At 70.2% G+C, this 54,781-nt stretch carries 58 protein-coding genes (1 of these 58 cut by a window edge); 34 read left to right on the top strand and 24 right to left on the bottom strand.

Translation table 11 applies throughout. From position 1 onward, the window contains the following. The 8 genes from CQ047_RS12720 to CQ047_RS12685 form a co-directional block, all read left to right on the top strand. Positions 1-165 carry the final stretch of an MFS transporter gene (locus CQ047_RS12720; RefSeq protein ID WP_181155932.1) on the top strand. 1,218 nt of this gene lie to the left of the window's left edge, so 165 of the gene's 1,383 nt are visible here — the last part of the coding sequence; its start codon lies off the left edge, out of view; it ends in the stop codon at positions 163-165. A gap of 271 nt (positions 166-436) precedes the next feature. Beyond that, entirely contained in the window at positions 437-1,870 is a 1,434-nt protein-coding gene (locus tag CQ047_RS12715) for an NAD(P)/FAD-dependent oxidoreductase (RefSeq protein ID WP_105675804.1), read from the top strand. A gap of 257 nt (positions 1,871-2,127) precedes the next feature. After that, positions 2,128-2,430: a DUF427 domain-containing protein gene (locus CQ047_RS12710; protein ID WP_105675802.1), complete on the top strand. Its 303-nt coding sequence runs from the start codon at positions 2,128-2,130 to the stop codon at positions 2,428-2,430. Positions 2,431-2,467: 37 nt separating this feature from the next. Beyond that, positions 2,468-3,334 carry an ABC transporter ATP-binding protein gene (locus tag CQ047_RS12705; RefSeq protein ID WP_105675800.1) on the top strand — a complete coding sequence of 289 codons (867 nt, stop codon included), beginning with the start codon at positions 2,468-2,470 and terminating at the stop codon, positions 3,332-3,334. Further along, on the top strand, positions 3,331-4,020 hold the full coding sequence (locus CQ047_RS12700) for an ABC transporter permease (protein WP_105675798.1): 690 nt from the start codon (positions 3,331-3,333) through the stop codon (positions 4,018-4,020). The genes CQ047_RS12705 and CQ047_RS12700 overlap by 4 nt, the downstream gene beginning before the upstream one ends. Continuing rightward, entirely contained in the window at positions 4,017-4,739 is a 723-nt protein-coding gene (locus CQ047_RS12695; RefSeq protein ID WP_105675834.1) for an ABC transporter permease, read from the top strand. Before CQ047_RS12700 ends, CQ047_RS12695 begins: the two co-directional genes overlap by 4 nt. A 49-nt stretch (positions 4,740-4,788) precedes the next feature. Then, positions 4,789-5,706 (top strand): ABC transporter substrate-binding protein, encoded by a 918-nt coding sequence (locus tag CQ047_RS12690; protein WP_105675796.1) that lies wholly within the window; start codon positions 4,789-4,791, stop codon positions 5,704-5,706. A gap of 114 nt (positions 5,707-5,820) precedes the next feature. Further along, entirely contained in the window at positions 5,821-6,186 is a 366-nt protein-coding gene (locus CQ047_RS12685) for a hypothetical protein (RefSeq protein ID WP_105675794.1), read from the top strand. Between the two features lie 77 nt (positions 6,187-6,263). Here the strand turns inward: CQ047_RS12685 and CQ047_RS12680 are convergent, their stop codons facing one another. Next, positions 6,264-7,460, bottom strand: a complete 1,197-nt coding sequence (locus CQ047_RS12680; RefSeq protein WP_105675792.1) for an AI-2E family transporter — start codon at positions 7,458-7,460, stop codon at positions 6,264-6,266. Between the two features lie 43 nt (positions 7,461-7,503). On the opposite strand from CQ047_RS12680, the gene CQ047_RS12675 reads away from it, so the two are divergent. Beyond that, a complete protein-coding gene (locus CQ047_RS12675; RefSeq protein ID WP_105675790.1) occupies positions 7,504-7,803 on the top strand; it encodes a chorismate mutase in 300 nt (99 codons plus the stop codon). A gap of 138 nt (positions 7,804-7,941) precedes the next feature. Further along, entirely contained in the window at positions 7,942-9,102 is a 1,161-nt protein-coding gene (locus tag CQ047_RS12670) for an ROK family protein (RefSeq protein ID WP_105675788.1), read from the top strand. An 85-nt stretch (positions 9,103-9,187) separates the two neighbouring features. Here CQ047_RS12670 and CQ047_RS12665 read toward each other — a convergent pair whose 3' ends face one another. From CQ047_RS12665 to CQ047_RS12655, 3 genes are read right to left on the bottom strand one after another with little or no spacing between them, the layout of a single operon-like run. After that, positions 9,188-10,108: a carbohydrate ABC transporter permease gene (locus tag CQ047_RS12665; RefSeq protein WP_181155931.1), complete on the bottom strand. Its 921-nt coding sequence runs from the start codon at positions 10,106-10,108 to the stop codon at positions 9,188-9,190. Positions 10,109-10,110: 2 nt separating this feature from the next. Then, the gene (locus CQ047_RS12660) at positions 10,111-11,082 is read right to left on the bottom strand and encodes a carbohydrate ABC transporter permease (RefSeq protein ID WP_105675786.1); all 972 of its coding nucleotides are present in this window, start codon (positions 11,080-11,082) and stop codon (positions 10,111-10,113) included. A gap of 32 nt (positions 11,083-11,114) precedes the next feature. Next, the gene (locus CQ047_RS12655) at positions 11,115-12,365 is read right to left on the bottom strand and encodes an extracellular solute-binding protein (protein WP_105675784.1); all 1,251 of its coding nucleotides are present in this window, start codon (positions 12,363-12,365) and stop codon (positions 11,115-11,117) included. Between the two features lie 342 nt (positions 12,366-12,707). Here CQ047_RS12655 and CQ047_RS12650 point away from each other — a divergent pair, with 342 nt between their 5' ends. From CQ047_RS12650 to CQ047_RS12630, 5 genes are read left to right on the top strand one after another with little or no spacing between them, the layout of a single operon-like run. Beyond that, complete coding sequence (locus CQ047_RS12650) at positions 12,708-13,604, top strand: SIS domain-containing protein (protein WP_105675782.1); 897 nt, start codon at positions 12,708-12,710, stop codon at positions 13,602-13,604. Next, entirely contained in the window at positions 13,601-14,602 is a 1,002-nt protein-coding gene (locus CQ047_RS12645; protein WP_258132633.1) for an ROK family protein, read from the top strand. Before CQ047_RS12650 ends, CQ047_RS12645 begins: the two co-directional genes overlap by 4 nt. Continuing rightward, complete coding sequence (locus tag CQ047_RS12640) at positions 14,599-15,531, top strand: 1-phosphofructokinase family hexose kinase (protein ID WP_105675779.1); 933 nt, start codon at positions 14,599-14,601, stop codon at positions 15,529-15,531. The genes CQ047_RS12645 and CQ047_RS12640 overlap by 4 nt, the downstream gene beginning before the upstream one ends. Further along, positions 15,528-16,367, top strand: coding sequence for a class II fructose-bisphosphate aldolase (locus tag CQ047_RS12635; protein WP_105675777.1), 840 nt, complete (start codon positions 15,528-15,530; stop codon positions 16,365-16,367). Before CQ047_RS12640 ends, CQ047_RS12635 begins: the two co-directional genes overlap by 4 nt. A 36-nt stretch (positions 16,368-16,403) precedes the next feature. Beyond that, positions 16,404-17,183 carry a DeoR/GlpR family DNA-binding transcription regulator gene (locus CQ047_RS12630; RefSeq protein ID WP_105675775.1) on the top strand — a complete coding sequence of 260 codons (780 nt, stop codon included), beginning with the start codon at positions 16,404-16,406 and terminating at the stop codon, positions 17,181-17,183. 297 nt (positions 17,184-17,480) lie between these two features. Here the strand turns inward: CQ047_RS12630 and CQ047_RS12625 are convergent, their stop codons facing one another. The 4 genes from CQ047_RS12625 to CQ047_RS12610 all read right to left on the bottom strand — a co-directional run bounded on the left by CQ047_RS12625 (position 17,481) and on the right by CQ047_RS12610 (position 22,709). Continuing rightward, on the bottom strand, positions 17,481-19,904 hold the full coding sequence (locus CQ047_RS12625; protein ID WP_105675773.1) for a CHAT domain-containing protein: 2,424 nt from the start codon (positions 19,902-19,904) through the stop codon (positions 17,481-17,483). 128 nt (positions 19,905-20,032) lie between these two features. Further along, positions 20,033-21,586, bottom strand: a complete 1,554-nt coding sequence (locus tag CQ047_RS12620) for a S8/S53 family peptidase (RefSeq protein WP_105675772.1) — start codon at positions 21,584-21,586, stop codon at positions 20,033-20,035. Positions 21,587-21,639: 53 nt separating this feature from the next. Then, the gene (locus CQ047_RS12615) at positions 21,640-22,095 is read right to left on the bottom strand and encodes a hypothetical protein (RefSeq protein WP_105675769.1); all 456 of its coding nucleotides are present in this window, start codon (positions 22,093-22,095) and stop codon (positions 21,640-21,642) included. Continuing rightward, entirely contained in the window at positions 22,092-22,709 is a 618-nt protein-coding gene (locus CQ047_RS12610) for an RNA polymerase sigma factor (protein WP_258132631.1), read from the bottom strand. The genes CQ047_RS12615 and CQ047_RS12610 overlap by 4 nt, the downstream gene beginning before the upstream one ends. Positions 22,710-22,857: 148 nt before the next feature. On the opposite strand from CQ047_RS12610, the gene CQ047_RS12605 reads away from it, so the two are divergent. After that, positions 22,858-23,076 carry an SCO4848 family membrane protein gene (locus CQ047_RS12605; RefSeq protein WP_105675765.1) on the top strand — a complete coding sequence of 73 codons (219 nt, stop codon included), beginning with the start codon at positions 22,858-22,860 and terminating at the stop codon, positions 23,074-23,076. 9 nt (positions 23,077-23,085) lie between these two features. Here CQ047_RS12605 and CQ047_RS12600 read toward each other — a convergent pair whose 3' ends face one another. The 3 genes from CQ047_RS12600 to CQ047_RS12590 all read right to left on the bottom strand — a co-directional run bounded on the left by CQ047_RS12600 (position 23,086) and on the right by CQ047_RS12590 (position 25,774). After that, positions 23,086-23,886, bottom strand: a complete 801-nt coding sequence (locus CQ047_RS12600; RefSeq protein ID WP_105675763.1) for a MerR family transcriptional regulator — start codon at positions 23,884-23,886, stop codon at positions 23,086-23,088. Between the two features lie 33 nt (positions 23,887-23,919). Then, positions 23,920-24,300, bottom strand: coding sequence for a hypothetical protein (locus CQ047_RS12595; protein ID WP_146114345.1), 381 nt, complete (start codon positions 24,298-24,300; stop codon positions 23,920-23,922). A gap of 64 nt (positions 24,301-24,364) precedes the next feature. Further along, complete coding sequence (locus CQ047_RS12590; protein WP_105675830.1) at positions 24,365-25,774, bottom strand: MFS transporter; 1,410 nt, start codon at positions 25,772-25,774, stop codon at positions 24,365-24,367. Between the two features lie 74 nt (positions 25,775-25,848). Between CQ047_RS12590 and CQ047_RS12585 the strand changes: the two genes are divergently transcribed. Next, entirely contained in the window at positions 25,849-26,427 is a 579-nt protein-coding gene (locus CQ047_RS12585) for a helix-turn-helix transcriptional regulator (RefSeq protein ID WP_105675759.1), read from the top strand. Between the two features lie 73 nt (positions 26,428-26,500). On the opposite strand, the gene CQ047_RS12580 is transcribed toward CQ047_RS12585, so the two are convergent. From CQ047_RS12580 to CQ047_RS12570, 3 genes are read right to left on the bottom strand one after another with little or no spacing between them, the layout of a single operon-like run. Continuing rightward, positions 26,501-27,187, bottom strand: a complete 687-nt coding sequence (locus CQ047_RS12580) for a hypothetical protein (protein WP_105675757.1) — start codon at positions 27,185-27,187, stop codon at positions 26,501-26,503. Continuing rightward, a complete protein-coding gene (locus CQ047_RS12575) occupies positions 27,187-28,089 on the bottom strand; it encodes an ABC transporter ATP-binding protein (protein WP_105675755.1) in 903 nt (300 codons plus the stop codon). Before CQ047_RS12575 ends, CQ047_RS12580 begins: the two co-directional genes overlap by 1 nt. After that, complete coding sequence (locus tag CQ047_RS12570; RefSeq protein ID WP_105675753.1) at positions 28,086-28,463, bottom strand: GntR family transcriptional regulator; 378 nt, start codon at positions 28,461-28,463, stop codon at positions 28,086-28,088. Before CQ047_RS12570 ends, CQ047_RS12575 begins: the two co-directional genes overlap by 4 nt. A gap of 136 nt (positions 28,464-28,599) precedes the next feature. Between CQ047_RS12570 and CQ047_RS18900 the strand changes: the two genes are divergently transcribed. Both CQ047_RS18900 and CQ047_RS12565 read left to right on the top strand, forming a co-directional pair. Then, a complete protein-coding gene (locus CQ047_RS18900; protein ID WP_181155930.1) occupies positions 28,600-28,761 on the top strand; it encodes a hypothetical protein in 162 nt (53 codons plus the stop codon). A gap of 264 nt (positions 28,762-29,025) precedes the next feature. Next, positions 29,026-30,234, top strand: coding sequence for a cation:proton antiporter (locus CQ047_RS12565; RefSeq protein WP_105675751.1), 1,209 nt, complete (start codon positions 29,026-29,028; stop codon positions 30,232-30,234). Positions 30,235-30,405: 171 nt separating this feature from the next. On the opposite strand, the gene CQ047_RS12560 is transcribed toward CQ047_RS12565, so the two are convergent. Then, positions 30,406-31,023 (bottom strand): bifunctional 4-hydroxy-2-oxoglutarate aldolase/2-dehydro-3-deoxy-phosphogluconate aldolase, encoded by a 618-nt coding sequence (locus tag CQ047_RS12560; RefSeq protein WP_105675749.1) that lies wholly within the window; start codon positions 31,021-31,023, stop codon positions 30,406-30,408. Between the two features lie 92 nt (positions 31,024-31,115). After that, positions 31,116-32,036: a sugar kinase gene (locus CQ047_RS12555; protein ID WP_258132629.1), complete on the bottom strand. Its 921-nt coding sequence runs from the start codon at positions 32,034-32,036 to the stop codon at positions 31,116-31,118. A gap of 100 nt (positions 32,037-32,136) precedes the next feature. Here CQ047_RS12555 and CQ047_RS12550 point away from each other — a divergent pair, with 100 nt between their 5' ends. The 7 genes from CQ047_RS12550 to CQ047_RS12520 all read left to right on the top strand — a co-directional run bounded on the left by CQ047_RS12550 (position 32,137) and on the right by CQ047_RS12520 (position 39,478). After that, on the top strand, positions 32,137-33,420 hold the full coding sequence (locus CQ047_RS12550; RefSeq protein WP_105675747.1) for an alanine racemase: 1,284 nt from the start codon (positions 32,137-32,139) through the stop codon (positions 33,418-33,420). Positions 33,421-33,428: 8 nt separating this feature from the next. After that, the gene (locus tag CQ047_RS12545; protein ID WP_105675745.1) at positions 33,429-34,160 is read left to right on the top strand and encodes an IclR family transcriptional regulator; all 732 of its coding nucleotides are present in this window, start codon (positions 33,429-33,431) and stop codon (positions 34,158-34,160) included. Between the two features lie 24 nt (positions 34,161-34,184). Beyond that, on the top strand, positions 34,185-35,375 hold the full coding sequence (locus CQ047_RS12540; protein ID WP_105675743.1) for a class I SAM-dependent methyltransferase: 1,191 nt from the start codon (positions 34,185-34,187) through the stop codon (positions 35,373-35,375). Between the two features lie 154 nt (positions 35,376-35,529). Next, complete coding sequence (locus CQ047_RS12535; protein ID WP_219844621.1) at positions 35,530-35,871, top strand: hypothetical protein; 342 nt, start codon at positions 35,530-35,532, stop codon at positions 35,869-35,871. A gap of 397 nt (positions 35,872-36,268) precedes the next feature. After that, positions 36,269-37,606, top strand: coding sequence for a glycine betaine/L-proline ABC transporter ATP-binding protein (locus CQ047_RS12530; protein ID WP_105675741.1), 1,338 nt, complete (start codon positions 36,269-36,271; stop codon positions 37,604-37,606). Further along, the gene (locus CQ047_RS12525; protein WP_105675739.1) at positions 37,603-38,556 is read left to right on the top strand and encodes a proline/glycine betaine ABC transporter permease; all 954 of its coding nucleotides are present in this window, start codon (positions 37,603-37,605) and stop codon (positions 38,554-38,556) included. The genes CQ047_RS12530 and CQ047_RS12525 overlap by 4 nt, the downstream gene beginning before the upstream one ends. Next, entirely contained in the window at positions 38,549-39,478 is a 930-nt protein-coding gene (locus CQ047_RS12520) for a glycine betaine ABC transporter substrate-binding protein (protein ID WP_105675737.1), read from the top strand. Before CQ047_RS12525 ends, CQ047_RS12520 begins: the two co-directional genes overlap by 8 nt. A 122-nt stretch (positions 39,479-39,600) precedes the next feature. Here the strand turns inward: CQ047_RS12520 and CQ047_RS12515 are convergent, their stop codons facing one another. Then, positions 39,601-40,860, bottom strand: coding sequence for a cell wall metabolism sensor histidine kinase WalK (locus CQ047_RS12515; protein WP_105675735.1), 1,260 nt, complete (start codon positions 40,858-40,860; stop codon positions 39,601-39,603). A gap of 5 nt (positions 40,861-40,865) precedes the next feature. Continuing rightward, positions 40,866-41,531, bottom strand: coding sequence for a response regulator transcription factor (locus CQ047_RS12510; protein WP_105675733.1), 666 nt, complete (start codon positions 41,529-41,531; stop codon positions 40,866-40,868). 137 nt (positions 41,532-41,668) lie between these two features. Between CQ047_RS12510 and CQ047_RS18895 the strand changes: the two genes are divergently transcribed. Genes CQ047_RS18895 through CQ047_RS12495 form a run of 4 tightly spaced genes read left to right on the top strand, consistent with a single transcriptional unit; the run spans position 41,669 to position 45,391 of the window. Further along, positions 41,669-42,424: a hypothetical protein gene (locus tag CQ047_RS18895; RefSeq protein ID WP_181155929.1), complete on the top strand. Its 756-nt coding sequence runs from the start codon at positions 41,669-41,671 to the stop codon at positions 42,422-42,424. Further along, positions 42,421-43,473 carry an efflux RND transporter periplasmic adaptor subunit gene (locus tag CQ047_RS18890; protein ID WP_181155928.1) on the top strand — a complete coding sequence of 351 codons (1,053 nt, stop codon included), beginning with the start codon at positions 42,421-42,423 and terminating at the stop codon, positions 43,471-43,473. Before CQ047_RS18895 ends, CQ047_RS18890 begins: the two co-directional genes overlap by 4 nt. Continuing rightward, on the top strand, positions 43,473-44,180 hold the full coding sequence (locus CQ047_RS12500; protein ID WP_105675731.1) for an ABC transporter ATP-binding protein: 708 nt from the start codon (positions 43,473-43,475) through the stop codon (positions 44,178-44,180). The genes CQ047_RS18890 and CQ047_RS12500 overlap by 1 nt, the downstream gene beginning before the upstream one ends. Further along, positions 44,177-45,391: an ABC transporter permease gene (locus CQ047_RS12495; RefSeq protein WP_105675729.1), complete on the top strand. Its 1,215-nt coding sequence runs from the start codon at positions 44,177-44,179 to the stop codon at positions 45,389-45,391. The genes CQ047_RS12500 and CQ047_RS12495 overlap by 4 nt, the downstream gene beginning before the upstream one ends. Before the next feature lie 291 nt (positions 45,392-45,682). On the opposite strand, the gene CQ047_RS12490 is transcribed toward CQ047_RS12495, so the two are convergent. The 6 genes from CQ047_RS12490 to CQ047_RS12465 all read right to left on the bottom strand — a co-directional run bounded on the left by CQ047_RS12490 (position 45,683) and on the right by CQ047_RS12465 (position 49,970). Next, positions 45,683-46,450 (bottom strand): ABC transporter permease, encoded by a 768-nt coding sequence (locus CQ047_RS12490; protein ID WP_105675727.1) that lies wholly within the window; start codon positions 46,448-46,450, stop codon positions 45,683-45,685. Next, entirely contained in the window at positions 46,447-47,217 is a 771-nt protein-coding gene (locus CQ047_RS12485; RefSeq protein ID WP_105675725.1) for an ABC transporter ATP-binding protein, read from the bottom strand. Before CQ047_RS12485 ends, CQ047_RS12490 begins: the two co-directional genes overlap by 4 nt. Further along, complete coding sequence (locus tag CQ047_RS12480) at positions 47,214-47,585, bottom strand: DUF1048 domain-containing protein (RefSeq protein WP_105675723.1); 372 nt, start codon at positions 47,583-47,585, stop codon at positions 47,214-47,216. The genes CQ047_RS12485 and CQ047_RS12480 overlap by 4 nt, the downstream gene beginning before the upstream one ends. A gap of 1 nt (position 47,586) precedes the next feature. Next, the gene (locus tag CQ047_RS12475; protein ID WP_105675721.1) at positions 47,587-47,931 is read right to left on the bottom strand and encodes a PadR family transcriptional regulator; all 345 of its coding nucleotides are present in this window, start codon (positions 47,929-47,931) and stop codon (positions 47,587-47,589) included. Between the two features lie 177 nt (positions 47,932-48,108). Then, the gene (locus tag CQ047_RS12470) at positions 48,109-48,747 is read right to left on the bottom strand and encodes a response regulator transcription factor (RefSeq protein ID WP_105675719.1); all 639 of its coding nucleotides are present in this window, start codon (positions 48,745-48,747) and stop codon (positions 48,109-48,111) included. Continuing rightward, positions 48,735-49,970 (bottom strand): sensor domain-containing protein, encoded by a 1,236-nt coding sequence (locus CQ047_RS12465; protein ID WP_223587366.1) that lies wholly within the window; start codon positions 49,968-49,970, stop codon positions 48,735-48,737. The genes CQ047_RS12470 and CQ047_RS12465 overlap by 13 nt, the downstream gene beginning before the upstream one ends. Positions 49,971-50,078: 108 nt before the next feature. On the opposite strand from CQ047_RS12465, the gene CQ047_RS12460 reads away from it, so the two are divergent. The 4 genes from CQ047_RS12460 to CQ047_RS12445 all read left to right on the top strand — a co-directional run bounded on the left by CQ047_RS12460 (position 50,079) and on the right by CQ047_RS12445 (position 54,593). Further along, the gene (locus tag CQ047_RS12460) at positions 50,079-50,849 is read left to right on the top strand and encodes an ABC transporter ATP-binding protein (RefSeq protein WP_105675715.1); all 771 of its coding nucleotides are present in this window, start codon (positions 50,079-50,081) and stop codon (positions 50,847-50,849) included. Further along, the gene (locus CQ047_RS12455) at positions 50,849-53,413 is read left to right on the top strand and encodes an FtsX-like permease family protein (RefSeq protein ID WP_105675713.1); all 2,565 of its coding nucleotides are present in this window, start codon (positions 50,849-50,851) and stop codon (positions 53,411-53,413) included. Before CQ047_RS12460 ends, CQ047_RS12455 begins: the two co-directional genes overlap by 1 nt. A gap of 31 nt (positions 53,414-53,444) precedes the next feature. Further along, complete coding sequence (locus CQ047_RS12450) at positions 53,445-53,912, top strand: hypothetical protein (protein ID WP_146114343.1); 468 nt, start codon at positions 53,445-53,447, stop codon at positions 53,910-53,912. A gap of 78 nt (positions 53,913-53,990) precedes the next feature. Continuing rightward, entirely contained in the window at positions 53,991-54,593 is a 603-nt protein-coding gene (locus tag CQ047_RS12445) for a DUF305 domain-containing protein (protein ID WP_105675709.1), read from the top strand. Positions 54,594-54,781: the final 188 nt, after the last annotated feature.

Here is a 54,781-nt window from a genome sequence, read left to right as displayed (position 1 = left end):
TCGTTCGGCAGCGCGCTCGCGCTCGCGCTCACGGGGGTGCTGTTCGCCGGAACGGCGGCGGTCGCCGACCCGTTCACCGCGGTGTTCGCGCTGGCCGCGGCGATCGGCCTGGCCGCGGCGGTGCTGGCTCCCCGGCTCGCGCCGCGGGAGGTGTCGGCGGGCTGACCGGCGCGGGGCCCTGTTTACCGCGGTCGCCTCGGCCGCCCAGATGCGTGTTCGCCGTGGACGCCTTTTCGCGGCGGTCACCTGTTCGTTCGGGCTCTGTTCGCGGCGGCATCCGCCAGAACTCCGGAGAAGCACCGCGGTTCAGGGGCGGGGCGCACGCACGGGCCACCGAACCTGACGGATCTCCGGAGTTCTGGCGGGCGGGCGGAACAAGACCCCCGTGACTCCGCGTTGCTCTTGAGCAAGACTGGGCGACGGAGAGGTGCGACGCATGACTGCTGAGAAGACCGACGAGTACGACCTGATCGTCCTGGGCGGAGGTCCGGTCGGCGAGAACGTCGCCGACCGCGCCGTGCAGGGCGGTCTCACCGCGATCATCGTGGAGAGCGAGCTCGTGGGAGGCGAGTGCTCCTACTGGGCGTGCATGCCCTCGAAGGCGCTGCTGCGCTCGGCGCAGGCGCTGCGGGCCGCCCGGCACGTCGGAGGCGCCGCCGAGGCCGTCACCGGAGAGCTCGACGTCGCCGCCGTGTTCGCCCGCCGCGACTCCTTCACCAGCAACTGGTCTGACGACGGCCAGGTGCGCTGGCTCGAGTCGGCGCACATCGACCTGGCGCGCGGTCACGGCCGCCTGACGGGTGAGCGAGAGGTGACGGTGACGGATGCCGATGGAACCGAGCGCGTGCTCCACGCCCGGCACGCCGTCGCGATCAGCACCGGATCGGATGCCGTCGTCCCTCCCATCGACGGACTCGCCGAGTCGGCGCCGTGGACGAGCCGCGAGGCCACCAGCGCGAAGGAGCTGCCGGAGTCGCTCGCGGTCATCGGCGGCGGGGTCGTCGCGGTGGAGATGGCGACCGCCTACGCGGCCCTCGGCTCGACGGTCACCCTCGTCGCCCGCGGCGGGCTGCTGGGCGGGATGGAGCCCTTCGCCGGAGAGCGGGTCGCCGCCGGCCTGAAGGAGCTCGGCGTCGACGTGCGCCTGTCGACGGGCACGTCGTCGGTGCGGCGCGACGAGGAGGGGGTGCGGGTCGAGCTGTCCGACGGCTCGACCGTGACGGTATCCGAGGTCCTGGTGGCGACGGGGCGGTCCCCGCGCAGCGACGACATCGGACTGGAGACGGTCGGGCTCGAACCGGGGAAGTGGATCGCTGTCGACGACACCCTGCGCGTGCCGGGGGTCGACTGGCTGTACGCGGTCGGCGACGTGAACGGGCGCGTGCTGCTCACGCACCAGGGCAAGTACCAGGCGCGCGCCGCCGGAGACGTGATCGCGGCGCGCGCGCTCGGCGGCGAGGTCGACGACGCCCCCTGGGGTCGCCATGTCGCCACGGCGGACCACGCGGCCGCGCCGCAGGTGACGTTCTCGATCCCCGAGGTCGCCTCGGTCGGACTGACGGAGAAGGCGGCGCAGGATGCCGGTCTCCCGATCCGCGTCGTGGACTACGACCTCGGCTGGGTCGCCGGTGCCGGCCTGTACGAAGACGGCTTCGCGGGGCAGGCCCGGCTCGTGATCGATACGGAGCGGGATGTCGTGGTCGGCGCGACGTTCGTCGGGCCCGAGGTGGCGGAGCTCGTGCAGACCGCCACGCTCGCGGTGGTCGGCGAGGTGCCGATCGCGCGGCTGTGGCACGCGGTGCCGGCCTATCCGACGATCAGCGAAGTCTGGCTGCGGCTGCTGGAGGGCTACGGCAGGGAGTCGGCGTGAACGAGGTGACGGCGTGAACGGGGAGTCGGCATGAGTGCGGTGCGCGCATCGGCTGCGGAATGTCGGCCGGCGGTGCGTTTCGTCGGCGGAAACCGCGCGGATGCGACCGGCATCCGGGTTCCGCGCAGGCAATCCGATCGAGCCGCGGCTCCGAACAGGTGCGGGAATGTGTCGCACATTGACGGACTCCGGGCGATCCCGGCCCTGATGTCCGTGACCTCTTATACGCTCGAAACCACATCCGAGGAGGCAGGACCATGAAGGCTGTACTCGCAGGAACCGTCATCGCCGAGGCCGACGAGAGCGATCTCATCCGCATCGAGGGCAACTGGTACTTCCCGCCGGCATCCGTCGTCGAGGGGGCGCTCGTGGAGAGCCCCACCCCGTACACCTGCCCGTGGAAGGGCGTGTGCCAGTACTACTCGGTGCAGGCCGGCGGCGAGCTGCACGCCGACCTCGCATGGTCCTACCCGCATCCGTATCCGACCGCCTTCGACCGAGTCGGCAAGGACTTCTCCGGCTACGTCGCCTTCGCGCCGGGCGTCGAGGTCGCACCCTGATCGCGCACGTCGCGCGCACCCCCGACTGGAGAACGTCGTGATCGAGTTCCGCAACGTCACCAAGAGATTCCCCGACGGCACTCTCGCCGTGAACGACTTCAGCCTCGTGCTGCCGTCGCGCAAGACCACGGTGTTCGTCGGATCGTCCGGATGCGGCAAGACGACGCTGCTGCGCATGATCAACCGCATGGTCGAGCCCACGTCGGGCGAGGTCGAGATCGACGGCGTCAGCGTGCTCGGCGGCGACCCCGTGGCCCTGCGGCGGAGCATCGGCTACGTGATGCAGAACTCGGGCCTCATGCCGCACTTCAGCGTGATCGACAACGTGGCGACGGTGCTGCGGCTCAACGGCGTCGCCCGCAAGGCTGCACACGAGCGCGCGAGGGAGCTGCTCGACACGGTCGGACTCGACCGCGCTCTCGCCGACCGGTACCCGAGCCAGCTCTCCGGCGGCCAGCAGCAGCGCGTCGGCGTCGCCCGCGGGCTCGCGGCCGACCCGAACATCCTCCTGATGGACGAGCCCTTCGGCGCCGTCGACCCGATCGTCCGCGCCGACCTCCAGCAGGAGACGATCCGGCTGCAGCGCGAGCTCGACAAGACGGTCGTCTTCGTCACGCACGACATCGACGAGGCGTTCCTGCTCGGCGATCAGGTCGTCATCCTCGACAAGGGCGCGCGCATCGTGCAGGTGGGCAGCCCGAGCGAGATCATCGAGAACCCCGCAGACGACTTCGTCTCCGCCTTCATCGGCGCCGACCGCGGGCATCGTGCGCTGCACCTCAAGCAGACTCCGCGCGGCACGGTCGTCGTCGACTCCGAGGGGCGAACGCAGGGTGCGATCGTCGGATCGGATGCCGCGGGCCTCCCCGCGCCCGAGCCCGCCGAGGGGGCGGGGGCCCCGTGAACTGGATCGTCGACAACCTCGGCCTGATCCTCGAGCTCACGGTCGATCACCTGCGCCAGAGCATCATCCCGATCCTGCTCGGCTTCGCGCTGTCGCTCCCGCTGGGATGGGTGGCGTGGCGGTATCGGCTGGTGCGGGGGCCGATCATCGTGCTCACGGGCCTGCTCTACACGATCCCCTCTCTTGCACTGCTGATCCTCATGCCCGCGGCGTTCGGGTACCTCGCCACCAGCCCGACCAACCTCGTGATCGCGCTCACGATCTACGCGGTCGCGATCCTCGTCCGTGCGGTGTCCGACGGCCTCGACTCCGTCGACGACGACGTGCGACAGGCGGCGACGGCCATCGGGTACGGGCCGTTCCGCAGGTTCTGGGCCGTGGAGTTCCCGCTCGCGGGGCCGGTGATCCTCGCGGGGCTCCGGGTCACCGCGGTCAGCACGATCTCGCTCGCGACAGTCGGCATCCTGATTGGCGTGACGAACCTCGGCTATCTCTTCACGAACGGTCTCGAACGGCGCATCATCGCCGAGGTGTTCGCCGGCGTCATCGCGGTCGTGGTGATCGCCCTGGTGATCGACCTGATCCTGCTGCTCATCGGCAGGGCTCTCATGCCGTGGACCCGCGCGAGCTCCGCCTCTTCGCGGGCGACGACCGCCCGCGCCGTCACCACGAGGGCCGCCGCATGAACCTCTTCGCCGAGGCCATCGCCTGGATGTTCGCCCCCGAGCAGTGGCAGGGGCGGTACGCGCTGCCCGTGCTCCTCGGCCAGCATCTCGCCCTCACGCTCGTCTCCGTGCTGATCGCCGCCGCGATCGCGCTGCCCGCGGGCTGGCTCATCGGCCACACCGGAAAGGGCCGCGAGATCGCGGTCGCCGTCTCGGGGGCGGCCCGCGCCATCCCCGCGTTCGGACTCATGGTGCTGCTCGTCCTGCTCCTCGGCGTGCTCCACGTGCCGGAGGCGGCCGTCATCACCTTCGTGCTGCTGGCGATCCCCTCGCTCCTCGCCGGTGCGTACACCGGGCTCGAGGCGATCGACCGTCGCGTGATCGACGCGGCACGGGCGATGGGCATGACGGAGTGGCAGATCTTCTTCAAGGTCGAGGTTCCGCTCGGCCTTCCCCTCCTGGTCGGCGGCATCCGCTCGGCGCTGCTGCAGGTCATCGCGACCGTCACCATCGCGGCGTACGTCAATCTCGGCGGCCTCGGCTGGCCGATCATCCAGGGCATCCCGCTGCGCCGCTTCGACCAGGTGCTCGGCGGGGCGATCATCGTCGCCGTCCTGGCGCTCCTGGTCGATCTGCTCCTCGCGTCCGCACAGCACGCGGCCGTTCCGCGCGGCCTGCGCACCGGTCGACCGGCTCGCCGCCGTGCCGCCGCGCCGGTCGCGGCATCCGCCACCGCCTGAATCCGTCCACAGCACTCGACACCCCAGAAGTCCCAGAGAAGAGGAAGTCATGTTCACAGCACGACGCACGCGCACAGCCTTCGCGGTCGGCCTGGTCGCCGCCGCCGCACTCGCCCTCTCGGCGTGCGGATCGAGCAACCCGCTCGACACCCCGTCCGAGTCCAGCTCCGGCGGGAGCGGCGACACGATCGTCGTCGGCTCGCAGGCGTACTACTCCAACGAGATCATCGCCGAGATCTACGCCCAGGCGCTCGAGGATGCAGGCTTCACGGTCGAGAAGAAGCTCAACATCGGTCAGCGCGACGCCTACATGCCCGAGGTCGAGTCGGGGGCGATCAACGTCTTCCCCGAGTACACCGGCAGCCTGCTGGAGTACCTCGACAAGGGCGCCGACGTCACCAACCCTGATGACGTGTACGCCGCTCTGAAGGAGGCGCTGCCCAAGGGTCTCACCGCTCTCGACTACGCGGAGGCGTCCGATCAGGACACCTACACCGTGCTCAAGAGCTTCGCCGAGGAGCACGGTCTGAAGACGATCGCCGACCTCTCGAAGGTCACGACGCCGGTCACGGTCGGCGCCGCGCCCGAGTTCGAGCAGCGCCCCTACGGCCCCGCCGCGGCCAAGGAGATCTACGGCGTGAGCCTCGACTTCTCGGCCACCGGTCCGACGACGCTCGAGTCGCTGCTCGCGGGCGAGATCCAGGTCGCCGACATCTACACCGCCGACCCGGCCTTCCAGACGAAGGACATCGTGGCGCTGGAGGATCCGAAGAACATGATCCTCGCCTCCAACGTCGTGCCGATCGTGTCGAGCGACATCTCCGACAAGGTGTCGAAGGTGCTCAACGCGATCAGCGCCAAGCTCACCGCCGACGAGCTCGTCGCCCTCAACGTGCAGAGCACGGTCGACCAGAAGTCGTCGGCCGACATCGCGAAGGCCTGGCTGAAGGAGCAGGGTCTGGTCTGATCGAGTGCGGAAGGGGCCTTCGGATAACAATCCGGAGGCCCCTTTCATGTACGTGCGGTGTGGCCGAAGGGAGCGGCCTGAGAGGATGGAGCGTATGGCAACGGAAACTTCGGCATGATCTCGAAGCGCGATCTCGCCCAGCGGCTCGACATCTCCCTGGAGATGGCCGACCGTCACGGTTTCGGCGACGGCGTGAGCGAGTCCGAGCTCGCGGCGCTCGAGCAGGATCCGCCCGCATGGCTCGTGCAGTCCCGATCGAACCGCAAGAAGGGTGCGCGCCCCGTCTGGGTCACGTTGACCTGCGATGTGTGCGGCTATTCCGAGACAACGAGACCGAAGAAGTGGTGGCCCGAGTTCACCTCCGTGATCTGCCGCCAGCACTCATCCGACGAACTCCCGACACCGGCCGCCGGGCTGCACCGCGGCTACTTCGAGGGCGTCGGAAGCCGGTTCGTCGGCATCCTCGACCAGGGGCTCTGACCCCGCTCGAGTAACGCGCAGCATCCCGAATCGACCCGGGATGCGCCCCTTCGCGTGATGCGCGAGCGGGGATGCGACTACACCCGGGCGTCCTGCCGCGGCACCAGGACCTGGTTGATGATGATGAGGATGGATGCCGCGACCGGCACCGCCACGAGTGCGCCGAGGAGTCCGAGCAGCGTGCCGCCGGCGAGAGCGCCGATGACCACGAGCGAGCCGGGGATCGAGATCGCCCTGTTCATCACGCGCGGGGTGATGACGTACGCCTCGACCTGCATGTACACGAGGTACACGATGCCGAAGACCAGCGCGGCGAGCGGGTTCGTGAACAGCGCGAGGCCGGTGCCGATGATCCAGAACATCACCGAGCCGACGAGCGGGATCAGGGTGATGCAGAACGCGACCGTGGCCATCAGCGGCGGGAACGGCAGACCGAGGAACAGGTAGAGCAGGAACGCGAGCAGTGCGTTGAAGAACGCGAGCACGACCATCCCCATGACGTAGCCGCCGACCGAGTCGGTGATCTGCTCGGTGATGTCGGCAGCCCTGGCGCGGTCACGGGCGGGGGCGAGGCGCAGCAGGGAGGTCTTGATGCCGGGGAGCGTGGCGACGAAGTACAGCGTGAGCACGAGCACGACGATCGCCCCGGAGATGCCCGTCGCGATGCCGGCGCCGATCTTGAGCGCGCCGCCGCCGATCGTGGCGATGTTGCCCGGGTTGGTGAGGAACTTCTGGATGTCGGCGACGAGGTCTTCGAACTGGTCGCCGAACTGCTTCTCGAGCGTGGCGTAGATGTCGCTGCGCGTGAAGTCCTGGATCATCGAGGGCACCGAGCGCACGAAGCTCGCGACCTGCTCGATGACGATGGGGAGCACCATCCAGAGGATGAGCGCCACGATGACGATCAGGCCGAGGATGACGACGAGCACCGCGATCGAGCGGGAGAGTCCTCTGCGCTCCAGGAATCGCACCGCCGGGTCGAGGCCCAGGGCGGCGAAGAGGGCGAGGGCGATGTAGATGAGCACGGTCGACAGGCTCGTCACCGCGAGGCCGAGCACGATCGCCCCGAGACCGCCGAGCGTCACCAGGAAGCCGAAGACGAACGGGCGGTCGATGCGGGTCCAGAACGAGCGGCTCGGCGTCATCGGCTCGATCACCACCGGCCGCGGGGTGAGCGGGGCAGGGGCCTGCGCGGCGGGTGCCGCCGTCTCCTCGACGGGGACGGATGCTGCGCCCGTGGCGCTCTCGGACGGCGCCGATTCTTCTTCGCTCATGTGCTCACGATAGCGGGCGGGTGCGGGACCGTAGAGTAAGACCATGACCGACGCCGTGGACCCGAAGTCCGAACTTCTCCGACTGCGCGCGACCATCGACAACATCGATGCGGCGCTCATCTTCATGCTCGCTGAGCGCTTCCGCGCGACGCAGCAGGTCGGGCACCTCAAGGCGGATCATGCGATGCCGGCATCCGACCCGGGGCGCGAGGAGCAGCAGGTCGCTCGACTGCGCGCTCTCGCGGAGCAGGCCCATCTGGACCCGGAGTTCGCGGAGAAGTGGTTCAACTTCGTCGTGGCGGAGGTCATCCGTCATCACACCGAAGCCGCCGAAGGCCGCTGAGATGATTCCCCGGGCGGACGACGGTGTGTGCAGCACTCATCCGCCCGGGGCAGTCAACTTAGTTTATTGAATAAACTATGATCGAGGGTACGCAGTGACCCGATCCCTGTCAACCATTTTCGACAACGGAATCCGCCCATGCTGAACAGCGATGATGCTCTCGACACGCAGGCGTCCGTGCGCCGGGCGAACCTCCGCCGTGCGCTGCAGCTCGTGTTCCGCGGGTCAGGGGCGCAGACCAGGGCCGGCATCGCCCGCGCGACGGGGCTGACGGCCGCCACGGCATCCTCCCTGGTCGCCGAGCTCATCGAGAGCCGCCTCGTTGTCGAGGGGGCGCAGGCCGCGAGCACCGGCGGCAAGAGGGCCACCACCCTGAGCGTGGATGCCGCGCATCACCTCATCCTCGTCATGGTGATCCGCCCGACGGATGCCCGCCTCGCCCTCGTGGCGCTGGACGGCTCCGAGGTGGACACGCGCCGGATCGAGTACACGGCGGAGAGCCGCGACGATCTGATCCGCCACGCGGTCGCGCAGATCGCGGCCGATCACGGCGACCGACTGCTCATCGCGGGCGCCCAGCTGCCCGGAACGACCGACGGGCGTTCGGTGCTCGAGAGCGTGCAGCTCGGCTGGAGCGACGTGCCCCTCGCCGAGCGGCTGGAGTCGCTGCTCGACGTGCCCGTCCTGCTCGTGAACGACGTGGATGCCGAGGCCATCGCCGAGGCCGCCATGGAGGATGAGGCATCGGGCTACCGCCTCTTCATCCACATCGGCGTGGGCATCGGCGCGGCCGTGACCCTCGACGGGGAGCTCGCCCCCGGTCCCCGCGACCGTGCGGGTGAGATCGGGCACGTGCAGGTCGAGTTCGGCGACGAGGCGCGGCAGTGCCGGTGCGGGCGTTACGGATGCCTGGAGTCGGCGTCGTCGATGACCGCGATGCTCGGCGACGACTTCACCGACGCCATGGACGACGGCGTGATCACCGCGCTCGCCGCGGGCGTCGACGAGCACGTGTTCGCGGAGGGCGCCAGGGCGCTCGCCCGCACGATCAAGCTCATCGCCGCGGTGCTCGACGCGGCGGAGGTCGTGATCGGCGGCCCCGTGCGGGCGCTCGGCGAGCCCTTCCTGGAGCTCGTGCGCGCCGACCTCGACTACGCGGCGACGGGCACCGCGCGCGTTCCGGTGAGGTACGCCGACGCGGGAGCCGTCATCTCCACGGGTGTGGCGCAGTTCGCGCTCACGGCGGCGCTCGGCGTGCGCTGGAGTCCCGACCAGCTGCGGGCGGCATCCGCTCACTGAGCCGCTCCCGCGTGAGCTGCGTCCGGACGGCAGCAGAAGGGCCCCGGATGCCGCAGCATCCGGGGCCCGTCTGGCGAACGGGGGCCTACTTCACGGAGCCCGCCGTGAGGCCGCCGACGAGGCGCTTCTCGATGAGCATGAACAGGATGACCACCGGCAGGATCGCGACGATCGAGACGCCGAACACGTACTGCCAGCTTGTCTCGTACTGGCCGACGAACTTGGTCAGCGCCACGGAGAGCGGCTGGTTCTTGTCGGTGGAGAGGATGACGAGCGATGCGGCGAACTCGTTCCAGCAGGCCACGAAGGTGAACACGATCGCGGTCACGATGCCCGGCCACACGAGCGGCAGGTTGATCTTGAACAGCACCGTGAAGCGCCCGGCGCCGTCGATCTGCGCGGCCTCGTCGACCTCCTTGGGGATGCCGGCGAAGAAGGAGTGCATGATCCACACCGCGAACGACAGGTTGAAGGCGGCGTTGATGAAGATCATCGCGGCCCACGTGTCGCCGAGCCCCAGGGTCGTGAACTGACGGAACAGACCCGAGGTCAGCACCGCGGGCTGCAGCATCTGCGTCACGATCACGAGGAACAGGAACACCATGCGGCCGGGGAACTTGAACCGGGCCGTGTAGTACGCGGCCGGCAACGAGACGACGAGCACCAGGAGTGTCGCGAAGACGGCGATGATGATGGTCGAGATCAGGTTGTACGGCAGCGGCGTCTCGGGCGTCGACCACATCGTGACGAAGTTCTCCCAGTGCCACTCCGTCGGGAAGTAGGTGGGATTCACGGAGCGGATCTGCGGCTTGGTCTTCACCGATCCGAAGAACATGATCAGGTACGGAAGCACGAAGATCAGGAGCACGAGCAGTCCGGCGGCCATGCGCAGGATGACGCGGGGCAGCGACACCTGGTCCTCGGTGTAGCGGCGCTTGCGGCCGATCTGCGGAGCACGGGCCCCGGTGCCGCGGGTGGTGACGAGGGCGGTCTCGGTCACGGTCATGATCAGACCTCCTTCATGGGCTTGACGGCCTTGACGTAGATCGCGACGATCACGATCACGATGAGGAAGGCGACGACCGACAGGGCGCTGGCGACGTCGACCTTCTTCTGCAGCTCGATGTACTTGAAGATCATCGTCATGATCGTGTCGGCGCCGTAGCCGGGGATCGACCCGGTCATGACCTTCAGGATCGGCAGCGAGTTGAACACGTTGATGATGTTGATGAGGATGGCGACCGCGAGGGCGCTGCGCAGCTGGGGGACGACGATGGTCCAGTAGGTGCGGGTGGCTCCGGCTCCATCCATCTTCGCGGCCTCGAGGGTGTCGGCTGGCACCGTCTGGAGCCCGGCGAGGATCGTGTAGGTCGTGAAGGGGAGCGAGACGAAGATCGCGATCACGATCGACCAGATGAACGCCGTGGTGGGGTTCTTGGTCCAGCCGAAGCCGACCTGGTCGTCGGAGAGCCCGATGTCGTACAGGAACTTGTTGAAGATGCCGAAGTACGGCTCGAGGCTGTAGTAGAACACCATCGTGGTCATGACGACGGATGCCGCCCATGGGACGATCACGGCCATCCGCACGATCTGCCGGCCGGGGAAGGCCTTGTTCAGGATCTGCGCGAGGGCGAGCGAGATGAGCACCGTGAAGAGCACCACGGTCACCACCCACACGATGGTGCGGAAGAAGATCGGCCAGAACTCCGCGAAGGCGAACACCGTGGCGAAGTTCTCGAGGCCGACCGACCCCTTGTCGAGACCCGAGAGCGAGATGTCGCGGGTCGAGTTGTAGAACATCACGCCGGCGGGGAAGAGCACGACGCCGATGATGAGCACCAGGGCTGGTGCGATCCAGGGCAGCGCCTGGAGGAGATCCTTCATGCCCGGCTTGCCGCGTGCGGCGCCGGAGGCCTTCGGGGTGCGGGGGCGGCTGTCAGCCGCCCCCGCGAGGTTCGAGGACTCTGTTGTCTGGCTCATGGTTGTACCCGAACCTCTCCCTTTCCGGCGGATCAGCCCGCGTCGACCTGGGCCTGGATCTGCTTCAGGACGTCAGCGGCGGACTGCGACTGGAGCTGGCCGAACAGCGACTTGAAGGCGCCGTCGGTGGCCGACCACTTGGGGTTCGTCGACGGGTAGAACTGCGCGTCCGGCAGCACGTCGAGGAACGGCTTCAGCTTCTCGTCGCCGTTGAGCTTCTCGGCGCCCGACTTGGTGACGGGGAGGAAGCCCTCGGCCTGCACCCACGGCACGTAGACGTCGGCGGAGTAGTAGTAGTCGAAGAACTTGGTGATCGCCTCCTTCTTGTCACCGTCGTTCTGGAACGCCATCAGCTGGTCCATGACGCCGAGCGTGAACGGCGAGCCGTCCTTGGTCGGGATCGGGACGATCGAGTAATCGAGGTCGGGGTTGCCCTCTTCGATCTGGCCGACCGTCGGCGGGAGGCCGACCTGCATGCCGATCTTGCCCTGGATGAAGATGTCCATCAGCGGCGAACGCTGCGTGGAGCCCGGGTCGGCCTGAGTCGCGCCCGCGTCGATCATCTTCTTGATCTGCTCGGCGCCCACGAGGTTCTCGGGGGTGTCGATCGTGATGTCCTTCGCGTCGCCGAACGAGCCGCCGCCGCCCCACAGCCACACGGCCGCCTCGGCCTGAGCCTCTTCGGAGCCGAGCGGCATGCCGTAGCCGGAGACGCCGCCGCCGAGGGCGGAGACCTTGGTCGCGGCATCCAGCAGCTCGTCCCAGTTCTTGGGCGCCTCGGAGACGCCGGCCTGCGTGAGCAGCGCGTTGTTCACGAACAGGGCGCGCGCCGACGCGATGAGCGGGAGGGCGTAGGCGGTGCCGTCGACCTCGGCGTTCTTCAGGAAGGCGTCCTGGAAGTCGGAGTACGTGTCCGCCGAGACGACGTCCTTGGCCGGGTAGAGCAGGTCATCGCCGACGAAGCCGGCGAAGGGGCCGCCGTTGTAGATGTCGGGGGCGTCGTTCGCCTGGATCTTGGTGGAGACGACCTTCTCGAGGTTGTCCCACGACTGCACCTCGAGCTTCACCTTGATGTCGGGGTTCTCCTTCTCGAACCCCTTGATGACGTCCTCCCAGAGGCCCTTGGTGGCGTCGGAGTAGCTGGGGACGAGGAGGTCGAGCGTGGTTGCGCCGCCGGCATCGCCGCCGTCGCCGCCGGTGGAGCCGCCGAACCCGCACGAAGCGAGCGAGAGCGTGGCGACGGCCGCAACAGCGGCTGCGCCGAATCGCAGTGACTTCTTCATGTGTATTGCATTCCTCACTGTGTGTGTCCGCCGCCTCGGAGGAGAGCGGTGGTCTGCCCTCCAGTGGAGAGGCGGGTAGTGCACAGTCGCGAACACTTTCACGCGACGGTGCGTGTGATCCCCGATCTTGCGGGAAGGGGGATCATGTGAGCCGGATGGGCTCTGGGCGACCTCTTCGTCGACGGGATCAGCGGAGAGGCGGTGGAACTTGTTCGATTATTTGTCAGGAGAACAAACAAAATCAAGAAGAACCTTGCAATGAACTTCTTTGACGACATACTATGATCGAATCAAGCTTCAAACAATCACAATCACGCAAACTTTCCTTTGGAGGGGTCGATCATGACCGAACTTCTGCCCGGCGCGCACATGCGCGAAGAGCTCAACTCGCAGCCCGACACCTGGGCGCGAGCGGCCGATCTGCGCGACGAGCAGGCGCTCCTCCCGGCGGCCGGCGCACGCATCGCGGTCGTCGGATGCGGCACCTCCTGGTTCATCGCCCAGTCCTACGCCGCGCTGCGCGAGAACGCCGGCCTCGGCGAGACCGACGCGTTCGCGGCATCCGAGGCGTTCATCGACCGCGACTACGACGCGGTCGTCGCCCTCACCCGCTCCGGCACGACCACCGAGGTGCTCGAGCTCGTCGAGAAGATCAAGGGCCGCGTCCCCGTCGTCGGCGTGATCGGCGACCCCACCTCGCCGCTGGTATCGCTCGTCGACGAGGCCGTGCTGCTGCCGTTCGCCGACGAGAAGTCGGTCGTGCAGACCCGCTTCGCCACGACCGCGCTCGCGCTGTTCCGCGCCTCGCTCGGCGAGGACCTCACCAGCGCGATCGACGACGCCAGGGGCGTGCTCGCCGGCGTCGACGACGACGGACTGCGGGATGCCGACCAGTACTCCTTCCTCGGACGCGGCTGGACGATCGGCCTCGCCCACGAGGCGGCGCTGAAGATGCGCGAGTCCTCGCAGTCGTGGACCGAGTCGTACCCGTCGATGGACTACCGCCACGGCCCGATCGCGATCGCCGCCCCCGGCCGCGTCACCTGGCAGTTCGGCGAGGCCCCCGAAGGGCTCGCGGCGCAGGTCGAGGCCACGGGGGCGCGTTTCGTGCAGAACCCGATCGATCCGATGGCCGATCTCGTGCGCCTGCACCGCGTGGCCCTCGACCGCGCCGTCGTGCGCGGACTCGACCCCGACCAGCCCCGCAACCTCTCGCGTTCCGTCATCCTGGATGCATGATGGCCTCCCCTGATCCGAGCGACACCGCACCCGTACCCGATGTCGTGAAGGACGCCTCCGGCGAGCGACTCGCCTCGGTGCGGTCGCTCGGACAGGGGGCTCCGGTGCTCGCGTTCGACGTGGGCGGCACCGACATCAAGTCCGCGCTGTTCGACGCCGACGGCATCGCACGAGGACTCCGCCGCACGCCGACGCCGGTGGCCGACGGTGACCGCACCGGCGTGCTGATGGAGCGCCTCGGCGTGCTCGCCGCCGAGCTCACGGCCGACCACCCCGACGTGGTGCCGCAGGCGGTCGGGCTGGTCGTCCCCGGGATCGTCGACGCGGATGCCGGGCTCGGCGTCTTCGCCAGCAACCTGGGGTGGCACGACGCGCCCATCCGCGACCTCGCGGCCGCGGAGCTGGGTCTCCCCGTCGGCTTCGACCACGATGTGCGCGCCGCGAGCTGGGCGGAGCACCGCCTCGGCGGCGCCCGCGCCTATGCGAACTCCGTCGTTCTCGTGATCGGCACCGGCATCGCGGGCGCCCTCCTCGTGGGCGGCGTCCCCTACACCGCAGGCGGGTACGCCGGAGAGATCGGGCACTCCCCGATCGCCGACGGTCCGATCTGCGCGTGCGGCGCCCGCGGATGCCTGGAGGCCGTGGCCTCGGCCGGAGCCATCGCCCGCCGTTACCGCGAAGCCACCGGCGTCACGCCGGACGGCGCGAAGGACGTGATCGCCCGCGCGGCCGCCGGCGACCAGGTCGCAGCGGACATCTGGAACTCCGCGCTCGACGCGCTGACCATGTCGCTCGCGCAGCTCACCGCGGTCGTCGCGCCCGAGGCCGTCGTGATCGGCGGAGGGCTGTCGCGCGCCGGAGGGGCGCTGTTCGACGAACTGCGCTCGCGACTCGCCGCACGACTGAGCTTCCACCGTCTGCCCGAGCTCGTACCCGCCGAGCTCTCCGGAAACGCGGGGCTGATCGGCGCCGCGCTGCGCGCGAGGGAGCTCGTATGATCCTCACGGTCACCCCGAACCCCGCGCTCGACCTCACCTGGCGCGTCGACCGCCTCACGGTCGGCGAGACGCACAGGGCGGATGCCGGCGCCGCACGCGCCGGAGGCAAGGGGCTCAACGTCGCCAGGGTCGCGCACGCGCAGGGCGCTGACGTCGTCGCCGTGACCACGGTCGGCGGCAGGGCGGGAGCCGACTTCGCCGACGAGCTCGTGCTCTCCGGAGTGCCCCACGCGCTCGTCCAGGTCGCCGGAGCCACGCGGCAGAGCGTGGCGATCGTCGACGAGCACCTCGGCGACACCACCGTCGTCAACGAACGCGGCGTCAACCCGACCGACGAGGAATGGGGCGCCCTGCTCGCCGAGGTCGTCGAACGGCTGCCCGCCGCCGACGTCCTGGTGATCTCGGGCAGTCTCCCGCCCGGCGCTCCCCGCACGCTCCTCCCGCTCCTGATCGGCGTCGGCCGGGACGCCGGGGTGCCGGTGATCGTCGACACCTCCGGCCCCGCGCTGCTGCAGGCGGCGGATGCCGGAGCGTCCGTCCTCAAGCCCAACGCCGCGGAGCTCGTCGACGCCACGGGCATCGCCGACCCCGTCGAGGGCGCCCGGTCGCTCATCGCGCGCGGCGTGGAGCTCGTGCTGTTGTCGCTGGGGGCCGACGGGATGCTCGCCGTGACGGCATCCGACGTCGTGCACGCCCGCCTCGACGCGCCTCTCGCCGGCAACCCGACCGGCGCCGGCGACGCCGGTGTCGCGGCATGCGCCGTGCTCTACGCGGAGGGCGAGCGCGACCCCGAGCGGATCCTCCGGCGCGCGACATCCTGGTCGGCCGCGGCGGTGCTGATGCCCCTCGCCGGCGAGATCTCCGACACCTGGCCCGACCTAGACGCACGACTGAGCGTGCGCCCGTACGAACAGAAGGACCGCGAATGACCCTCGTCTCCGCCCGTGAACTGGTGACGGATGCCGCGACCCGCGGCACCGGCATCGGCGCGTTCAACGTGATCCACCTCGAGACCGCCGAGGGGCTGGTGCGCGCGTCGGAGCTGGCTGGACTCCCGGTGATCCTGCAGATCTCGCAGAACTGCGCCGACTACCACGGCGCCCTCGAGCCGATCGCGCTCGCGACGCTCGCGATCGCGCGGCGCGCATCGACCCCGGTCGCCGTGCACCTCGACCACGCCGAGCGTCCGGAGCTCGTCGACGAGGCGATCGCCCTCGGCTTCGGCTCGGTCATGTTCGACGGCGGCGCCCTCCCCTACGACGACAACGTCGCCCTCACCGCAGCGGTGGCCGCACGCGCGCACGCCGCGGGCGTCTACGTCGAGGGAGAGCTGGGCGAGGTCGGCGGAAAGGACGGCGCGCACGCGCCCGGCGTCCGCACCGACCCCGACGAGGCCAGGGCCTTCGTCGAGGCGACGGGCGTCGACGCGCTGGCCGTGGCGGTCGGCTCCTCGCACGCGATGCTCGACCGCTCGGCATCCCTCGACCTCGGCCTCATCGCCCGTCTGCGCGCCGCGCTCTCCGTGCCCCTGGTGCTGCACGGCTCCTCTGGTGTGGCGGATGCCGTCATCGCCGACGCCGTGCGCGCCGGCATGACGAAGATCAACGTCTCGACGCACCTGAACGGCTTCTTCACCAGGGCCGTCCGGTCGACGCTCGCCGCCGACGAGACGCTCGTCGACTCGCGCAAGTACCTGAAGCCCGCGCGCGAGGCCCTGGCCGACGAGGCCGCGCGGATGCTCCGCCTGTTCGCCCTGGAATCGTGAGGACGACCGCGGCGCCGGGTCGGGCAGGATGGTGACATGAAGCGCGCCGCCCGTCTCAACGCGATCCTCGACCTGCTCGCCGACGCCGGCGAGGTCACGGTCGAGGAGCTCGTCGAGCGCTTCGGCGCATCGCCGGCGACCACCCGCCGCGACCTCGACAGCCTCGCGGAGCAGCGGCTGCTCACCCGCACGCACGGCGGAGCGGTGGCGCAGGCGGTGGCCTACGAGCTGCCGATCCGGTACAAGAGCCACCTCCGCACGCAGCAGAAGGAGAGCATCGCCCAGGCGGCCGCCGCTCTCGTCATGCCGGGCATGGTCGTCGGGCTCTCGGGCGGGACGACGACGACGGCGATCGCCGCGGCCATCGCCGCACGGGAGGACCTCGCCGCAGGCGGCGGCATCACGGTCGTCACGAACGCGGTCAACATCGCGGCTCAGCTCGCGACCCGCCCCGACATCAAGGTGGTCGTCACGGGCGGGGTGATCCACTCGCGCACCTACGAGCTCGTCGGCCCCTTCGTGGAGCAGCTGCTCCGCGGCGTCCGGCTCGATCTCGCGTTCATCGGCGTGAACGGGATGGATGCCGCGGCCGGCGCCACCACGCAGGACGAGCGCGAGGCCGCGGTGAACCGCATGATGGCCGAGCGTGCGCGCCGCGCGATCGTCGTGACTGACGGCAGCAAGCTCGGCGTCACGGCCTTCGCCAGCGTCGGCGGGGTGGAGCTGTTCCCCGTGGTGCTGACCGACGAAGACGCCGACGTCGACGCCGTCGCGGCGCTGCGCGCCGCCGGGTACGAGGTCATCACGGCATCCTGAGTCGCGTCTGCCGGGTCTCCCCTCCCTGCGGGTCGTTGAGCGAGCGGAGCGAGACGAAACGGGGGTGGTGAGTCCTGTGCTGCGGCATGCGGGCGCCCATGAAGGAGGTGCCGCGGTTGCAACCGCGGCACCTCCGGGCAGATGGTGGCCTGTCGTATCCCTGCACTCCCCAGTGCACAGGTTCCCCAGTTCGACTGCGCCTCCCGCGCTCCGCCTTCTCGAAGCCCTTTCGCATGGCACCTTCTGTAGATCAGGAGCGGGTCCCCCCGGTTCTGATACAGCGATTGGAGAAAATCTTCAGAATCCGTTCCCGTGGCACTGGAAGGGGGCGCGCAGCCCGGTGGAGAGGGATGCCGCGGCGAGAGCGTCCGCGGCATCGGCGCCCGAGGCCAGCCCCTCGTGCACGGCCGACAGGAGCTCGCCGGCCACGGCATCCGCCACCATGACGGGCGCCGCGATCACGCATCCGGTGCCGGCGTGCAGCCACACCCGCGTCATGCCGAGCGCCTCCTCGCCCCAGCGCACCGAGGAGCGACCCAGCTCGCACGCCGACAGCAGCACCGTCGCCGGCACGTGCGGGATGAGGTCGACGTCGTAGCCGAACAGGGTGCCGTCGGCGAGCTCGAGTCCCGAGAACATCGGGTTGCCCGTCGCGTGGCGTCCGTGCGCGGCGATGTGCAGCACGTCGGACTCCCCCGCGAGGTCGGTGACGCTCGTGACGCGGGAATCGTCGGCGGTGAGCAGGGTCGCCGAGGGCCACGCCGCTGCCGCCCGTCTGATCTCCTCCTCCGCGCGGGGGACGCGCGGCCCGGCGGCGAACCCGGCCCTCGGCGCTCGCATCCGATCTTCGGTCGGGCGATCGGCGAGCCAGCGCGACACCGAGGTCGCCAGGGTGAACGGGACCCCGGAGAGACCAGGCAGCATCGCCCAGGGGATGCCGGCGAGGATGCCGGGGATCGTCAGCGCGAAGCGCCGTGCCTGCACCGCCGCGCGCACGGGGGCGAGCAGCGCGTCGTCGAGGACGCGCAGGCGCTCATCGAGCGAGCGCTCCACCAGCGCGGCCATCGGCCCGCCGCGCGTGAGGGCGGCGACGTCGAGGTCGGCGCGGAGGCCGTCGAGGGCACCGCGCACGCCGGGCCAGTCGAGCGGCACGATGCGGGCGTCGGATGCCGTCACCACGACGCACTGCAGTTCCGCACCGGTGAACACGTAGGCGAGGATCGCGGTGTCGTCGGCGATCCGTCCCTGCGCCTCGGCGAGCTCGATGCGCGTGCGGGTGCCGCCGACACCCGTCGTCGACCACTGCCGTTCGCGCACGCGCGCCCGGAGTGCGCGCACCCTGGCGTCACCCGACCAGTCGGTTCCGGCGAGATCGGCGCGCAGCATCCGCAGTTCGGCGAGGTCGCCGGCGAGCTCAGGGTCGTGCGGCGGACGGACGGGCGCCACCTGCTGGCTCAGGTGCCGCGCGCGCTCGGACCACTCGAACAGCACGGCCGGGTCGCCCGTGCGCGCTGCGGCGGCGAGCCCCGCGAACATCAGGTCGGCGCCGTGCATCGCGACGGATGCCTGCAGGTCGAGCGCTCCGAACGACTGCTGCCACGTCGTCAGCAGCTCCAGCCCGTCGGAGGCTGCGCGCAGAGCCTCGCGATCCCGGCCCGCCGCAGACGCGCGCACCGCTCTGACCTCCTGCGCATGCATCCGCAGCGGTGTGGGAGCGTCGGGCGGAAGGCGTGGCATCCGTCCGCGCCCGCCGAGCCGTGCGGTCAGCGCGAGCCCCGTGGCCTCGGTGCGGAAGCCGCGGCGACGGAGAGCGGATGCCGTGCGCGCGAAGTCCGCAGGGTCGGTCCTGCCCCCTGCGCGCAGCCGTGCGTCGAGACGCACGGCCTCGGCGCGGGTGGCCCATCCGTCACTGCCGAGCGCCGTGAAGCGGCGGACCGCGGTGCGCGCCGTCCGCTCCGCCGCCCGGGGATCGTGCCGCAGCTGCGAGCGCGCGAGGTGGAACTCGGCCTCGCCGCGGGCCTGCCTCATCCGCTGCGCGCCGAACTGCACGGCCACCTCGGCGAGCAGAGCCTCCGCCTCGGTCGTGAGCCCCGCGTCGCGGAGCACCTCGGCGCGGTCGAGATCGCCGATCGCGGCGGCCAGATCGCTCGTTGCCGCGAGCGCCGGTCGGGAGCGGGTCATCAGCGCGAGCGCCGCGACCAGGTCGCCGCCGAGCAGCGCCGCATAGCCGAGGTTGTGGCGGGCCTCAGCGAGCGGCTCCTCCTCGCCCGCCGCCTCGAAGATCGCCGCCGCGTGTTCGAGATCGGCGATGCACGGAGCGAGTTCGTGGCGCTGCATCCGCACCACCGCTCGGTTCATGAGCAGGTTCGCGTGCTCGGCGGATTCTGCGGCGACGACGCGGATCGCCCGAGTCAGCATGGCTTCGGCCTCGTCGAGGCGACCGGAGTACAGGAGCAGCGTGCCGAGCTGGCCGCTCAGCACCGCCACCGTCTCTTCGCTCAACCCGGGACGGGCGAGGGCAGCGGTCGAGAGCCGCTCGGCGTCGGCGGGTCTCCCCGTCTGTGCGAGCACGTACGCGACGGTGCCGTCGATGCGGGCGCGGAGGTCCTCATCGTCTGTGCGGGCGGATGCCGCGGTGAGGGCGCGACGAGCCTGGCCGAACCGCCGCGCGTTGGCCGCAGCGACACCGCGCTGGTGCAGCTCGGTCGCAGACAGGGGCATGCTCCCAGGATGGCCCTGCGGCGTGCGATTGGGGAAGTGCCGGGCGGGCGAGGCCGCCCGGAAGTCGTTTCGACCCGTGAGGAGACCGCCGATGTCGCCGGGACGGCGGTCTCGAAGACGGCCCCGGTTCAGACCCCCTCTGTCGGCGCGGGCAGTGCGTTCAGCACCGACGTGACGGCTGCGATCGCGGCATCCGTCTTCACTCCGCCCAGGGGGACGGTGCCCAACTGCGCCGCGATCCGCCCCGCCACGTAGGGAGCGGCGAACGACGTCCCGCTCCACACGGCGAAGCCGCCGCGGTAGTCGTCCGGATCGAGGGTCTCGCGACGCAGCCCGTCGACGTCGGCCCGCGAGGTCGCCTGCTCTCCGCCGACAAAGGCGGGCGACGTGCTCACCACCGCAGCACCGGGTGCGTACACGCGCACCCAGGGCCCGACATTCGAGAACAGCGCGACCGAGCGGGACGACGGGTTGAGCGCGCCCACGGACACCAGCGGAGCGTCGTCATCCCGGGGGATGCCGTTGTCGGCTCCCGGCCACGCCCACAGGGACGCGGGGAACGACGGCCGATCGATCGCGTCGTTGCCCGCAGAGCACACGACGACGCAGCCGAGCTCCCGCGCCCTGGTGAGCAGCGCGTTCAGTGTGAGGCTGAACAGGCCGTCGCTCGGCGTCTCGTGGTAGTACCCGAGGGAGAGATTGAGCACATCGATCGGATACCCGGTGCGCGGATTCTCGCGATGCCGGCGCAGCAGCTCGACGACCTGCGCGAGGGTGTTCAGGAACGTGCTCTCATCGACCACGCCCAGCGCTCCGGCGATGCGCACGGACAGGATGTCGGCGTCAGGGGCGGCCTGGCGGATCAGGCCGGCGATGAACGTGCCGTGCCCGGCCACGGCATCGATCTCGCCGTCCAGCTGGCCATAGAGGTCGGGATAGCGCTCCGGATCGGCGTCGTCCGTCAGGCCGACGGGAACGCCGTCGAGCTCCACGTGCCGCGTCACGATTCCCTCAGGGAGCCAGTCGTGGACCCCGCATCCCGTGTCGAGAACGGCGACCACAGGTCTCCGGCCCTTCCGCGGGGTCGCGGCGCGCGAAGGCGCCGGGCCGAGCCAGCTCACCGGCTGGCGTGCGCCGCGGCCGGGCTGCAGGTAGTCCTCGCTGCCCGCCGCGCCGCCGGGTCCCACCGGGTTCGTGCGCGTGAACGGATTGGTGCGCGTGAACGGGTTCGTCCTGGTGAACGGGTTGAGCCCGACCGGGTCGATCGACAGCACGTGCTCGAGGCTGGTCCGCGGCATCCGCGATCGGGAGATCCTGCGGGCGCGCTGCAGCACCCGCCAGGCGTCGGGCGGAACGGGCGATTCCCCGCGCACCGGCTGATCCGGCGTCGTGAGATGGGCGCGCACGAACCACGGGATCTCGGCGGTCAGCCCCCGTCGCAGCTCCGGCTCCTCGAGCACGAGCTCCCAGCCGAACGACCCGGCGGCCTCGTGCAGGGTCTTGACCTCCTGGTCGTACGCCCCGTTGTCGTCATCGTGCGTGATCAGCAGGCGCTCCGGCAGGTACGCGGTGGGGAACGCCCGGATGCCGTCGACCGGCTCGACGTTCGGGTCGAGCGCCGAGCCGCGGCGGATCGACCCTTCCGCTCGGTCCTGCCAGGTCCATCCCTTGGGCTGATCCATCGGTCATCCTCTCGGTGCGGGCGTGCCCGCGTCTCGTGCCCGCGCGGAGCGGATCACAGTTCGAACTGCGGGGTCGACAGGGTGCGCACGTCGTCGCCGATCCTGGTGGCCAGGCGCACGCGGGTGAGCCCGGGCGGCACGTCGTCGAACACGAATCGCCCCGTCTCGGAGGGGGTCGTCGTACGGACGGCATCGCCCTGCGTGAGCACGATCTCCGCCGCGGCCGTGTCGACCCAGCCGTCGACCCGGCGCCGGCCGTTCGCGGTCGAGGTGACGTGCAGCAGGATGCTCGTGGTGCCGTCGCTGAACTGCAGGGTGAGAGCATCCGCTTCTCCGCGCACCTCGCTGAGCGGGCGCTCGACGATGGTGAGCAGCGCGTACTCCTCCGACAGGGAGTCGGTGGCGACCGCCGCGATCATGCGGTCGATCAGGAAGGCGGGAACGGGGTCGACATCCGACCACATCGACCGCAGCCGAGCGAACAGCTCCGCATCGTCGTGCTCGTTCACGAGAGGCCTCCCCTCGGCGAAGGGTCGAGCAGGTCGCGCAGCTTGGTGAGGCAGCGCTTGCGCGTGGGGCCGATGCTGCCGATCGGCATCGACAGGTCGGCGGCGATGCGGGCGTAGTCGGGGCGGTCGTCGAACGCCACGACGCGCAGCAGACGCTGGCAGCGGTCGTCGAGCACGCGCACCGCGGCCCACAGGCGGCGGTTCTCGTCGCCGGTCGCCGCGTGGTCCTCGGCGGACGACTGCTCGGGGAGGAGGGCGTCGAGGTCTTCCGGTTCTGTGGTGTCGACCCTGCCGTGGGCCTTGCCGACCTTCCACGCCTCGCGCCGTGCCGTGGTGGTGAGCCAGGCGGCGACGGCGCGCGAGTCGGCGATCGTCTCGCGCCCGCGCACGAGACGGAGCCAGGTGGTCTGCACCACGTCCTCGGCGAGCATCCGCTCCAGCCCGTACGCGCGCACGACATGCCAGAGCACAGGTGTCATCAGTCGCACGAGGTCGTCCATCGCGCGGCTGTCGCCGTCTCGCCATGCGTCGAAGAAGGCTGCGGCACGCTGCCACCGCGCCGCCCCGTCGTCCGCTGCCGGATCGAGATCGGCGTCGGGTGCGCCGTCGATCATGAGTCCCATTGTGATCACACCTGTAAGGAGCGCGGCAAGAGGTTCGTGATACATGGACGCGGTTGTTTACCTGACGCTTCGCCGCCGGATGCGCTGCCCGCGCGGACGGGCGGCGCATCCGGCGAACGGATGCGGTTAGCGTGGAGGGGTGATCCCCCTCGCCGTCGTCCTCTTCCTCAACGCCGCGTTCAATGCGATCGTCTGGCCGCAGTTCTACAAGAGGGTCGCGAAGGACCCGAGGGCGAGGGATGCCGACGGCCGCCCCACTGCGTTCCTTCGGGTGCACGCGGTGCTCATCGGCATCGCTCTCGTGCTCGCCCTGGTGTCGGTGCTGGTGGGAGTGGCCGCCCTCACCGGCGCACTCTGACCCGACACGTCACGGGCGCTCGACGGGCTGCTGCAGCTCGGTGACCCAGTCGGACTGGTCCTCCGACACGGCGCGCACGTAGAGCTCGCGGCAGGGTCCGCTGGGCACGTAGCCCCGGGCGATGATCTCGGCGTGCACCGCGCTCCAGGTCTCCCTGATGCGGTCCATCGCGCCGAGGTGCACCCCGCAGATCGCGAGCTCGACGGCGGGGAGGTCGACGAGCTCGAACCCGTCGCGGCGCTCGCCGCCGTAGGCGTAGCCGACCGTGATGTCCATGCCGTCCTCGCCGAGGCTGTACTGCGCGATCGGCGTCGACAGGGCGCCGCACTCGTCGCCGAGCACGTTCTCGAGGCTCTCGAACAGGGGGCCGACCGTGGAGCCGACCTCGTGTTCGGGCACGGATGCCGTCTGCGCGGCGAGCCGCACGGCGGGGAGGGGTTTCTCGATGATCTCGACCTGTGACATCTGGTTCTCGCTTTCGATGAGATGGAGCCGCCGCTCCACGTCCACGAGTCGGGCGGCGGCGACCCGGTGCTCCTCCTCGACCTCGGCGCGACGCAGACGCAGCATGGCCGCGATCCGTTCCGCGTCGATCCCTTGTTCGAGGATCAGCGCGATATCGTCGAGGCCGAAGCCGAGCTGGCGCAGCGCGACGATCCGATGCAGCCTCTCCAGCTGCGAAGGGTCGTACGAGCGGTAGCCGCTGAACTCGTCCACGTGGGCGGGAACGAGCAGACCGGCGGTGTCCCAGTGTCGAAGCATCCGGTGGGTCACCTGGCCGATCTGCGCGAAGGCTCCGATGGATAACATGCTTCCGTTATCCCTTCTTCCACAGTGTCAGGGTCAAGTCTCACCCGTCGGCGCGTCGTTCTCCCGCGCGCGCAGGACCAGCCGCGCGAGGCCGCGGATGAGCACGAGGGCGATGGGCCACAGCACGAGGGCCGTGAGGGCGACGTTCCCCGAGAAGGCGAGCCAGTCGACGCTCGTCGGCACCGGGTCTGCGCGGTCGCCGACGACCGTGACCTCGACGGGGTGGTCGACGTAGGCGAAGCGCGACAGATCCTGGTGGTACCAGGGGAGCGGCCAGCCGAAGGCGACATCGGCGGTGTCGGATGCCGTCGGCACCACGACCGGCACCGAGAACGTGATCGTCCAGCTGACGGCGACCGCGGCGGCGACGAGGCCGATCGTCGGGAGCACGGCATCCCGCCATCGTCGTGTCATGAGCGTCCCCTTCGGTCCGGTCCAGTCTCCCGCAGGTGCGGCGCGGTGCGTGCGCCGGGGCGCTCTACTCGAACTGCTTCGCGTGCGCGGTCCAGCCGGACTCGGTGGGGAGCGCCCGCAGCGCGCGGTTGCCGACGGCGAGGGCCACGGCCACGAGGCACAGCACGGCGCACGCGATGACGGTCCACTCGCGTCCGGCCGACGCGAGCCCGAAGCCGGCGATGAGCGGGGCGAGCGGCATGGCTCCCATGCCCAGCACGGCGGCGGCGCTGTTGGCCCTGCCGAGCAGCCGCGACGGGGTGGCGACCATGAAGTAGCCCATCAGCGCGGCGTTCAGCGCGGGCAGCAGGAACACCGATGCGGCGAGCACACCGACGATCAGCCAGGGCTCGGTGATCATCGAGATGGCGACGATGCCCGCGGTCGCGCATGCGAGACTCACGATCGTCAGTGTTCCCGCGCTGATCCGGGGGACGAGCATCGGGGCCACGATGGCGCCGAGCAGCATCGTTCCGCCCAGCGCCGCCGACAGCGTGCCGATGAACACCGCGGAGTATCCGGACTGCTGCAGCGAGTAGATCACCGTGGTGATCGCCGCGTTGAAGCCGAGGTTGATGATCGTGGTGATGAAGAGGACGCCGCGCAGGTCGGGGCGCGAGAGCAGCCACGAGAAGCCCTCGCGGAACTCCGTCCACGCGCTCGTCTTCACGACGGATGCCGGATGACTCGCGGATGCCGGATGACCTGCGGATGTGGGGGGAAGACCCAGAGCATCCGTGTCGGCATCCGCGTGTCCGACCTCGACACGCCGTCCGGCGCGCACCTCGTCCGGGTTTCCCCTCTCCCGCACGCCGTCCGCGCCGGTGCCGACGATCCCGTTGCGACGCGCGCCCCGGCGGAGCATCCATGCCGTGAGGGCCGCGACCAGGTGGCACACCGCCATCACCGCACCGACCAGCCACCCGCCGACGCCGAGCAGGAGGCCGCCGAGCGGTCCTCCGACGAGCTGGAGGGCGGCATCCCGTCCCTGATTCGCGGCCTGCGCGCGGCCCATCGCCTCGTCGGGGACGATCTCCTTGATGGCGCTCTCGCCGGCGACGTCGAAGAGTCCGCTGCGGGCGGCGAGCAGCACGTCGATGACGAGCAGCGTCGAGAAGGTGAGCGCGTCGGCGAGGGCGAGGAGCAGGAAGGCCGCCGACAGCAGCACGCCGAGCAGGGAGCCGATGAGCATGAGGAGGATGCGGCGGTGCCGGTCGGCCAGGATCCCGCCCGCGAGGGTGGTCAGCAGCCGCGCGACCATGCCCGCGCCGCCGATGATGCCCGCCTGCGCGGGGTCGTTCGTGATGATGAGCGCGAGCAGCGGGACGGCGAATCCGAAGAGGGATGCCGCGAGCCCCTTGCTCGTGTCGCTGAGGAGCCAGGTGAGGTAGCGGGTGTTCTGCCACAGCCTGTGGGGCGCGGTCACGGTGGTCATGCTCACACGATAGTTACGCAAGGGAAGTTGCGCAACTCCTATTGCGCAACTTTGGATGCGGATACACTGACGGGATGAGCGAGGAGAAGCGCGTCGATCCGGTCTGGATGACGTCGGACATGCTCAAGGCGTACGCGAACCCGCTGCGACGGCAGATGATCGCCCTGTTCGCGCGCCGCGAGCACCTGCGGGCCGCCGATGTCGCCGCGGAGCTCGGCATCGCCCCGAACAGCGCGAGCTTCCACCTGCGGGTGCTGGCGGATGCCGGACTCATCGAGGAGGCCCCCGAGCATGCGCGCGATCGACGCGACCGGGTCTGGGTCGGGCGCAAGCTGGCGCTGAACCTCGGCGGCCCGGAGAGCCCGGTGCCCGACGAGGCCCTCGGCAGCGTCATGATCCGCTCGCTCGCCGAGGACCATCAGGACATGATGCGACGCGTGGTCGAGTGGACCCCCGAGTACGTCGCCGGTCGTGCGACCGGGGTGCACGCGGCGTTCGTGCAGCGCGTGGTGCGCCTAACGACCGACGAGTTCAGCACCCTGCTGGAGCGGATCGACGAGGTCATCACCGAGGCCGTCGACGCCCACGACCAGGACGATCCGGACGGCCGTGCCTGGCAGATGGACCTCCTGGCCGCCGACGACGCGATCTGACCCCTCGCGCGCAGAAACGCGGATGCCGCGACCGCACGTGTCCGTGCAGCCGCGGCATCCGTCCTCCGATCGTCTAAGGGAGCGCCCTCCGGAAGGCGAGGAACGAGATCCCCATCAGGCCGACGGTGACCACGAGGCCCCAGAGCGCGAGGCCGAGGGCCCCGAGTGTCATCACGCCCTCCCAGAAGCCGCCCCACCAGTCGAGCTTCGTCGCCAGGAACCCCAGGCCGACGAGCAGCAGCGCCACGGCCACCCACGAGATCGTGAGGACGGTGAGCCCCCAGGTCTTGAAGATCGTCGCCCCGGTGAAGCCGAGCACGAAGAGGCCGAGGGCGAGCGTGAAGTAGACCACGAAGGCGCCGATGGGTCCGGCCTCCCACAGCCAGTCCAGGTAGAAGACGTAGCCGTTCACGCCGTAGCCGTGCGTGAGCACCTCGATGCCGCCGCCGATCAGGAACAGCACCCCCATGAGGGCGCTGGCGAGCACCGCGGTGAGCATCGTCCCGAGGAAGAACTCCCGGCGCGTGATGCTCAGCGCCTGCGAGAACGGGAAGGTGTAGGTCATCGCCCCGATGCCGATCGCCATGAAGTACCAGAGCGGCGCCTGCCCTGCACCACCGTACTTGGGGGTGCCGACCGGGATCATCGCGTAGACGAGGATCGAGAGCAGGGTCGCCCCGACCAGGATGATCAGCGGCGTCCAGATGAAGGTCTGCCGGTTGATCATCTGCAGACGGACGACGTTGAGTGTGCGTCGCATCAGCGCACCTCCTCTTTCTCGGCGGCGGTGACGTCGCCGCGCTGGGTGAGCCGCACGACGAGCTGCTGCAGCGAGACCGGGGCGAGGTCGAGGCCGGCGGCGGCGACCTCCGCTCTTTCCGCGGCGCTGAGCTCGCCGAGCGTGGTGACGGAGGCGACCCTCCCGAGCGCCTCGCGATGAAGGACCTCGCGGCCGGCGGCCCAGGCGTCGACTCTGGCGGCGTCGCCGACCACGGTGACGGCGCGGTCGCGCACGGCATCCGTGTCTTCGTTGAGGATGATCCGGCCGTTGTCGATGACGATGACCTTCTCGATGAGGTTGGAGACCTCGTCGATCAGGTGCGACGACAGGATGACGGTGCGCGGGTGCTCCGCGTAGTCCTCGAGCAGCCGGTCGTAGAAGATCTGCCTGGCGACGGCGTCGAGGCCGAGGTAGGGCTCGTCGAAGAACGTGAGCTCGGCGCGCGAGGCGAGGCCGATGATCACGCCGACGGCGGAGAGCTGCCCTCGCGAGAGCTTCTTGATGCGCTGCTTCAGCGGGAGCTGGAACTCGGCGGTCAGCCGGTCGGCGAGCGTCTGGTCCCAGTGCGGGAAGAACAGGCGTGCGGCCGAGAACGCGTGCCGGGGCGTCGCATCGTCGGGGTACTTCTGCCCCTCGCGGACGAAGCAGATCCGACCGAGCACGCGTGCGTTCTCGTACGGGTGCTCGCCGAACACCCGTACGGAGCCGGACGTCTCGAAGTTCTGCGCGGTGAGGATCGACATGAGCGTCGTCTTGCCGGCGCCGTTGCGGCCGAGGAGGCCGTAGATCGCGCCGGGCTCGAGCGACAGCGACACGTCGTCGAGCGCCCTCTTGTCCCGGTATCTCTTGGTGAGGTTCTGCACCTCGATGACCGCGGTCATGCGGGGTTCCCTTCGGTGCGGGCGGCGCGCTCGGCGAGCAGTGCCGCGAGGTCGGTGGCGTCGAGGCCGAGCGTGCGGGCCTCGGTGAGGAGCGGGTCGATGTAGCGCTCGGCGAACGCGGAACGGCGCTCCCCGAGGAGCAGGTCCTTCGCGCCGGCGGCGACGAACATGCCGATGCCGCGGCGCTTGTACAGCACGCCCTTGTCGGTGAGCATTGCGACTCCCTTCGCAGCGGTGGCCGGATTGATCCGGTAGAACGCGGCGAGCTCGTTCGTCGAAGGCGCCTGAGACTCCTCGGCCAGCGAGCCGTCGAGGATCGAGTCCTCGATCTGCTCGGCGATCTGGAGGAAGAGGGGCTTGCCTTCTTCGATCACGAGTCCTCCGATGGTTGGTGGGTTAGTTACTCGACTAGATAACCATGCAACCGGGAGGTGTGTCAAGAGGTCGCGGGAAGGCGCGTCCTCCTTCGATCTGAGGACAGCGACCGACCTGTCGACGTATCGTGTGGGCATGTCTCGAGAGAATCAGCCTGACGACACGGCGCACTCGGTCGGTGAGGATCCGGCGTACCTGACCTCGGCCGGCAAGCGCGAGAACGATCGCGCACGCGAAGACGCCGAGCGTGCGCTGACGACCTGGTACTCGTCGAACATCTCCTTCACAGCCGGGTAGGTCCCACGCGGGCTGGGTGCTCGGCGTCGAGCGCCGCATCGTCTGCCGTACCGTGGCAAAGACCGGGAGGAGCTCGTTGTGCCCCGCGGTTCCGATGCGCATCAGGGCCCTCGCGGGGAGCGCCCGGTCGCTTTGCGAACACTAGAATCGACGTCTGGGCGTGCATTCGAGAGCGTTCCCGGTCCGACGGTGCTCGTCGCAGATGGTGCGTCCGGCCCCGCTCCCGATCCGGCCCTCCACCTTGTCCCTGTCAGAGATCGTCGGATGCTCCCTCTCCTCATCGCCGCAGCCGCAGCGCTGGCATGGGCGGTCACGCATCGGAGGCTGAGCTCCCTCGCCGTCACCGGGCCGATGCTCATGGTCGCCGTCGGGCTCGTCACGGGGTGGGTCGCCGGACGTGACGTCGACGTGTTCTTCAACTCGAGTGGAGCATTGCAGACGTCCGAGCTCATCCTCGCTCTGCTGCTCTTCATCAACGCGATCCAGTTCCGCAGCCCGCTGCGCGCTCAACTGGCGGGCCCCGCGATCAGACTGCTCGCGATCGCGTTACCTCTGTCGTTGGTCCTGATCACGATGGCGGGAGCACTGCTGCCGATGGGGCTCTCCTTCGGCGTCGTGCTCGTCATCGCATGCATTGCGGTTCCGGCTGACTACTCGAAGGACCTCGTCCGCACACGCGGCGGTCGCGTGCCCGGCCGCGTCAGCAGGTGGCTCACCATCGAAGGCGGCTACAACGATGGATTGCTGAGCCCCGTGCTCCTCGTCGCGATCACGCTCGCGGCTCCAGGGACGGGGGACGCCGCGCACGATGTCCTCGGCATCCTCCTCGGCGCTGTGCCTGCGATCGTCCTCGCCGTGCTGGTCGGGCTCGCGACGGGGGCCGTGTGCGGCATCCTCTTGAAGGTCGCCTACGAGAAGCAGTGGGCCGACGTGCAGAGCGCGCGCATCGGCGTCTTCGCCCTTCCGATCCTCAGTTACACGATCGCGGTCACAGTGCACGGCAACGGATTCATCGCAGCGTTCGTCTGCGGAATCGCCTATCGTCTCGTTCAGGGTCGCAACCGCATCCCGTCCGACGCGCACCTCGTCGAGGACATGGGGTCTTTCCTCAACCTCCTGCTGTGGCTGGGGTTCGGCGCGGCGGCAGCGATCCTCCTCTCCCGCAACGACGACTGGTGGCCGGCCATCGTCCTCGCCCTCATCGCGGTCACGGTGGGGCGAGCGGCCCCTGTGCTGCTCTCCCTCGTCGGGTCGAAGACCAGCCGGACCGACCGCGTCTACATGGCTGCCATCGGCCCGAAGGGGCCGGCATCCATCGTCTTCGCCCTCATCGCGTTCAGCATGCTCCCCCGAGAGCAGGGGTATCCGATTCTCGCCGCCACTGCGATCGTCATGCTCAGCAGTCTGCTCGTGCACGGAATCGGCGGTCCGCTCCTCACCCGCAGGTTGTACCCGGCCGACAGCGTCCACTAGGGGAGCCGTGAGCGGTCGCTCCCGACGGCGGATCCCCGTCAGCGCTCGGGCTGGGCGTCCTCTCGAGCGGGAGCGGGGAAGAGCACCCGATCAATCACCGTGCCGATGCCGGTCCCGAGGAGAAGCGGCATCGCGACTCCTGCGTCGGTGACGAGCAGGCGGCGCGATCGGTCATGACGGAGAGCGGGAGCCGTCGAGCAGGGCGGCGAGGAGGGGGAGCTGCGCCGGGTCCTCCAGCGCGGTGCCGACGGCCACCACGCTCGCGCCCGCCTTCAGGTAGTCGCCGGCGTTGGCGGCGTTCATGCCGCCCGTGGTCACGAACCTCGCCTGCGGGAAGGGGCCGTGCATGGCGGTGAGCCACGGGGTCCCGAGCACGGATGCCGGGAACGCCTTCACCCAGGTCAGCCCGGCCTTGAGGGCGAGCTGCACCTCGCTCGCCGTGGCGACGCCGGGCATGCTCGGCATCCCCGCCTCGTGCGATGCCCGGACGACCTCGAGGTCGAGTCCGGGGCTCACGGTGAAGGACGCACCCGCCGCGGTGGCCTGGGCGACGTGCTCGAGCGACACCACGGTGCCGGCGCCGACGATCTTGCCCCGTTCGCGAGCCGCCGCCGCGACCGCGCGCAGCGCCTCGAGGTCCTCGGGCGTCTGGATGGGCAGCTCGACCATGTCGATGCCGAGGTCCCACGCGGTCGTCGACACCGCCAGGCTGCGCTCGACGCCCATGCCGCGCAGGATCGCCATCAGCCGTGCGCCGCCGAAGAGCTCCTCGAAACCGGAGTTGTCCATCGTCTTCCCTTTCTCGTCGCGGCCGCCGCGGCAGCCGGTCTCTTCTCTCACGGGCCGCGGGGGCGGCCGTTCTCGTCATCGACCGCGGGCGGTCAGCCCACGGCATCCGTCTGCGCGGCGCCGACCACGTCCTCGGTCGACTGCAGCACCAGGTGCGCGCGCTCGTGCCCTGCCCGCAGGCTCTCCTGCGGAGACCGACCCTGCAGCATCCCGGCCAGGTACCCCGCGGCGAAGGCGTCTCCCGCGCCGACGGCCTCCACGACATCGGTCGGGATGGCCGGTGCGAACACGACGCCGTCGGCGGAGAACTCCGTCGCACCCACGTCGCCGTCCTTCACGACGAGATGCGCGGGGGAGGGCAGGAGGTCGTGCACGTCGGCGGCGGTGCGGCATCCCCACAGGGTCTCGGCCTCGTCCAGGCCGACGAACACGATGTCGGCGCGGTTCGCGAGGGCGAGCAGCGCGGGTGCGGCATCGGATGCCGACCACAGCGCGGCGCGATGGTTCACGTCGAAGCTCAGCAGGGCGGGGCTCGCGGAGACGCGTGTGATCACGGCCTCGATCATCGCCGCGCAGCTCGCGGAGAGCGCGGGGGTGATGCCGGAGACGTGCACGATCCGCGCGTCTTCGAGGGGCACGTCGGCGACGGAGTCCGGCGTCATGCGCGAGGCGGCGGAACCTGCACGGTAGTAGCGCACGCCGTTGCCCGGATCCTTGAAGTACACCCCGGTGGGGGCATCCGCGTCGAACCCGACCCAGCGGGTGTCGACGCCCCGCGAGGCGACGGCGCGGTGCACACGGTGTCCGAGCACCTCGTCGCCGAGGCGGCTCACCCAGGCGGAGCTCTCGCCGAGGATCGCGACGTGGGCGGCGACGTTCGACTCGGCGCCCCCGATGCTCAGGCGCACGTCGTCGGCGTCGGCGAGGGGGGTCGCGTCGCGAGGGGTGACGAGGAGCATGGTCTCCCCGATCGCGATCAGGGCCGGCGTGGCGGCAGGGGTCATGAGTGCCATGATGTCGAGCGTGTGCAGTCCCCGCAACGAGCGTTGCAGCATGTGCACACCGGCGCATCCGGGGGTAGGTTCGACGCAGAACCCGTTTGAGGAGGAACCCATGGCACAGCGACTGCTGCTCGACGGACTCGGCGCCGAACGCCTCTCGGCCAGAGACAAGGGCATCCCGGAGCGCGCGTTCGGGATGACCGTCGAGGCGTTCCTCGCCACCGCGCCCCGCCTCTCCGAGTTCTGGACCCCTCTCATCGCGCTCGACGACAGCGCCATGCGCAGCAACGTCGACGTCATGGCCGCGTGGACGCGCGAGCGGGGGCTCGAGCTCATGCCCCACGGCAAGACGACGATGGCCCCCGCGCTCTGGCAGCGCCAGCTCGACGCCGGATGCCCCGGCATCACCCTTGCGAACATGGATCAGGTGCGCGCGGCGCGCACCTTCGGCCTCGAGGAGATCATGCTCGCGAACGCCGTGGTCGACCCCCGTTCGCTGCGCTGGCTCGCCGAGGAGCTGGCGGACCCGGAGTTCCGCTTCCTCAGCTGGGCGGACTCCGTCGACACGGTGGAGCGGATGCAGAGCGCCCTGCGCGAGATCGGCGTGCCCCGCCGCGTGGACGTGTGCGTCGAGCTCGGAGCGCCCGGAGGTCGCACCGGCGCCCGCACCCTCGACGAGGCCGGCGAGATCGCACGGCTGATCGCGGCATCCGACGTCCTGCGGCTGGCCGGGGTCGCCGGTTACGAGGGCAGTCTCGGGCACGACCGCTCGCCGGAGGCGCTCGCCGCCGTGCGCCGCTACCTCGGCGACCAGATCGCACTGCACGACTCCCTCGCCGAGCTCTACGACGACGAGGGCGACGTGTTCGTGACGGCCGGAGGCAGCGCGTACTTCGACCTCGTGGCCGAGGTCTACGCGCCCGCCATCGCCCGTGGGGAGCGCACCCGCTGGACCCTCCGCTCCGGCGCCTACATCGTGCACGACGACGGCTTCTACCGGGGCATCTCCCCGCTCGACGAGACATACGACGGCGACCACGGCATCCTGCGCTCGGCCATGCACGGCTGGACCCGCGTCGTCTCGCACCCCGAGCCGGGGCTCGCGCTGCTCGACGGGGGCAAGCGCGACCTGCCGTTCGACGAGGGGCTGCCGACGCCGCAGGGTGTCGCCGCCGACCCCGGAGCGGCCCTCGCCCCGCTCGCCGGCGCGACGGTGTCGTCGATGAACGACCAGCACACCTTCCTGCGGCTGACGGATGCCGGGGTCGGCATCGGCGACGTCGTCCGTCTCGGCCTCTCCCACCCCTGCACCGCCTTCGACAAGTGGCACTATCTGCCCGTCGTCGCGTCCGCTGAGGACGACCGCGTGGTCGAGCTCGTGCGGACCTTCTTCTAGGCCCCGCCGTGTCTCAGAGCGTGCGCAGGGCCGCCCTCATCATCGACTCGATCGCGGCGAGGCCGAAGAGCGTGGCGGAGCTCGCGACCGAGTTCGACCTGCACCGCTCGACCATGTTCCGCGAGCTGCAGACCCTGGAGGACGTGGGGTACGTGCGCCGACGGGCCGACGGGGCGTACGTGCTGGCGTTCCACCTCGTCTCGCTCGCCCAGATCGCGCTCGAGAACCTCGACCTGCGCAGGGCGGCGTCCGTGCACCTGCGCGAGCTGCACGAGGTCGTCGGCAACACGCTGCACGTGGCCGCGCTCATCGACGACACCATCGTCTACGTCGACAAGGTCGAGGATCAGGGCGGCGTGCGGATGTACTCCCGCATCGGCTCGCGCGTGCTCCCGCACTGTACAGGGGTGGGCAAGGCGATCCTCGCGGATCTCGACGAGCACAGGAGGGATGCCGTGCTCGCCGGCACCGACTGGACCGCGCACACCGCGCGCACGCTGACCTCGCGCTCCGCCCTCGATGCCGAGCTCGACGTCATCTCGGCCCGCGGATGGGCGGTCGACGACGCCGAGTTCGAGGACTTCGTGAACTGCGTCGCCGTGCCGATCCGCACCGCGATGGGCGTGGTCGGCGCCCTGTCGCTCACCGCGATCCGGATGGTGCAGGACCTCGACGATCTCGCCCACCGCATCCCGCTGCTGGAGCGCACGGCCGCGCGCATCGCCCGCGAGGTCGGGTAGGCGACGGCCGCGTATCGTGGAGACGTGCCCGACTTCCCCTACGACCGCCTGCGGCGGTGGCCCGACGTCGAGGCCGAGAACCTCCAGGCCCACGACGCCACCGACCTGCTGCTCGTGGAGAGGGCGCTCGCGCTTGGCATCCCCGGCGAGGAGATCGCGATCATCGGCGACGAGTACGGCGCGATCACGCTGGCGCTGACGGATGCCGGTCGCACCGGTGTGCGCGTGCACCAGGACCTCGCGACGGGGCGGCGCGCCCTGCTGCGCAACGCCGAGGAGCTGGGGCTGAGCGGCTTCGCGTCGCACGAGCTCGACCGTTCGCTGCTCGACGGCGCGCGGCTCGTGCTGCTGCAGCTGCCCAAGGCGCTCGCGGAGCTGGAGGAGATCGCGGATGCCGTGGCCCGCTGGGCCGCGCCCGACGCCGTTCTGGTGGCCGGAGGGCGGGTCAAGCACATGACCCTCGCGCAGAACGACGTGCTCGCTCGGAGCTTCGCGGAGGTGCAGCCGCAGCGGGCGGAGCGGAAGTCCCGGCTGATCGTGGCCTCCGCGCCTCTGCCGGCTCCCGCGGCCGCGCCGTTACCGGTGTCGACGGTGCACGGCGGCCTCACGGTCGTCGCGCACGGCGGGGCGTTCGCCGGCTCCCGGATCGACATCGGCACGCGTGTGCTGCTCGACGCGCTCGCCGGTGCGGCTCCAGAACTCCGGAGAAGCACGGCGACAGGGGCCCCGGAGAGCCGTGACGCGTCACTTTCGGCGCCGATCTCCGGAGTTCTGGACGGGGCGCCGACCGTGATCGACCTGGGCTGCGGCACCGGCGTGCTCGCGGTCTCCTACGCGCTCGCCCATCCGGGGGTGCGGGTGATCGCGACGGACCGCTCGGCGTCCGCCGTGGCGTCGGCGCGAGCGACCGTCGAGGCGAACGGGCTCGCCGACCGCATCACGATCACCCACGACGACGCGGGCTCGGCTCTGGCCGATGCGAGCGCGGACGTCGTGCTGCTGAACCCGCCGTTCCACCTCGGCGCCAGCATCCACACCGGGGCGGCGACCCGGATGTTCGAGGCCGCGGCGCGGATGCTGCGCCCCGGCGGCGAGCTGTGGACCGTGTACAACTCCTCCCTCGGATACCGGGCGGAGCTGTCGCGGCTGATCGGCGAGACCGAGCAGGTGCTGCGCACCCCGAAGTTCACGGTGGCCCGCAGCGTCCGGCGCTGATCGCTCTCTGCAGAACGCCCCACTCCTCCTTCACAATCGAGCCGTCCCACGAGTTCTCCACAGCATCTGGAATTCTCCGCTGACAGGGGATTTCCCTCACTTCGGTGGCTGGCAATCTGAAGCCCTCACCCCGGAGGATGGAAAGGTGCTCACCGTGACAGAACCTCAGATATGGACCGCGCTCGGCATCCTCGCCGCAGCCCTCACCGGAACGATCGCGCTGTCCACGCAGTTGATGATGCGCACGATCTCCGCGCAGTTCGCCACGGTGAACACGAAGATCGAGGGCCTGCAGACGGAGATGATCGTCCGATTCGAGAGCGTGGATCATCGGTTCGATCAGGTGGATCGACGGTTCGAGGAAGTCGATCGACGCTTCGACGAGGTGGATCGTCGGTTCGTCGGCATCGAGAAGCGGCTCGATCGGGTCGAGCACCGGCTGGACGGCCTCGACGGCGACGTCCAGGCGCTCACGAAGCGGCTGCTGCCCGACTGATCGCGCCGCGGTGGGCGGCTTTCCCTCCAGCATTCGGGAGGTGCCCGTCGGTCCTCTCGTGAGGTGATGCCCGTCGTTTGGTGGGGCGAGCAGAACCCGTTCAATCCCCCGGTCAGCCGACGAAACCGAACAGTGATCAGAATTGCGGATTTGCCCCTGACCGGCCATTTCGTTAGGTTGGGTTGAGGGCCTGACGGCCCAAGATCAGTCCGCGGCCGCGTCCTTCTTTCGATGTGCTGTGCTGCGAAGAGGCGCGGGCGTACGGTCGATGTTCTCTGCGAGGGATCCGAAATCCCTCGCCAGCGCCGCCACAGCGAAGCACTCGAAACGGCCCCGTGAACGTCACCCGGGCGTAACCGAAGCGGGCTCGCCCCACAGGGCGCGCCGCGGGGGAAACGTGTCCGAAATCGCACTTGAAGCGCGCCATCTGTACAAGGTCTTCGGGAAGAACCCGAACCAGGCCGTCCGTCGACTGAAGTCCGGAGAGAGCCGCACCGACGTCGTCGACGCCGGAACCGCCGCCGTCATCGACGCCGGTTTCACCGTGAACCGCGGTGAGATCTTCGTCATCATGGGGCTGTCCGGCTCCGGCAAGTCCACCATCATCCGCATGCTCAACGGGCTGCACGAGGCGACCGACGGCAGCGTCATCGTCGCGGGAGACCCGATCACCGGCATCCCGGCCTCGCGGCTGCGGGAGATCCGCCGCGACCGCATCTCGATGGTGTTCCAGCACTTCGCCCTGCTCCCGCACCGCACGGTCGCCGCGAACGTCGCCTATCCGCTGGAGCTCAAGGGGATGCCCCGGGGCGAGCGTCTCGCGAAGGCCGAGGAGATCCTGACCCTCGTGGGTCTCGAAGGCCAGGGCGACAAGCTGCCCTCCGAGCTCTCCGGCGGCATGCAGCAGCGCGTCGGCATCGCCCGCGCGCTCGCCGCCGACACCGACATCCTGCTGATGGACGAGGCGTTCAGCGCGCTCGATCCGCTGATCCGCCGCGAGATGCAGGAGCAGCTGCTCGAACTGCAGCAGAAGCTCCAGAAGACGATCGTGTTCATCACGCACGACCTCAACGAGGCGATGTTCCTCGGCGACCGGATCGCGGTCATGCGCGACGGCCGCATCGTGCAGATCGGCACGCCGGAGGACATCCTCACCGACCCTGCGAACGACTACGTCGAGCAGTTCGTGCAGGACGTCGACCGTGCCCGTGTGCTCACCGCCGCGAACGTCATGGAGCGCCCTCGTCCCGTCGTGGCGCACACCGCCGGCCCCCGCACGGCGCTCCGCCAGATGCGCGACGCCTACATGTCGGCGACGTACGTGGTCGGCCGCGACCGCCAGCTCGTCGGCATCGTGACCGACCGTGACGCCGTGAAGCTCGTGCGCAAGGGCGTCACCACGCTGGACTCGATCCTCAAGCCGGTGCCGCTCGCCGTGAACGAGGACGAGGTGCTGATGAACCTCTTCATCCCCTCGGTCGAGTCCCCCGTGCCGCTCGCGGTGACGGATGCCGCCGGCCGCCTGGTCGGGGTCATCCCCCGCGTCACCCTCCTCGCCGCCCTGGGCCCCGGCCCCGGCGCGACGGGAGAGCTCACCCTGCCGCTCATGCCGATGCCGCAGGCCGAGATCGACGCGGTGCTCGACGACGGCTGGACCGCGGAGCCCGCGACGTTCCCCGTCGTGGAGCGCGGACTCGAACGCACGGATGACAGCGCCGAGGAGGCCACCCGATGAACTTCCATCTCCCCGTCGGCACGTGGGTCGAATCCGCCGTCGACTGGATCAAGGACAACCTCGACGGTCTCCTCGGAGTCGTCTCGTTCGTCGTGACGTCGCTCGTCGAGGGCCTCACGTACCTCCTGCTGCTGCCGTACTTCTTCGTCGTGATCGCCGTGGCGGCCCTCATCGCGTGGCTCGTGCGCTCCTGGCAGCTCGCGATCGGGACCGTGATCTCCTTCGGCCTCATCGTCGCGATGGGCCTGTGGGTGCCCGCCATGCAGACGCTGGCCCTGGTGCTCGTCGCCGCGATCGTCGCGGTGCTGATCGCGATCCCGCTCGGCATCTGGTCGGCCCGCAACCCGACCGTGCGCGCGGTGCTGAAGCCGGTGCTCGACTTCATGCAGACCATGCCCGCGTTCGTGTACCTGATCCCCGCGATCGTGTTCTTCAGCATCGGCGTGGTGCCGGGTCTCGTCGCGACCGTCATCTTCGCCCTGCCCCCTGGCGTGCGACTCACCGAGCTCGGCATCCGCGGGGTCGACTCCGAGACCGTCGAGGCCGGTCAGGCCTTCGGCGCGACACCGGCGCAGATCCTGCGCGGCATCCAGCTTCCGCTCGCGATGCCGACGATCCTCGCCGGAGTGAACCAGGTGATCATGCTGGCCCTCTCGATGGCCGTGATCGCCGGTATGGCCGGGGCCGACGGCCTCGGGAAGATGGTCGTCGAGGCGATCTCCACCGTCAACATCGCCAAGGGCGTCGAGGCCGGTCTGGGGGTCGTGCTCATCGCCGTCTTCCTCGACCGCGTCACCGCCTCCCTCGGCTCGCTGGGACAGAACCCCTCGTCGCTGCTCTGGATGCTGGCCCACCGCCGCTCCGCCGAGAGCGCAGACGCGGCATCCGCAGCCGGAACCGCCGCTGAGCCCGAGACGCCCGCCGAAGAGAAGGAGCTGCAGAATGCCTAAGAACAGGATCCTCATCTCCGCGGCCCTCGTCGCCGCGGCATCCCTCGCCCTCGTCGGCTGCGCGACCGACGGCGCCGGAGGCACCAGCGGCCTCACCGGCGGCGGGTCGACCGGTGGGGAGAGCACGGGAGACAAGGGCACCATCACGCTCGGGTTCCTGCCCAGCTGGACCGACGGCCTCAGCACCGCGTACCTGCTGCAGGACCAGCTCGGCAAGCTCGGCTACGACGTGAAGATGAAGACGCTCACCGAGGCGGGGCCGCTCTACGCGGGGCTCGCTCAGGGCGACGTCGACCTCTACCCGTCGGCCTGGCCCGAGCTGACGCACGCCGAGTACATGACCAAGTACGCCGACTCGATCGAAGACCTCGGCGCGTACTACGACAACGCGAAGCTCACGATCGCCGTGCCGGAGTACTCCGACATCGACTCGATCGAGGACCTCGCGGGCAAGGGTGCGGACTTCGGCGGCAAGATCGTCGGCATCGAGCCCGGTGCGGGCCTCACGAAGCAGACGGTCAAGATGCTGTCGGCCTACGGGCTGGACGGCGAGTACTCGCTGCTCACCTCCTCGACCGCGGCCATGCTCACCGAGCTGAAGGCCGCGACCGAGAAGCAGGAGGACATCGTGGTCACGCTGTGGCGCCCCTTCTGGGCCAACGACGCGTTCCCCGTGAAGGATCTCGAGGATCCGAAGGGCGCGATGGGCGAGGCCGAGGGGCTGCACTTCCTCGGCACGAAGGGCTTCGCGAAGGAGTTCCCCGAGGCCGCAGCGCTCATCGAGAAGATCCGTCTGGACGACGAGCAGTACGGCTCGTTGGAGGACCTCGTCGTCAACCAGTACGGCGAGGGCAAGGAAGCGGATGCCGTCGACGCCTGGCTCGAGCAGAACGGCGACCGCCTGGGCTGGGTCGTCGACTGACGCCCACTCCCTCGCGCTCGGTCCGCGCTCTCGCGCGCTCGATCGTGCGTTGAGGGGTCAAGAAGTGCCGTCTCCGGGGAGTGGGAGGCGGCACTTCTTGACCCCTCAGCTGCGCTGAGGCGCTAGGCGGGGAGGGAGAGGGCGGCGATCAGGCCGCCGCCGGGGCGCGCGGTGAGATGCAGGGTTCCGCCGTGCTTCTCCACGACGCTCTGCACGATCGCGAGGCCGAGCCCTGTGCCGTCCGGACCGGTCGAGGTGCGCGTCGCGTCTCCTCGGTAGAAGGGCTCGGTGAGCAGCGCGAGCGTCGCCGGCGCGATGGGGGCGCCGGTGTTCTCGACCTCGACGACGACGTGATCCTTGCCGCGGCGCACGCGCACCCACAGCTCTCCGTCCGTCACGTTGTGGCGGATGCCGTTCTCCAGCAGGTTGCGCACGGCCCTGGCGATCAGCATCCCGTCTCCGTCGATCGACGCCGCCGAGAGGTCCGCGTGCAGCGTCACGTCGTTCGCCGTGAGCTCCTCGATCTCCGCCGAGACGACGCTGTCGACCTCGACGTGCTCGACGTGCTCGAGGTCGGTGCGGGAGCGGGCGAGCGTGAGGAGCGCGGTGATGAGCCGTTCGCTCTGCTCGGTGGCACGAAGGGCCCTGCGCATGTTCGGCTCCAGCCCCTCCGGGACGTCGCCCTGGGTCAGCGGGATCTCCAGTGCGGTCCGGGTGGTCGTGAGCGGGGTCCGCAGTTCGTGGGAGGCGTTCGCGACGAAGCGGTCCTGCGCGGCGAACGCCGACTCCAGGCGGTCGAGCATGCCGTCGATCGTGTCGCCGAGCTCCTTGATCTCGTCGTCGGGGCCGGGGAGGTCGAGGCGTCGTCCGAGGTCGCGCTCGGAGATGTCGCGTGCGGCGGCGGTGACCTCGCCGATGCGGTCGAGCGAGCGCCGGGCGAGCCAGAACGCGATCGCGGCGGCCACCCCGGTGAACGCCAGGAGGGTCACCGCCGACCACAGCAGCAGGCCGCCGCCCACCTCGTCGGCGAGGAAGGTCGACTGCTGCAGCACCGCGCCGCCGACCGAGTCGACCGCCACGGTCTGGGCGGGAGTCGATGCGGGTATCGCCTGCGCGACCTCCTCGAAATAGGCGCAACCGGTGATGGTCGCGCTGTCCGTCGACCCGAAGGTGGAGAAGGGGACGGCGCCCTCGGGCGCGGTCGTCCCGGTGACGTCGGTGCTGTCGGTCAGGATGCTCGCGGGCACGCAGCTCTGCGTCGTCAGCGAGATGGCAGATGCGAACAGCTGCTGCACGACCAGGTACTGCACGGCGAGCAGGGCGGCGCCCGCCGCGATGAACACCGCGGTGATGATCAGCACCAGCCTGGTGCGGAAGCTCATGCGTCTCATGACGTCCCCATCCGGTATCCGTGGCCGGCCGCCGAGTGGATGACGGCCGGCCCTCCGAGCTTGCGGCGCAGCGTGTGCACCACGATCTTGACGACGCCGCGGGTCCGTTCGAGCGGCTCGTCCCACACCTCGTCGAGCAGCTCCTCCGCGCTCACGTATCCGCCCTCGGCGGTGAGCAGCGTCTCCAGCACCCCGAACTCCTTGAGGGTGAGCCGGATCGGCATCCCCTCCCGCTCCGCGATGCGCCGGGCCACGTCGAGCCGGATCCCGGCGAACTCGCGCACCGCGCTCTGCCGCGTCGTCTGCGTGCGGCGGGCGAGGGAGCGGATGCGCGCGAGCAGCTCCACGTAGGCGAAGGGCTTGGCGAGGTAGTCGTCCGCGCCGAGGTCGAGGCCCTCGACGCGGTCGGTGAGGGCGCCTGCGGCGGTGAGCATGAGGATGCGCGCGGGATACCCCTGCGCCACGAGGGTGCGGCAGACGGCATCCCCGTGCAGCACAGGCAGGTCGCGATCGAGCACGATCACGTCGACGTCGGATGCCGCGGCCGCTGTCAGCGCGCTCGCGCCGTCACGCGCGACGTCCACGAGGTACCCCTCTCGGCGCAGGCCGTCGGCCAGCGTGTCGGCCAGATCGACCTCGTCCTCCACCAGCAGCAGCCGCATGGCACCTCCCTCATCCGAGGGTGCGGGGGCCGCGGTTAGTTTCCGGTTAGGAGCCGTCATACCGACAGCAAACCACCGCCTCCATAGAACTGACTGCGGAGTCGTGGACGAGCCGCGGCCGGGAGAAAGGGAATGTCATGGTCGATGTGAAGAAGCGCCGCACCTTGGCGGTGATCCCCGCCATCGCGGCGGTCATCGTGCTCGCCGCCTGCGCGGCTCCGGAGGGACAGGGCAAGGGGGATGCCGCGAACGACGCCGCAGCGGCGCGTTTCGTGACATGCCTCACCGGGGAGGGGCAGACGGCGAAGATCCTCGAGGGCGGGCAGGTGGGCATGCTCATGCCCGATGCTCCCGGCGACTCCCCGATGGAGAGCATGGAAAGCGGGTCGGCGACGCTCAGCACGGGAGAGGGCGAGAACCTCGGCATGACCATGGTCACGACCGACGAGGACGGCATGTGGCTGGCGTCGACCACCGCAGACGGCTACCCGGAGGACGGCGGCCAGCGGGAGGCGTGGGAGACCTGCGAGAAGAAGGTCCCGGAGTTCTCGCAGCCCGAACCGGACATGTCGATGGCCGAGGGCGCCAAGGCGTTCTCCGCGAAGGACATGATCGAGGCGAGCCTGAAGTTCGCCGAGTGCGCCAGGGAGAACGGGTACGCGGACTTCGCCGATCCGGATGCCGACGGCATGCTGGAGCTGCCGGCCGGCATCACCGAAGACGAGGCCAGGGAGCTGCTCACGTCGTGCAAGGACGCGATGGGCGAGATGCCGCCGGCGATCTCCCAGAAGAGCATCGAGGCGCTCGACTTCGACTGGTTCGCCGTGGTGAGCGAGTTCTTCGAGGGCGGGTTCATGGCGACGACCGTCGTTCCCGCGGAGGGCGGCGAATGAGCCGCCGGGTGGCCTGGGTGCTGACGCCCCTCGCGCTCGTCGCCGCTGCGGGGGTGGCGCTCGCCGTGCTGCAGCCCTGGCGGTCCGCCGCTGAGAGTCCTGACGAGGGCAAGAAGCCGGTCACGGCCATCGCCGAGCTCACCACGCTCACCTCCGACCTGCGTCTGAACGGCAGCCTCAGCTACGGCGCATCCATCGACCTCCCCGGGCGCGGAGGCACCGTCACCCGTCTGCCGAAGGCCGGCGATGTGGTGAGCGTCGGTCAGGCGCTCTACGAGGTCGACGGCAAACCGGTGATCGCGGTGCGCGGTGACCGGCCGTTCTGGCGGGATCTCGGCATGGGTGTGGAGAAGGGTCCCGACGTGCGTCAGCTGGAGCAGGCGCTCGCCGACCTCGGCTTCGGCAAGAATCTGACGGTCGACGACGAGTTCACCCAGGTCACGGAGGCCGCGGTCAAGGCCTGGCAGAAGTCGCTCGGGATGGCGAAGGACGGCGTCGTGAAGCTGGGGGACGTCGTCGCGATCGCCGATGCCTCGGTGCGGGTCGATGCGGTGAAGGCACACCTGGGCGATCCCGCCGGCTCCAGCCCGCTCAGCTACACGGGCACGACCCTGCGCGTGGTGGCGAAGCTCACGGATGCGCAGGCGAGGGAGATCCTGCCGGGGACGGCGGTGAAGGTCGTGCTCCCCGACGGCACCGAGGTTCCGGCGACGATCACGTCGATCGACCCCGGCGGGCAGCCGACGGAGAAGGAGGGCGAGACGACGCCGCCCACCGCGCTGGTCGATCTGGCCGACCCCGCGGCCGCGCAGGGCATCGGCCTTCGCGCCGTGAAGGTCGTGCTCGCGGCCGACGAGGTCAAGGACGCGCTCGTGGTCCCGGTGACCGCGCTGGTCGCCACCGCCGACGGCGGCTATGCGGTGGACGTGCTCCGCAAGAACGGGAAGGTCGAGCGGGTGGCGGTCGAGGTCGGGCTGATCGCCGACGCCCGGGTGCAGATCGTCGGGGGAGACCTCGCCGAGGGCGACGCCGTGGTGGTGGCCCAGTGATGCCCGGAACGGTCGTCGAGCTGGTCGACGTCGTCAAGGAGTATCCGGGCAGCCCGCCGCTGCGCGTGCTGCACGGGGTCGACCTGGCCATCGGGAGCGGTGAGCTCGTGTCGGTGGTGGGGGCGTCGGGATCGGGCAAGAGCACGATGCTCGCGATCATGGGCACGCTCGACGATCCGACGAGCGGCACCGTGCTGATCGACGGCACGGACGTCGCGAGGCTGGGGGAGCGCGAGCGCGCCGCCCTGCGCGCGCGGCGGATCGGGTTCGTCTTCCAGCAGTTCTTCTTGCTGCCGGCGCTGAGCGCGCTCGACAACGTCGCACTGGGGCTGCTCTACTCCGGGGTCCCTGCGGCGGAGCGGGCGTCGAGGGCCGCGGTCGCACTCGAACGGGTGGGGCTGGGTGCGCGCATGCGGCACCGGCCCGGTCAGCTGTCGGGCGGCGAGCAGCAGCGCGTCGCGATCGCCAGGGCGGTCGTCGGCGATCCGTCGGTGCTGTTCGCCGACGAGCCGACCGGCGCCCTGGACTCGACCACGGGCGGGCGCATCCTCGAACTGCTCACCTCCATCTCCGAGGCCGGAACCGCAGTGGTGATCATCACCCACGATGCGCACATCGCCGCCCGCACGCAGCGTCAGGTGAGCATCCACGACGGGCGCATCCTCAGCGACACCGGAGCCCTGGTCCTGGAAGGAGCAGCACGATGAAGCGGCGTTCAGGGGAGAGGATGCCGCGGCTCAGCGCGCTCGACAGCATCCGCACCGCGCTCATCGGTCCACGCAGCCGCAAGATGCGCACGGCGCTCTCGGCGCTCGGTGTGGCGGTCGGGATCGCGGCTCTCACCGCGATCACGGGTATCGCGGCGTCGAATCAGGCGGCGCTGCTCGCCAAGCTCGACGCGCTCGGCGCCGACATGCTCGTCGTCCAGCCGGGATACGGTCCCGACGACAAGCCGGTGCCGCTGCCCCAGTCGGCCGCGGGCATGATCGACCGGGTCGACGGCGTCGAGGAGGTCGGCGTGCTGCAGAGCGTGCCCGACGGGATCGGCGTGTACCGCAACGACCTGATCGCGAAGAGCCAGGGCAACGGGCTGACGGCGTACGCGGCGAGCCCGGACTTCCTGTCGTCGGTGGAGGGGTCGGTGGCCGAGGGGGAGTGGTTCGACGAGTCGACGCGCTCCCTTCCGGTCACGGTGCTCGGGGCCGCGGCCGCGGCGCGCATGGGGATCACCGAGCCCGGTGTGCGGGTGTGGATCGGAGAGCAGTGGTACACGGTGATCGGCATCCTGGACTCTGCGGGTCTCGCCGAGTCGATCGACGCCTCGGCGTTCCTCGGCGACCGCTGGGCCGCTGAGCACGTGTCGGCGGATGGAGAGAAGAACACCATCGCGTCGATCTACGTCCGGATGGCGGACGGCGGGACGGGAGCGGATGTGCGCGACGCCGTCGCGCGCGCAGCCAACCCGGCATCCGACTACGTGCAGGTCATGGGACTCGGCGATCTCGCCGGAGCCCGGGAGACCGCGGACGACTCGCTGTCGGGCCTCGCGGTCGGCCTCGCGGCGATCGCGCTGCTGGTCGGGGGGATCGGCATCGCGAACACCATGGTGGTGGCCGTGCTGGAGCGTCGAGGCGAGATCGGGCTGCGACGGGCGCTCGGCGCGCGCTCGGGGCAGATCGCGGGGCAGTTCGTCGGCGAGGCTCTGGTGCTGGGCGGGCTCGGCGGACTGGTCGGCATGCTGCTCGGCGGGGTCGGGGTGTTCGTCTACGCCGCGATCCAGGGGCAGGCGGCGTCGATACCGCTCGTCGTGCTGGTCGGCGGGCCGCTCGTGGCGCTCGCGGTCGGCGTCGTCGCTGGTCTCTACCCCGCGGTGAGCGCGGCACGGCTGTCGCCGACCACGGCCCTGCGGACGGTGTGAGGCCGCGGCATCCGCTCTCCGCCGCGGGGTGAGCGCGTGTTCGGGAGGAGATCTCTTCTTCGGGCTGAGGAATCCGGCTCAGGTCTCAGCCCGAACGCGAGTTCTCCTCCCGACGCGTCGGGACGCGACATGTCGGGACACGACGCGACGGGACCCGACCCGAGGAGACGTGACCCGACGTGTCGGGACCCGACCCGACCGGGCGGGACGTGACCGCACGCCGCCGAGCGCGGCGAAACGCCCCGTCCGGGGAGTATCCCCGGGCGGAGCGTTCCGTCTCGCTGGGCGAGGTCAACTGATCTTCTTGCGGTAGGCGATGATCGCGAACACGTAGCCGACGACGAGGATGCCGACGCACCAGGCGAGTGCCACCCAGATGTCGTTCCCGACGGGCTTCTCGGCGAACAGCGCCTGGATCGTGTTGACGATCGAGGTCACCGGCTGGTTCTCGGCGAACCAGCGCACCGGCCCCGGCATCGTGTCGGTGGGCACGAAGGCCGAGCTGATGAACGGCAGGAAGATGAGCGGGTACGAGAAGGCGCTCGCTCCGTCGGTCGTCTTCGCGCTGAGCCCCGCGATGATCGCGAGCCAGGTGAGCGCGAGGGTGAACAGCAGCAGGATGCCGATGACCCCGAGCCACGCGAACACGCTCGCCCCTGTACGGAAGCCCATGAGGAAGCCGACCGCGAAGATGATCGCCAGGGTGATGCCGTTCGCGACGAGCGAGGTGAGCACATGCGCCCACAGCACGCTCGATCGGGCGATCGGCATGGAGTGGAACCGCTCGAAGATGCCCGACTGCATGTCGGTGAACAGCCGGAACGCCGTGTAGGCGATGCCCGACGCGATCGCGATCAGCAGGATGCCGGGGAGCAGGTAGTTGACGTAGTTCTCGGTGCCGGTGCTCTGCTTGAGGGCTCCGCCGAAGACGTACACGAACAGCAGCATCAGCGCGATCGGGGTGACCGCCGTGGTGATGATGGTGTCGGCGCTGCGGAAGATGTGCCGCATGGAGCGGCCGGTGAGCGTCGCGGTGTCGGCGACGAAGTGCGTGCTCATGCTGCGTTCTCCTTTCCGGTGGTGCCGACCAGGGTGAGGAAGATCTCCTCGAGGGTCGGCTGCTTCTCGACGTACTCGACCGAGGCTGCGGGGAGCAGCTTCTTGAGGTCGGCGAGGGTGCCGTTGGCGATGATGCGACCCTCGTGGAGGATCGCGATGCGGTCGGCGAGCTGCTCGGCCTCGTCGAGGTACTGCGTGGTGAGCAGCACCGTGGTGCCGCTGTCGGCGAGGGAACGGACGACGTCCCACACCTCGATGCGCGCCTCGGGGTCGAGGCCGGTGGTGGGCTCGTCGAGGTAGATGACCTCGGGGTGTCCGACCAGGCTCATCGCGATGTCCAGCCGGCGGCGCATGCCGCCGGAGTAGGTGCCGACCTTGCGGGATCCGGCATCCGTCAGTCGGAACTTCGCGAGCAGGTCGTCGGCGACGGCGCCCGGGTTCTTCAGGTGCCGCAGCTTCGCGACGAGCACGAGGTTCTCGTGTCCGGTGAGGATCTCGTCGACCGCGGCGAACTGGCCGGTGAGGCTGATCGACTCGCGCACCTTGAGAGGATCTGCGGCGACGTCGACGCCCTGCACCGTGGCGGTGCCGGCATCCGACTTCAGCAGGGTGGAGAGGATGCGGACCATGGTGGTCTTGCCGGCGCCGTTGGAGCCGAGCAGCGCGAAGATCGACCCGGAGGCGACCTCGAAGTCGACGCCGCGGAGCACGTGCAGGTCCTTGTAGGACTTCTCGATGCCGCGCACCGAGATGGCGGGGGTGGTCATGATCGGTTCTCCTTCTTCTTCGCGTCGTCGAACGCCTTGATGAGGCGCCCGCGCTCCTTGTCGATCCACTGCCGTCCGCCGTACGCCGCGGCGTAGTTCTCGGCGAACTCGACCGGGTCGTCGCCGACGATCGCGCTGACGGGAGTGCCGTCGAGCGCGGCCCGCTCCCACATGTCGGCGATGTCGAGGAACATCTTCACGATGGTGTCGCCGTCGGTGATGCCCCCGTAGTACATGTTGTAGCGCTGCTGGGCCTTGGCCATCTCGCGATACGGCTCGGGGAGGGCGTTGATGCGGGCCTGCGCCTGCTTGTACTGCTTCTTCTCTTCGAGCGATCCGGTGATCATCTCGATCCACTTCGCGGCCATGTCAGTTCTCCTTGTCGTCTGTGTTCGTGCTGTTCAGCTGTTCGATGTGCGACTTGAGGAAGTCCCAGGTCTTCCAGAACTCCTCGAGCTCCTGCCGGCCCTGCGCGTTCAGGGTGTACACCTTGCGGGGCGGGCCCTTCTCGCTCGGAACCTTCTCGACGTCGACGAGGTTCTTCTGCTCGATGCGCACGAGGAGTGCGTAGATCGTGCCCTCGGCGATGTCGGTGAACCCGTGGTCGCGGATTCGCGTGGTGATCTCGTACCCGTATGCCGGCTGCTCGGCGAGGAGGGCCAGAACGATGCCCTCCAGAGTGCCCTTGAGCATCTCGGTCATCTGCTTGCCCATCAGGTCCTCCTTTCTCTCTTCTGTCTCGGTCTTCGGTACTCAGTGTTGCTGGGTACCAGTACAAAGTAACACTGAGTACCGGTACTTAGCAACACCGAATACCAAACTTTTCTCGACGGGCTCGAAGGGTCGCAGAAGAGACCTCCGCAGGCGGCGCGGAGGGGAGGGCGGATGCCGTCAGCTGCGCAGGTACGCCAGGACGGCGAGCACGCGACGGTGTCCGCTGTCGCTGGCGGCGAGACCGAGCTTCGCGAAGATGTTGCCGATGTGCTTGCTCACCGCGGTCTCGGTGACGAACAGCCGGCTCGCGATCGTGAGGTTGTCGAGACCCTCGGCCATGAGCCCGAGCACCTCCCGCTCGCGCGGAGTGAGCGTCTGCACCGGATCATCGGCACGGCGTCGGCTCATGAGCTGGGAGATGACCTCGGGGTCCATGACCGTCCCGCCCGCCGCCACGCGGCGCAGGGCGTCGACGAACGAGGCGACCTTGCCCACCCGCTCCTTGAGCAGGTAGCCCAGCCCGTCGGCCCCCGCCGCGAGCAGCTCTCCGGCGTAGCGGTCCTCCACGTAGGCGGAGAGGACGAGCACGGGGAATCCGGGGCGACGGCGGCGTGCCTCCGCCGCCGCCTTCAGGCCCTCGCTGGTGAAGGTCGGCGGCATCCGCACGTCGAGGACGGCGGCGTCGGCATCCTCGAGCAGCGCCAGGAAGTCGTCGCCGTTGTCGACGGCCGCGACCACGTCGAAACCCTCGCTGCGCAGCAGCAGCGCCAGCCCCTCCCGGAGCAGGGTGTCGTCCTCCGCGATCACGATCCGCACAGCATCTCCGCTCTCAGCGTCGTCGGCCCGCCCGCGGGGCTCGTCAGGTCCATCGTGCCCTCGAAGGCCTCGATGCGTCGTCGGATGCCGGCGAGACCTCCGCCGGGGCGTTCGATCGCCCCACCGCCGCCGTCATCCGTGACGGTGATCTCCAACAGGTCGCCGTCGCGTCGCACCCGCACGGACGCGCTCGCCGCGTCGCTGTACTTGTTCACGTTGGTGAGGGCCTCGGCGACGACGAAGTAGCTCGCCGACTCCACGGCCGCCGGCACCCGGCCCACGTCTGACGACTCCAGCGTGCACGGCACGGCGCTGCGTCCGGCGAGGGACGCGAGCGCCCCTTCGAGTCCGAGCTCGTCGAGGATCGGCGGATAGATGTCATGCACCGTGCGGCGGAGTCCCGCGAGGGCGTCGGTCGCGGCATCCTGCGCGCGGCGCACCTGCTCGACGGCATCCGTCGCGCCGGTCTCGAGGGCGCGCTCCGCGATGCCGAGCATCATGACGACGTTCACCAGCCGGTTCTGCGCGCCGTCGTGCAGGTCGCGCTCGATCCTCCGCAGCTCGGCGCCGTGCGCGTCGAGTGCGGCGGCGCGGCTCAGGGTCAGCGCGTCGACCCGCTCGGCGAGCAGAGACCGGCGGGGGGCTGTGAGCATCCGCGCCGAGATCAGGGAGAAGAGACGGGCGATGGCGGGGATCAGCGCCCACGAGATGAGGCCGTAGATGACGCCGACCAGCGGCATGAGAGCCGCGGACTGCCAGGACGTGACGGGGAAGGCGAACACGATCGGCTCGTCGGCCGGAGCGAGCTGCCAGTAGAACGGGATGGCGAGCGACTGGACCACGCCGATGGGGAGCGCGATCGTCACGATCGACACGAACATCATCGGCAGCGCGTGCACCGTGAGCCAGAGGGCTTCGCGGCCCGCGGCGGGGGAGAACGAGAAGCGCAGGCGCTCGTCGATGGTCGCGCCGCGGTGCAGGGTCCCGCCCGGCGACGGGATGTCCTCACCCCGGTAGCGCCCCACGCGGCGGCGGTTCACATCGCTCCACCTGTGCAGGATCCGCACGAACTGCGGCAGCAGCAGGACTCCGCCCGTGATGAGCATCAGGGGGAGCAGCACGAGTCCGATGCAGAAGAGCAGGAGGGAGCCGAGGGATGCCGCGGTGTCGACCGCGACGAACGCCCAGTCGCGCAGCCAGCGCCGCATCCGTCCGTCTTTCACCGTGCCAGTCTGACGGACAACCCGAGCCGGCGCGGTACAGCTGGCTCCACCATCCATCCGGTGCCCCGCAGGATGGGATGCCGCGCGCGGTCTTCCTAACGTCGAAGCATGACTTCTCCACTTCAGGCATCCGCCTCCGCCCCCGCAGCCGTGACCGAGGCGCTGCGCCTCGACGGTGTCGTCAAGTCCTACGGATCAGGACCAGGCAAGGTCACCGCGCTGCGGGGGATCGACCTCGTCCTCGGGCAGGGGACCTTCACCGCGATCATGGGGCCGTCGGGCTCCGGAAAGAGCACGCTGCTGCACAGCGCGGCCGGTCTCGACCGTCCGACCAGCGGATCGGTGCGGCTCGGCGGCACCGAGATCTCCGGGATGCGTGCGGCCGCGCTGACGGCGTTCCGCCGTGACCACATCGGCTTCGTCTTCCAGGCGTACAACCTGCTTCCCGCGCTCGACGTCGACGACAACATCACGCTTCCGCTGCGCCTCGCCGGCCGCCCGCTCGATCGGGCGTGGCTCGACTTCCTGGTGGAGTCGGTCGGACTCGTCGAGCAGCGGCGGCGGAGGCCCTCTGAGCTCTCCGGCGGTCAGCAGCAGCGTGTGGCGATCGCCAGGGCGCTCATCACGCGTCCACACGTGCTCTTCGGCGACGAGCCGACCGGAGCGCTCGACTCGCGCGCGGGTGCGCAGGTGCTCGACCTCCTCGCGCACATGACGAAGTCCCTCGGGCAGACCGTGGTGATGGTCACCCATGACCCCGTCGTCGCCTCGCACGCCGACCGCGTGATCTTCCTCGCCGATGGAGCCTTCGCCGGCCACCTCGACGGGGCCACGCCCGCCCGGATCACCGAGCGCATGAGCTCGCTCGGGGAGTGGTGATGGGTGCCGCGCCCCTGCGCATGGGGCGGCTCGTACGCGCAGACGTCCGCTTCCATCGCGGCGGCTTCGTCGGAGTGGCGGTGGCCATCTTCGTCGCGACGATGCTCGTCACGGGCCTCGGCGTGCTCGTCGAGTCCGGCATCCGCGGTGGACTCGCCCCCGAGCGCTACACGCAGGTCGACGTGGTCGTCGGCGCCTCCCAGCAGGCGGAGTCGACCGCCCCCGCCGAGCCGCCGCCCGGGGTGCCGGACGGCGTTCCGGTGCCGCCGTCGGGCGACCTCCCGATCTCCCTTCCGGAGCGAGCGGTGCTCCCCGACGGGGCGGCGGATGCCGTCGCCGCGGTGCCCGGCGTGGCGAGCGTGGTGGCCGACGTCACGGTGCCGCTCGTCGACGCTGCGGGCCTCGTCGTCGAGGCGCACCCGTGGTCGGCGACTGCGCTGTCCGCCGTCGCGCTGCGCGACGGGCGGGCACCTGAGGCCGAGGACGAGGTCGTCATGGTCGCCGGTCCCGGCGTCGAGGTCGGCGTGACCGTCCTCCTCGCCCACGGCGGAGAGCGCGCGGAGTACCGCGTCGTCGGCGTGCTCGCGGAGACGGGAGCCCCCACCCGAGCGCAGCACGTGTACCTCTCCGACGACCGCATCGCCGACCTCGATCCCCACGGCGGCACCGCGCAGGTGCTCGGCGTCTTCGTGGCGGAGGGGGCGGCGCCCGACGAGGTCGCCGAGGCGATCAGGGCCGCCGTCCCCGGACTCAGCGCGCAGACCGGAGCAGGACGCGGCGACATCGAGTTCCTCGACTCCGGCGCCGCGCGCATGACGCTCATCGCGATCGGCAGCGCGTTCGTCGGCACCTGCATCCTCGTCGCGCTGTTCATCGTCGCCGGGACGCTGTCCCTGTCGGTGCAGGCGCGGCGTCGCGACTTCGCCCTGCTCCGCGCTGTCGGAGCGAGCCCGCGTCAGGTGCACTCCCTGATCGCACGAGAGGTGCTCTCGGTCGCGGGGGTCGCGGCGGTGCTCGGCATCCTGCCCGGCTACCTGCTCTCGACGGCGCTGCAGACGGCGTTCGTGCAGGGCGGGGTGATCCCCGGCGACTTCGCGCTGGCGATCAGTCCCATCCCCGCCGCCGGCGCGCTCCTGCTCGTGCTCGGCTCCGCCTGGGGTGCAGCGGCCATCGCCGCGCGGAGACCGGCCCGGCTCGACCCGGTCGAGGCTCTGCGTGAGTCGGCCACCGGGGCCCGGAGCATCGGCCTGCCGCGCATCATCGTGGGCATCGTGCTCGCGGCGGCGGGGGTCTCGCTGTCGACCGTGCCGCTCGTGGCACGCGGCGAGTACGCCAGGGGTGCCGCAGCGGGAGCGGCGATGGTGCTCATCGTCGCGCTCGCCGTGCTCGGCCCGTGGCTCGTCGGTCTCGTGATGCGCCTGCTCGGTGCGGTGCTGCGGCGCACGACCGCCGCGGGGTTCCTCGCGGCCGAGAACAGCATCGCGAACAGCCGGCGGATGGCGAGCGCCATCCTCCCCCTGGCGCTGGGGATCGGCCTCGGCCTCGTGCAGGTCGGCGCTCCGGCGATCGTCGCGGCGGAGGCCGCGGCGCAGGCGGAGGCCGGCGTCACCGCGGATCTGCGCGTGAGCGCGCAGGCCGGGATCTCGACGGGTGCGCTCGGCGTCGTCTCCGACGTGCCGGGGGTGACCCAGGTGAACCCGGTGACGGTGAGCATGGCGGCGCTCGACTACCGCGATCTCGACGGCTCTCCGATGATCGGCGAGCACACGCTGCAGGGGATCGCCCCCGACGCGGTGTCCGACACCCTCGATCTGCGCGTGCAGTCGGGGGGCCTGGAGGCGCTGGACGGAGAGCACGCCGTCGCTGTGAGCACCGACATGGTGCAGACGCTGGGGGTCGACCTCGGCGACACCGTCAAGGGGCGGTTCGGCGACGGAACGCCGCTGGAGGCGGTGGTCGTCGCGACCTACGAGCGGGGGCTCGGGTTCGGCGACCTCACGATGGAGGCGGATGCCGTGCGCCTGCACACGACGGACGCTCTCACGGACTTCGCGCTCGTCGCGGTGGCCGACGGCGCGGCATCCGATGTCCGGGCGTCGCTCGAGAGCGCGGGACTCCTGGTCCAGGGGGTCGGCGGGCAGAAGGCGGCTGGGGCCGATGCGCAGTCGCAGCAGGGCTGGGTGAACCTCGTGGCGCTGATCGTGATCCTCGGGTACATCGCGATCGCGGTCATCAACACCCTGGTCATGGCCACGGCCGAGAGGTCGAGGGAGCTGGCGCTGCTGCAGCTGATCGGCTCGTCGCGGCGGCAGGTGCGGGCGATGATGCGCACGGAGGCCGTGCTGATCGCCGTGATCGCCGCGGTGTTCGGCGTCGCCGTCGCGATCCCGCCGCTGATGGGCATGAGCATCGGGGTGAGCGGGAGTCCGATCCCCGCACTGCCGCTGGGGATGAGCGGGATCATCATCGGATCGATGTCGGTGCTCGCGCTTGTCGCGCTCTGGGTCGCGACCATCACGACGATGCGCGTCCGGCCGATCGACGAGATCGGGTCGAGGCAGTAGTCCACATACCCCAGAGGGGTATCATCGAGGGATGAGACGACGGCGAGTGGTGCGCAGCGCACTGCTCGCCGTCGTGCTCGCCACCGGCGTCATCGTCGGGCTTCTCGGCATGCACGCGCTCGACGTGCACGGTACGGCCCATGCGGCGGTGGGGACGCACGGCCCGGCGGTGGGGGCGGCGCACGATGCCCCGGTGCACGTGGCGGCGGTGGGGGTGCACGCCGCGTACGGCTCGGTCTCTGCGGATGCGCTCGCCGCCGCACCTTCCTCCGGGGGCGCTCTCCTCAGCTCGTCGGGATGCGCCGACTGCGATGCGGACGGCGGGATGTGGGCCGTGTGCGTGCTCGCGCTCCTCGCCGGCCTGCTCCTGCTTCTCGTGCCGCGCGCGCATCGACGGCTGCATCCCGCGCTGTCCCGTCTCCTGCCACGAGAGCTCTTCGCCGATGCGGCGTTCCCTCGACCGCCATCCCTGATCGTCCTCTGCATCAGTCGAACCTGAACCGCGGGCGCTCCCGCATCACGTGCACCGCGCCGCGGTCGCGCGCATCGACTGAACCCACAGACAGAGAGAACAGACATGAAGATCAGCACTGCGGCTGCGGCCGCCCTCCTCCTCGCCGGCGGCATCGCGCTCGCCGGCTGCGCACCCACGGGATCGGGAGGTTCCATGCCCGGCATGGACCACTCGGCATCCGATGCTCCGGCATCCGAGTCGTCGGCATCCGACGCGAACGCCGCCGATGCGATGTTCGCGACCATGATGATCGTCCATCACGAGCAGGCGGTCGAGATGTCCGACCTCGTGCTCGGCGACGAGGGCGTCGACCCGCGCGTCATCGACCTCGCCGAGCGCATCAAGGCGGCGCAGTCCCCCGAGATCGAGCAGCTGCGGGGGTGGCTCGACGACTGGGGTGTGTCCGCAGAGTCCGGCGGGCAGATGGATCACGGTGACGGCATGATGACCGCCGACGACCTCGCCGCGCTGGAGGACGCGACCGGCGTCGAGGCGTCGCGGCTGTTCCTGGAGCAGATGATCGTGCACCACGAGGGCGCGATCGACATGGCGGAGTCGCAGCTCGCCGACGGGCAGAACCCCGACGCGGTGGCTCTCGCGCAGAGCATCGTCGACGCCCAGGGCGCCGAGATCGCCGAGATGAAGGAGCTCCTCTCGACGCTCTGAGGTTCACAACTCCTCAAGAATCCGGAGTGCGAGCGCAGGATGGGCCGGATCCGCGGGGATCCGGCCCATCCTTGAGGAGTTGTGAACCGCCGGGCGGCGGCAAGCCCGGCGGCGGCGGGCCCGGGCGGCGATGTCGGGCGGGGGGCCGGGCCCGCCACTGCTGCACGCCGCCCGGCTCGTCTCGTCGC

The organism is Microbacterium sp. MYb72 (genome assembly GCF_002979415.1).
GTDB lineage: Bacteria > Actinomycetota > Actinomycetes > Actinomycetales > Microbacteriaceae > Microbacterium > Microbacterium natoriense.
Note: the sequence above shows the minus strand (reverse complement) of the source record. Positions and strands in the feature narration are given on the sequence as shown.

Coding starts and splice junctions, on each gene's coding strand:
- CQ047_RS12715 (WP_105675804.1), top strand. CDS start 437: ATGACTGCTGAGAAGACCGACGAGTACGACCTGATCGTCCTGGGCGGA.
- CQ047_RS12710 (WP_105675802.1), top strand. CDS start 2,128: ATGAAGGCTGTACTCGCAGGAACCGTCATCGCCGAGGCCGACGAGAGC.
- CQ047_RS12695 (WP_105675834.1), top strand. CDS start 4,017: ATGAACCTCTTCGCCGAGGCCATCGCCTGGATGTTCGCCCCCGAGCAG.
- CQ047_RS12690 (WP_105675796.1), top strand. CDS start 4,789: ATGTTCACAGCACGACGCACGCGCACAGCCTTCGCGGTCGGCCTGGTC.
- CQ047_RS12685 (WP_105675794.1), top strand. CDS start 5,821: ATGATCTCGAAGCGCGATCTCGCCCAGCGGCTCGACATCTCCCTGGAG.
- CQ047_RS12680 (WP_105675792.1), bottom strand. CDS start 7,460: ATGAGCGAAGAAGAATCGGCGCCGTCCGAGAGCGCCACGGGCGCAGCA.
- CQ047_RS12675 (WP_105675790.1), top strand. CDS start 7,504: ATGACCGACGCCGTGGACCCGAAGTCCGAACTTCTCCGACTGCGCGCG.
- CQ047_RS12670 (WP_105675788.1), top strand. CDS start 7,942: ATGCTGAACAGCGATGATGCTCTCGACACGCAGGCGTCCGTGCGCCGG.
- CQ047_RS12665 (WP_181155931.1), bottom strand. CDS start 10,108: ATGACCGTGACCGAGACCGCCCTCGTCACCACCCGCGGCACCGGGGCC.
- CQ047_RS12660 (WP_105675786.1), bottom strand. CDS start 11,082: ATGAGCCAGACAACAGAGTCCTCGAACCTCGCGGGGGCGGCTGACAGC.
- CQ047_RS12655 (WP_105675784.1), bottom strand. CDS start 12,365: ATGAAGAAGTCACTGCGATTCGGCGCAGCCGCTGTTGCGGCCGTCGCC.
- CQ047_RS12650 (WP_105675782.1), top strand. CDS start 12,708: ATGACCGAACTTCTGCCCGGCGCGCACATGCGCGAAGAGCTCAACTCG.
- CQ047_RS12645 (WP_258132633.1), top strand. CDS start 13,601: ATGATGGCCTCCCCTGATCCGAGCGACACCGCACCCGTACCCGATGTC.
- CQ047_RS12640 (WP_105675779.1), top strand. CDS start 14,599: ATGATCCTCACGGTCACCCCGAACCCCGCGCTCGACCTCACCTGGCGC.
- CQ047_RS12635 (WP_105675777.1), top strand. CDS start 15,528: ATGACCCTCGTCTCCGCCCGTGAACTGGTGACGGATGCCGCGACCCGC.
- CQ047_RS12630 (WP_105675775.1), top strand. CDS start 16,404: ATGAAGCGCGCCGCCCGTCTCAACGCGATCCTCGACCTGCTCGCCGAC.
- CQ047_RS12625 (WP_105675773.1), bottom strand. CDS start 19,904: ATGCCCCTGTCTGCGACCGAGCTGCACCAGCGCGGTGTCGCTGCGGCC.
- CQ047_RS12620 (WP_105675772.1), bottom strand. CDS start 21,586: ATGGATCAGCCCAAGGGATGGACCTGGCAGGACCGAGCGGAAGGGTCG.
- CQ047_RS12610 (WP_258132631.1), bottom strand. CDS start 22,709: ATGATCGACGGCGCACCCGACGCCGATCTCGATCCGGCAGCGGACGAC.
- CQ047_RS12600 (WP_105675763.1), bottom strand. CDS start 23,886: ATGTTATCCATCGGAGCCTTCGCGCAGATCGGCCAGGTGACCCACCGG.
- CQ047_RS12595 (WP_146114345.1), bottom strand. CDS start 24,300: ATGACACGACGATGGCGGGATGCCGTGCTCCCGACGATCGGCCTCGTC.
- CQ047_RS12590 (WP_105675830.1), bottom strand. CDS start 25,774: ATGACCACCGTGACCGCGCCCCACAGGCTGTGGCAGAACACCCGCTAC.
- CQ047_RS12585 (WP_105675759.1), top strand. CDS start 25,849: ATGAGCGAGGAGAAGCGCGTCGATCCGGTCTGGATGACGTCGGACATG.
- CQ047_RS12580 (WP_105675757.1), bottom strand. CDS start 27,187: ATGCGACGCACACTCAACGTCGTCCGTCTGCAGATGATCAACCGGCAG.
- CQ047_RS12575 (WP_105675755.1), bottom strand. CDS start 28,089: ATGACCGCGGTCATCGAGGTGCAGAACCTCACCAAGAGATACCGGGAC.
- CQ047_RS18900 (WP_181155930.1), top strand. CDS start 28,600: ATGTCTCGAGAGAATCAGCCTGACGACACGGCGCACTCGGTCGGTGAG.
- CQ047_RS12565 (WP_105675751.1), top strand. CDS start 29,026: ATGCTCCCTCTCCTCATCGCCGCAGCCGCAGCGCTGGCATGGGCGGTC.
- CQ047_RS12560 (WP_105675749.1), bottom strand. CDS start 31,023: ATGGACAACTCCGGTTTCGAGGAGCTCTTCGGCGGCGCACGGCTGATG.
- CQ047_RS12555 (WP_258132629.1), bottom strand. CDS start 32,036: ATGGCACTCATGACCCCTGCCGCCACGCCGGCCCTGATCGCGATCGGG.
- CQ047_RS12550 (WP_105675747.1), top strand. CDS start 32,137: ATGGCACAGCGACTGCTGCTCGACGGACTCGGCGCCGAACGCCTCTCG.
- CQ047_RS12525 (WP_105675739.1), top strand. CDS start 37,603: ATGAACTTCCATCTCCCCGTCGGCACGTGGGTCGAATCCGCCGTCGAC.
- CQ047_RS12520 (WP_105675737.1), top strand. CDS start 38,549: ATGCCTAAGAACAGGATCCTCATCTCCGCGGCCCTCGTCGCCGCGGCA.
- CQ047_RS12515 (WP_105675735.1), bottom strand. CDS start 40,860: ATGAGCTTCCGCACCAGGCTGGTGCTGATCATCACCGCGGTGTTCATC.
- CQ047_RS12510 (WP_105675733.1), bottom strand. CDS start 41,531: ATGCGGCTGCTGCTGGTGGAGGACGAGGTCGATCTGGCCGACACGCTG.
- CQ047_RS18895 (WP_181155929.1), top strand. CDS start 41,669: ATGGTCGATGTGAAGAAGCGCCGCACCTTGGCGGTGATCCCCGCCATC.
- CQ047_RS18890 (WP_181155928.1), top strand. CDS start 42,421: ATGAGCCGCCGGGTGGCCTGGGTGCTGACGCCCCTCGCGCTCGTCGCC.
- CQ047_RS12500 (WP_105675731.1), top strand. CDS start 43,473: ATGCCCGGAACGGTCGTCGAGCTGGTCGACGTCGTCAAGGAGTATCCG.
- CQ047_RS12495 (WP_105675729.1), top strand. CDS start 44,177: ATGAAGCGGCGTTCAGGGGAGAGGATGCCGCGGCTCAGCGCGCTCGAC.
- CQ047_RS12490 (WP_105675727.1), bottom strand. CDS start 46,450: ATGAGCACGCACTTCGTCGCCGACACCGCGACGCTCACCGGCCGCTCC.
- CQ047_RS12485 (WP_105675725.1), bottom strand. CDS start 47,217: ATGACCACCCCCGCCATCTCGGTGCGCGGCATCGAGAAGTCCTACAAG.
- CQ047_RS12480 (WP_105675723.1), bottom strand. CDS start 47,585: ATGGCCGCGAAGTGGATCGAGATGATCACCGGATCGCTCGAAGAGAAG.
- CQ047_RS12475 (WP_105675721.1), bottom strand. CDS start 47,931: ATGGGCAAGCAGATGACCGAGATGCTCAAGGGCACTCTGGAGGGCATC.
- CQ047_RS12460 (WP_105675715.1), top strand. CDS start 50,079: ATGACTTCTCCACTTCAGGCATCCGCCTCCGCCCCCGCAGCCGTGACC.
- CQ047_RS12455 (WP_105675713.1), top strand. CDS start 50,849: ATGGGTGCCGCGCCCCTGCGCATGGGGCGGCTCGTACGCGCAGACGTC.
- CQ047_RS12450 (WP_146114343.1), top strand. CDS start 53,445: ATGAGACGACGGCGAGTGGTGCGCAGCGCACTGCTCGCCGTCGTGCTC.
- CQ047_RS12445 (WP_105675709.1), top strand. CDS start 53,991: ATGAAGATCAGCACTGCGGCTGCGGCCGCCCTCCTCCTCGCCGGCGGC.